A 43,209-nucleotide genomic window follows, 5' to 3' on the forward strand; every position below is an offset into this window, starting at 1 on the left:
AAAACAAGGAAGAAGCTCCCTCAAACTAGAAGAAAAAGGGATTTTCCTCCAACTATGACAGCATAACGCCCCTTGCATGCTCCAAAACGTGCTCAAAACGCAAAAAAGAAGGAGAAATCCGCGGGTTTCTCCCTCAAAAAATTACCTTGGTAGACATCTGGTAGACCGCCTCCCAAAAACAGCAAAAAGAAACCGCCGGAAACCCTTGGCGCGCAAGGCTTCCCGGCGGTAGACCTGGTAGACATTTGGTAGACCGGCTTGGTCTACCAGCGTTTAAGCGGAAGGAAACTTGGTGTATGGTTCCGTGCTGGAGAGTGTGATCCCGGTCCCGGCCAGAACCAGGTCGCCGCCGTCGGGTCCGCAGAACCACACGGCCACAGAATCCGGATCTCCCAAGTCAGGATCGACAGCCCAGCACTGAAGGGTCTTTTTGACGCTGTCCAGCACCAGCTGATCCCGCTGCGCGGTTTCCGACTGGTTCCCCTCCTCCGACACATCGGCGGTCAGCAGTGTGCACGTATCCGCAAAGGTAACCGTGATTCCGCCCTTGCCGGAGTAAATCTGATCGGCCAAATCCAGATTCCATCCGGTGATTTTTGCCATGGCAGAGAGCACTTCAGTCACTGGAACCTGACCTGTCTCCAGGCGCTCTCCTGTATACTCTACGGGGAATTCCGCATATTCCCCATCTGTCCCCACATAGATCGTAACAGAGGCTGCCTTCTCCTCGCTTCCCCCGTCTGAGCCCGACTCAGACTGCACCGGAGGCGAAGAGGACACGCCCCCGCCCGTCACAGAATCGGAGGTTCCCCCCGCTGGGATTCCGCATGCGGCCATGGCGACGACGCAGGCGCCGATACACAGGGAAAAAAGCCTTCGTCTCATATGGATGACCTCCTTTCTACTTCCCGTTCAATCAAATGGTTCTAGTGAGGCACTATTATAGGGTAGAAAACCAAATCCGTCAATGCGGCGGACCGTTTGTTTTCAAAAGGTTCTTTCTTTATTCACAAAACGGCGGCCCGGACCTTCACCGCCCAGACCGCCGTTTTTCCATTACTTTCGCTTTTTATGCTTGTCAAAAAAGCCCTTCAGTCCACTTTCCTCGGGAACGTCCTCGCCCATGGCCTCAGCGAAGGCCCGCAGGGCCTCCTTCTGCTCCCCGTTGAGGGAGGTGGGGACCTGGACCCGGACGGTGACGTACTGGTCGCCCCGGCCCCGGCCTCGCAGCTCCGGGATCCCCTTCCCCCGCAGGCGGAAGGTGGTCCCGGTCTGGGTCCCGGCAGGCAGATTGTATTTCACCTTGCCGTCGATGGTGGGGATCTCCAGCTCGGCCCCCATCACCGCCTGGTAGAAGGTCACCGGCTGCTCATAGAGCACCGTGGTGCCGTCCCGGTGGAACTGGGGATGGGGCTTGACATGGACCGCCACGATCAGGTCGCCGGCGGGGCCGCCGTTCTTCCCGGCATTGCCCTGGCCCCGCAGGGAGATGGCCTGGCCGTCGTCGATGCCGGCGGGGATGCTGACCGTGACCCGCTTGGTCTTTTTCACGCTGCCGCTGCCGCCGCAGGCCTTGCAGGGGGTGTGGATGATCTTGCCCGTCCCCCGACAGCGGGAGCAGGGGGCGGTGCTGGAGAAGGCAAAGCCGCCGGTGCGCTGCTGCACCCGGACCACGCCGGTGCCCCGGCAGTCGGGACAGGTCTCCGCCGTAGTGCCCGGCTCCGCGCCGGAGCCGTGGCAGGCCTCGCACTCCTCAGTGCGGTTCAGGTTGATCTCCTTCTCACAGCCGAAGGCCGCCTCTTCGAAGGAGATGGTCAGACTGGCCCGCAGGCTCTCTCCTTTCTGGGGGCCGTTCCGGCGGGAGGAGGCGCTCCCGCCAAACCCGCCGAAGCCGCCGCCGAAGAAGGACCCGAAGATGTCGCCCAGGTCGATGTCCCCCATGTCGAAGCCGCCGAAGCCGCCGCCCGGGCCGCCTGCCCCGTAATTGGGGTCCACACCCGCATGGCCGAACTGGTCATAGCGGGCCCGCTTCTCCGAGTCGGACAGGATGCTGTACGCCTCGTTCACCTCTTTGAACTTGGCCTCCGCCTCCTTGTCCCCGGGGTTCATGTCCGGATGGTACTTTTTGGCCAGCTTCCGGTAGGCCTTCTTGATCTCATCGTCCGAAGCGCCCTTGCTGACGCCCAGGACTTCATAGTAATCACGTTTCTGTTCTGGCATAGATCCAATTCACCTCCGGTGAATTGAATGCAAAATTCAGAATGCAGAATGCAGAATGGAGGGTACGTCTCCAATTTCTGCACGACATGGAAGGCGAGCGAACAGCGGCTGCCATTCGCTCAGCACTTCCTGCATCCTTCCGATGCGATTCATTCCTGCATTCTGCATTTCTGCATTCTGCATTATTTATTGTCGTCGTCCACCACGGTGTAGTCCGCGTCCACCACGTCGGGGCCGCCGTCGTTTCCGCCGGCCTGGCCGCCCATGTCGGGGCCGCCGGCCTGCTGGCCGTTCTGCTGGTAGAGCTTCTCGCTGACGGCGTAGAAGGCCTTGGTGAGCTCCTCGGTGGCGCTCTTGATGGCCTCGGTGTCATTGCCCTTCAGGGTCTCCTTCAGCTTGCCCAGAGCGGACTCTACATTGCTGCGGTCAGCGGCATCGATCTTGCCGCCCATCTCCTCCAGAGTCTTCTCAGTCTGGAAGACCATCTGGTCAGCCTGGTTGCGCACATCGGCGGCCTCGCGCTGCTTCTTGTCCTCGGCGGCGAACTGCTCGGCCTCCTTGACGGCCTTGTCGATGTCCTCCTTGGACATGTTGGTGGAGGAGGTGATGGTGATGTGCTGCTCCTTGCCGGTGCCCAGGTCCTTGGCGGACACGTTTACGATGCCGTTGGCGTCGATGTCGAAGGTGACCTCGATCTGAGGCACGCCGCGGCGGGCGGGGGCAATGCCGTCCAGGTTGAAGCGGCCCAGGGTCTTGTTGTACTGGGCCATCTCACGCTCGCCCTGGAGCACGTGGACCTCCACGGAGGTCTGGTTGTCGGCGGCGGTGGTGAAGATCTGGCTCTTCTTCACGGGGATGGTGGTGTTGCGCTCGATGAGCTTGGTCATCACGCCGCCCATGGTCTCGATGCCCAGGGACAGGGGGGTGACGTCCAGCAGCAGCAGGTCCTTCACGTCGCCGGTGAACACGCCGCCCTGGAGGGCCGCGCCGATAGCCACGCACTCGTCGGGGTTGATGCCCTTGAAGCCCTCCTTGCCGGTGAGCTTCTTCACCTCGTCCTGAACGGCGGGGATACGGCTGGAGCCGCCCACCATCAGGACCTTGGAGATATCGCTGCCGGTGAGGCCGGCATCGCTCATGGCCTGCTTCACGGGGCCGCTGGTGGCCTCCACCAGGTGGTGGGTCAGCTCATTGAACTTGGCCCGGGTGAGGGTCAGATCCAGGTGCTTGGGGCCGGTGGCGTCGGCGGTGATATAGGGCAGGTTGATGCTGGTGGAGGTGACGCCGGACAGCTCGATCTTGGCCTTCTCGGCGGCCTCCTTCAGGCGCTGCATGGCCACCTTGTCGCCGGTGAGGTCGATGCCCTCAGTCTTCTTGAACTCGGCGGCCATCCAGTCCATGACGCACTTGTCGAAGTCGTCGCCGCCCAGGCGGTTGTTGCCGGCGGTGGCCAGCACCTCGATGACGCCGTCGTCGATGTCCAGGATGGACACATCGAAGGTGCCGCCGCCCAGGTCATACACCATGACCTTCTGGGCGCTCTCCTTGTCCACGCCATAGGCCAGAGCGGCGGCGGTGGGCTCGTTGATGATCCGCTTCACGTCCAGGCCGGCGATCTTGCCCGCGTCCTTGGTGGCCTGGCGCTGGGAGTCGGTGAAGTAGGCGGGGACGGTGATGACCGCCTCGGTGACCTTCTCGCCCAGATAGGCCTCGGCGTCCGCCTTCAGCTTCTGCAGGATCATGGCGCTGATCTCCTGGGGGGTGTACTTCTTGCCGTCGATGGTCACCTTGTAGTCGGAGCCCATCTCACGCTTGATGGAGATGACGGTCCGGTCGGGGTTGGTGATGGCCTGGCGCTTGGCCACCTGGCCCACCAGACGCTCGCCGTCCTTGGAGAAGGCCACCACGGACGGGGTGGTGCGGTTGCCCTCCGCGTTGGGGATAACTACGGGATCGCCGCCCTCCATGACGGCCACACAGCTATTTGTTGTACCTAAGTCGATACCAATAATCTTAGACATAATCTTGTTCCTCCAATATGAATGAAATTTTATGTTACAAAGTTAAAGTGGAATCCATGAGAGAAAATAGAACACAAAGGAGAAGGCGAACAGCAGACCGGCGGAAAAGCACAGCCCCATGGTCAGGGGATTCAGGCGCCGCAGCACGCCGTGCTTTCGATTGTGACAGGGGTGCTTCATGTCAGCCTCCTTCGTGGAACGAATCACATCAGTTGGCGACCTTCACCATGGCGAACCGGATGACCTTCTCGCCCAGCATGAAGCCGGCCTGAAAGACCTCGGCCACAGTGTTCTCGCCAAAATTCTCGTCCTCCACATGCATGACCGCGTTGTGCAGGGCGGGGTCAAAGGGTTTTCCCAGGGCGTCGATCTCGGTGATGCCCAGCTTCTCCAGCACGGACTTGAGCTGGTTCATGGTCATCTCCACGCCCTTCTTATAGGCCTCGTCGGCGGTCTCCTGTTTCAGGGCCCGCTCCAGGTTGTCGTACACCGGGAGGAAGGCCACGGCTGCGTCGGCCTTTGCCTCGCTCCAGATGGACTCCTTCTCCTTGGCGGTGCGCCGGCGGTAGTTGTCGTACTCAGCGGCCAGGCGGAGGAATTTGTCCTCCTGCTGGGCCACCTGGTTTTTCAGGGACTCCAGCTCGGTCAGCAGGGGGTCGGGGGTCTCCGCCTGGCTCTGGCCGGCCTGGGTCTCCTGGGGCGCGGCCTCCTCCGGAACTTCCTCCGGCTGCTGGGGCTCGGTCGGGACCTGCTCCACGGTCTCCTCCGGCTTCTTGTCTTTCTTGCTCATAAATCAGCTTGCTCCTCCTATTCCTTATCCTGTCCGCCGCCGTCCCCGTCGCCGGGGGGAAGCTCGCCCTTGCCGAACATCCGGGTGAGGCTGTCGGCGAAGTAGGACAGGCGGGCCGTTACCTTGGCGTAATCCATTCGGGTGGGCCCGACCACACCGATGACGCCCCGCATATTATCTCCAATGTCATAGCTTGCCATGACCACGCTGGTGTCCTTCAGGGCCTCGCTCACATTCTCCGGCCCGATGAGGATATTCATGTTCTGCCCCTCCTGGAGGGTCACCGGCAGCTTGGAGGACTCGTGCTCCTCCGCCAGATAGTTCATCAGAGGCTTCGCCTTGTCCAGGCTTCTGTACTCCGGGTGCTCCAGCAGATGGGTGATGCCCAGGGTGTGGACGCTCTGGCTGGACTGCTCGCTCAGGACCTCCATGGCGAACTGGACCACCAGGGAGATCAGGGCAAAGGCCCCGGGGGCGGAGCGGGTCTCCATCTTGTCCAGGGTGTCCTCCATCTCCTCCTGAGTCAGCCCCACAAAGGCGTTGTTCAGCACGGTGGACAGCATCTGCAGCTGGGGGTCCGACACCTGGTCGGGCATGCGGATCAGCTTGTTCTTCACCACGCTGCTGTCCGTCATCACCACGGCGATGAAGGCGTTCTCCTCCACCATCAGCAGGTCGTACCGCTTCACCGTCACCCGCTTCTTGGGGGCGGCGGCGGTAAAGACGGGGTAGTCGCTGATCTGGGAGAGCACCTTGCCCGCCCGGTCAATGACCCGGTCCAGCTCCTCCATCTTCACGTTCAGCGCGTCGTTGATGCGCTGAGTCTCCTGCATGGTCAGCCGGTGCTCGCCCATGAGCTCGTTGACGTACAGCCGGTAGCCCAGAGGGGAGGGAATCCGGCCGGCCGAGGTGTGGGGCTGTTCCAGATAGCCCATCTCGGTCAAGTCGGCCATCTCATTTCGGATGGTGGCGGAGGAGATGTCCAGCCCGGCCTGCTCGGCCACGGCTTTGGACCCCACCGGCTCGGCAGTGGCGATATAGATCTCCACGATGGCCCGCAGGATTCTCTTTTTCCGGTTGGTCAGCTCCATGCCCTCACCTCCTGATTGATTTGAATGTTTTAGCACTCATTATCTCCGAGTGCTAAATATACTGTACCACCCGCCCTAAGGAATGTCAATAGGCACTTTATGAATTTATTTTAAACAAATAAATCGGACCTGCTGCGGCGTTCCTTTCGCACAGTTTTAGCTATATTGCTAATTTTTCTCAGACAGTTATCATCGGATTCTCACCTGTTTCGGAACCGGCGCCGGGCCGGCCCTGGAGCTTTTTCCCGCTTCTCTATAAAAATTATCCCGCTCCCCCTTGACAAGCCGGTGATCCTGTCTATAATATGAAGTGTACTTCACATGAAGCCAACTTCACATTCAATGGAACAAGAGAGGTGGGATGTGGCTTGAAGACCCGGGTGAAGGAGCTTCGGACGGCGGCCGGCATGACCCAGCAGCAGCTGGCCGATCTGGTCCACGTCTCCTCCCGCACCATCATTTCACTGGAAAAGGAGCAGTACAGCCCCTCCCTCATGCTGGCCTACCGCCTGGCGCTGGTGTTTGGGGTAGCGGTGGAGGACCTGTGCTGCCTGGAGGAAAACCTGAAACTGGAGGATCAGAAGTATGAAGATCTATCATAAGAAGAACTTTGCCGCGGGGCTGTTCTTCACCTTACTGGGCGCGGCTTTTATTGTGCTCTTTCTGGTGAGGGGGAACATTGAGCCCAAGTCGGTGGTGTTTTGTGTGCTCAGTCTGCTTCTCGGCCCCGGGCTGCTTCTGCGCAGCTTTGACAAGCGCCTCTCCTTCCAGGATAGAGTGGATGAGCTGGACGAGCGGAACATTCTGGTGAAGCTGCGCACCAAGAGCACCGCCTTCTCTATCGTCCAGTACACGCTGCTGGGGGTATGCGCTCTGTGCGCCGTGGGAGCTATCGCCTACCAGCGCAACCCGGAGGGACAGCTGGTGCTGGGCGGCATGCTGATCGTGTCCGGGGTGGTCTGGTTCATCTCCCTGCTGTCGGAGCTGTTTTGCGGACTGCACTATGAGAAAAAGCTGTAACCCCATCCATATCCAAAAAATATAAATTGAGTGAGGTGTCTCCTATGTCTCGAACAAGACGAACCGAACAGCGCACCCTTCAAGATCTGGGGCTCATCCGGGACGAGCGGGACCGGGAACTGGAACGGGCCGCCCGTGTCCGGTCCTGCTCTGTCCTGGTCACCGTCTCCCTGCTGATGGCGGCGGCCTGCCTGCTCCAGGGGGACTCCGCCTGGGCCCCTCTGCTGGCCCTCACCCCTCTGAGCTGGGCCGTCCAGCACTTCTCCCGGTTCGCGGCGGACGGCAAGCGCCTGTACCTGGTCCTGGCCCTGCCGTCCGGGGCGGCCGCCCTGGCCCTGCTGGGCTGGTATCTGATCCAGGGGCAGGAGGGCGGCCTGTTCTCCATCGGCCGGCTGATCGGCTTCGCCGTGCTGTCCTGCCTGCTCATCTCCCTGGCGGGGCTGGTATTTCTGGCGCTGTTCCTGGCATTCCTATTTGTAAAAGGAAGGTGGAGCCGCATGAACGAGGACAAGTGGGAGCGCTACTTCCAGTCCATCTCCACCCTGGGCCTGCTGGTGCGGCTGGGCGGGATGCTGTCCCTGGCCATGGTGCTGGTGTCCATCCTCAGCGTCCCCCTGTTTCAGCTTCTGGGCTTTCCCGCCCCGGAGCGTCTGGCCCTGGTGCTGCTGGCCGCGGGCCTGACCTATACCCTTGGTAAGCTCAACCGGGATCGGGAGAAGCTGCTGCGGAAACTTCTGAAGCTGAAACCGGCGGCGTGACCGCTTACCTCCTCTAAAATACATGCCGCCCATCCTCTGCTGAAACAGAGGATGGGCGGCTACGCGCTACAGCCCCGGCCTCAGCCGCTCCGCCGCAATTTGGATTTGTTCTCGGGTGGGCGTCCAGTAGAATTTGATTTCCACGATGCGCTTCTCCCAGCAGACCAGATAGTTGTCGTCCAGAACCCCGTCCCTCCAGGAAACCTGATAGACCTCCTCCGCCTCCCAGGGGGCGGGGTCCACCGGTATCAGGTACTTTTCCAGAACTTCGTCCTGGTTGTCGCGGATGAACCCATCCTTAACAAAATCGTAGAGGAACGGGACCTTCACGTCGGTGATCTCATAGCGGAGCTCATATCCCTGGATCTCCTCAGTAAACAGCAGGTCCTGCCGGTAGTCCCCATAGGCCAGAAGGGGGCTCTTCTGGAGCCGGGCCTCCTTGGACCAGCGGGCGTCCACCTGGACCAGTTCCTCCACCTCCAGGGGGAGGGGGTCGTCGTAGATGTCCATGGTCAGCCCGTCCCAGTCATACTGTCCCACCGGCTGGCTCTCCTCCCCCAGTGGGAGCCAGCCCCGGAGGCTGGCCGCCACGATCACGCCGGTCCCCGCGATGACCAGGACAAAAATGGCGGCGCAGGTCACCGCCAGGTTGACCCAGCGGGAGACGCCCCGGCGCTTCAGCGCCCCCAGCATCCAGCGGGCCAGGAGGGTGGGGACTGCCGTAACCACCGCCGCGGAGAGCAGGAACAGGAGGTGGCTGCTGCTGGCCGAGAAGGAGAGGATCAGAAATACAGTGGCCAAGCCCACTGCCGCCCAGGAGAGCCAGGGGTGGGCCCGGACCGGCAGAAAGACGCCGTGTTCCGCCGCCTCCTTGGCCCGCCGCTCCCAGCGGAAGTAGAAGATCAGCTCCCAGATCGTCATCAGCAGGAGCAGCAGCCAGAGGAGGATGGTAAAGAGCTGGCTGGCGTCGGAGAGGTAATCCACCGGGTCCCGCCACAGCTGGGACAGCTGCAGGTACAGGGACCAGAGGACCAGAAGGGCGACGGCCACCTGGCCCACCAGCACCTTTTTCTTCATGGTCCGGTGGATGTTGTCCACCTGGGGCACCGGGTCGGTGTCGATGGGGACGGCGTCCTCCCGGTCGGTGCAGAAGATCTGCATGGCGTCCCACCGCAGCACCAGCCGCCACCCGTCCTGGGCGCACAGCTCCTCCTTCTCCAGCTGCTTCTCGCTGGGTCTGGGGTCAAACTCCGAGGCCCCGGGGAAATAGGTCACGGCAAACCGGAGCTTCTGGGGCGGGATCTTCGTATAGGTCCAGAACAGATTGCCCGCCTTTTGGATCATCCAGCCCCGGGCGGCCATCTGTTCCAGCTTTTGCTGGATGGCTTCCGAATCGTAAAAGGAAACGTTGACCAAAGTCCGCTTCACAGTGCTCATAGAGGCTCCTCCTTTCCAAGCAGGTGCTCATAGTCGGCGGCCTGGGACCGGATGCGCCGGTACTCCCGGTCCAGCATCTGCCACCCCTTCTCCGTGATGATATAGCTGCGCCGGCGGCCCTCCGCCCTTCCCTCCTGGATCATCCCCTCGGCGGTGAACTGCTCCAGCAGGTCGTAGAGGGTCCCCGAGCCGATGCTCACCCGGCCCGCCGTCAGGGTGCGGACCATCTCCAGAATCTCCACCCCCCGGCGCTCCTGGTTCAGGCAGAGCAGGATATAAAACATCTGCTCGGTGAGGGTCTTGAACCGCTCTCTGGGCATCTCCACACCTCCATTTCTCGATCATCGAGTTTCTGTAATTTTATTTTAGCTCGAATATCGAGAAAGTCAAGAACATCTTTTCTTCTCTCCCCCCTTTTGTGCGCCCTGGGCCGCTCTTATAATTTGAGATTTCTCTTTCTTTTGATTGAAAGAAGTGTTATGATAAAGATGTAGAAAAGTCTGTTCCCCTGGAACAGAAGGAGGAACGCACATGTTCAATACCATCGGATTCATCGGCACCGGCACCATGGGGGCCGCCGTGGCCCGGGCCGTAGTCAAGGGGGCCCCAGGGGCCTCCATTCTGCTCTCCAACCGCACCCCCGCCAAGGCGGAGGCCCTGGCCAAGGACCTGGGGTGCCAGGCCTCCGACAACGAGACGGTGGCCCGCACCTGTTCGCTGATTTTCCTGGGGGTAAAGCCCCAGATGATGGCCGGGATGCTGGAGTCCATCGCCCCCATCCTGGCCGCCCGGAGCGACCGCTTCGTGCTGGCCTCCATGGCCGCCGGTCTGGACGCCCAGCGCATCCAGGCTATGGCCGGGGACGAGTACCCGGTGATTTGCTTCATGCCCAACACCCCGGTGGCGGTGGGGGCGGGCGTGGTCCAGTATTACGGCCTGGGCACCGCCCAGGAGGAGCTGGACGCCTTCCAGGCCCTGCTCTCCCCCGCGGGCCTGGTGGACCGGATCGAACCGGCCCAGCTCAACGCCGCCAGCGCCGTGTCCGGCTGCGGCCCCGCCTTCTGCTCCCTGTTCATTGAGGCTCTGGCCGACGGCGGGGTGGCCTGCGGCCTGCCCCGGGCCAAAGCTCTGGCCTATGCGGCCCAGATGGTGGAGGGCACCGCCAAACTGATGCTGGAGCAGCATGCCCACCCCGGAGTCCTGAAAGACGGGGTCTGCTCCCCCGGCGGCACCACCATCCAGGGGGTGCGCGCTCTGGAGGCAAAGGGTTTCCGCTCCGCCGCCATGGAGGCGGTCATTGCCGCCTACGATAAGACCATCTCCATGGGAAACTGACTTCCGTCCCTGCATAAACTGCCTGAAAGGGGTTTTTCTGATATGAGAATCGTGGTAAAAGTCGGCACCTCCACCCTGGCCCACTCCACCGGGCGCATGAACATCCGCCATGTGGAGGACCTGGTGAAGGTCCTCAGCGACCTGAAAAACGCGGGACATGAGATGATCCTGGTGTCCTCCGGCGCCATTGGCATGGGGGTGGGCAAGCTGAACCTGCCCGGCAAGCCCAGCGACATGCCCACCAAGCAGGCCGCCGCCGCCGTGGGCCAGTGTGAACTCATGTACACCTACGACCGGCTGTTTTTACAGTATAACCACACGGTGGCCCAGATCCTCCTCACCGGAGAGGACGTGGAGCACTCCGAGCGCCGGGAGAACTTCGAGAACACCATGGAGCGCCTGCTGGAGCTGGGCTCCCTGCCCATCATCAACGAGAACGACACCGTGGCCACCGCTGAGATCAAGGTGGGCGACAACGACACCCTGGGGGCCATTGTGGCCCGGTGCGTCAAGGCCGATCTGCTGGTCCTGCTCAGTGACATCGAGGGCCTGTACACCGCCGACCCCCGGAAGAACCCCAGCGCCAAGCTGATCCCCGTGGTGGAGGAGGTCACCCCGGAGATCGAGGCCCTGGCCGGCGGCGTGGGCTCCGGCCTGGCCACCGGAGGGATGGCCACCAAACTCCGGGCCGCCAAGATGGTGGCTGAAGTGGGCTGCGACATGATTATCACCAACGGGGAACACCCTGAGGTCCTCTACGACATCGCCGAGGGGAAGGCTGTGGGGACCCGGTTTATCGGGAAGAAGTAATTTATTTATGTGGGGGGGATTTCGCCGCCCCGGCGGCGGGCAGGGTTCCGCCCTGCGGGGCGGGTTTCTTTCCCAACGATGGGAAAGAAACCAATGGCCCAGGCCACCTTCTCTTGCCCCTTCGGGGCAATTCACCTTGAGGATCGCCGGGGACGCGGCCGATGGACTACGGCTCCGCTCCGCTTCGCCTAGGTCCATAGGACCGCTTTCCCCGGACCCCGTTTACGGGGGTTAACCCTTGGGCCGGGCAAGAAATTTCCGGCGCGCAAAATCTGAGTGGCTGGTCTAAATTCCCGCCGGGCCACTGGGCCCTGGGTTTGCAAAAATTGCCGCTGGTGCGATTCCATTTGTGCGCCTGGCTTTGCCGAGCCAACGCTGCTGGTGCAAATCTTGGCGGGAGGCCCAAGGGCCTCCCCTACACAGACCTGGAAGGCCTTCTTATACCCCCGTAGGGGAGGGGCTTGCCCCTCCCGCGGTTCTTTGGCACGGTCCGTTATTTCCTATAGGGGCGGCACACCCGGGCCGCCCGGAGTCTCTCCGCCCGGGTTTCAACCTGCCGTCTGAATGGAGGATTCTTATGACTGCTGATCGGGAAAGACGCTGTACCTGCGGGGGCGTGATGAAGTTTTCCGGCCGTCAGGCGCTGCACATGAACGGAAGTCCGTTCTTTCTGGAGTCCTCCACTGAGTTTACCCAGGTGGACGTATACGTCTGCCCCGACTGCCGGAAGGTGGAGTTTTACCTCCCCGAACTTCCGGCGGAGGAGTCGCTGGAGGAAAACGCCATGCGCCTGTACGCCACGGCGTCGGAGAAGGAGCTGCGGGCCATTCTCGCGGACCCGGACTATCCGCCGGATGTACACCGTGGGGTCCGGAGGCTTTTAGAGCAGCGGACCGGGCACAAGGCGTGAACCTGTGATTTTCCCACGGCTGCTCCTCTCTGTAGGGCCACGATTTGTCGTGGCCGCCGGGCGTCGACTGCCCCCTCATCCGCCTCACTCCGTTCGGCACCTTCCCCCCAGGGGGAAGGTCGAGGGAGACGTATATCCCGTAGGGGCCGGCGTCCTCGACGGCCCCCCGTTTACGAAACATTTTAAACGATCAATCAAAAGAAGGTGACCACCTATGACTACGCAAGAACTGCTCCAGAAAGCCAAGGGCGCCAAGACCGCCATGGCTCTGGCCAGCACTGAGACAAAGAACAAGGCTCTGTCCGCCATGGCGGACGCCCTGGAGCGGCACCAGGCGGAGATCCTGGCCGCCAACCAGCTGGACCTGGACGCCGCCCGTGGGACCATCTCCTCCGTCATGCTGGACCGGCTGGCCCTGAACCCGGACCGGATCGCCGGCATGGCCAAGGGCATCCGGGAGGTGGTGGAGCTCCCCGACCCGGCGGGCGCCGTCCTGAACCGGGTGGAGCGCCCCAGCGGCATCGTGGTGGAGAAGACCGCCGTCCCCATGGGGGTCATCGCCATCATCTATGAGAGCCGCCCCAACGTCACCAGCGACGCCGCCGCCCTGGCCCTGAAGGCGGGCTCTGCCTGCGTGCTCCGGGGCGGCAAGGAGGCCCACCGCTCTGCCGCCGCCATTGTGGCCGCCCTGAAGGAGGGCCTGTCTGCCGCCGGCCTGCCCGAGGACGCCCTTCAGCTGGTGGAGGACACCACCCGCGCCTCCTCCAATGAGCTGATGACCGCCACCGGATATGTGGACCTGCTCATCCCCCGCGGGGGCGCCGGTCTCATCCGGGCCTGCGTGGACAACGCCACCGTCCCTGTGATCGAGACGGGCACCGGCATCTGCCACATCTATGTGGACAGAGCTGCCGACCAGGAGATGGCCCTGAACATTGTGGAAAATGCCAAGTGCTCCCGGCCCTCAGTGTGCAACGCCGCCGAGGTGTGCCTGGTGGACCGGGCCGTCGCGGAAGAATTCCTCCCCAAGCTGCGGGAGCGCCTGGTGGACCGGCGGAGCGCCCAGGGGGCCATCCCCGTGGAGCTGCGCCTGGATCAGGCTGCCGCCCAGATCATCTCCGGCACCCACGCCGGTCCCGAGGACTTTGACACCGAGTTTTTGGACTATGTGCTGGCCGTCAAGGTGGTGGACGGAGTGGACGCGGCTGTCGCCCATATCGCCGCCCACTCCACCGGCCACTCGGACGCCATCGTCACCGCCGACGAGGAGGCCGCAAAGCGGTTCCTGGCCCAGGTGGACTCCGCCGCGGTCTATTGGAACGCCTCCACCCGCTTCACCGACGGGGGGGAGTTCGGACTGGGCTGCGAGATGGGCATCTCCACCCAGAAGCTCCACGCCCGGGGCCCCATGGGCCTGGCGGAGCTGTGCACCTACAAGTACGTGGTGCGGGGGACCGGACAGGTCCGCTGACTTTCCCGGCTCCTCTCGACGGTTTCCAAGGTTTTCCGGCTGACAGGCTGTGCGTTCCGGCGTACAATGGAGCCAGTCTCCCCATTTTTTGATACCAGTTCCCCGGGACCCGCGCCTCCGGAGCTGTGTATAGTCCCATTCACCCCTGCCGTTTTCAGAAAGGACTGATTCCATTGAACCACCATCTCAACGAGTTCTGCCGCACCACCCGGGAGCTTCTGGCCTCGGAGCAGGTACGAAGCATGGGCCGCTGGAACCATCATGGACACATTACCACTTTGGATCACTCCCTGTTTGTGGCCTACTGGTCCTACCGTGCCGCCCGGAAATTCGGGTGGGACGAGGCCGCCGCCGCCCGGGGCGGACTGCTCCATGATCTGTATTTATACGACTCCAAGGACAAGTCCGCCCACCCCGGCCTTCAGTGCTTCGACCACCCCCGCGCCGCGGCCCGCAACGCGGCGGAGCTCACCGCGCTCTCCGACAAGGAGCGCAACATCATCCTGTCTCACATGTGGCCGCTGGGCGGCCAGCTGCCCCGCTCCCGGGAGGCCTGGCTGGTGGACCTGGTGGACACCTTTTGCGCCGCCCTGGAGCTGGCGCGCATCTATCACCCCGGCCGTCTGCGGGAGCAGATGGGCGTGGAGCCCCTTCTGGAGAAGGGCGAACCCATGCCCGCCCCCTGCTGACGGACATTTGACCGCCGTCCCAGTACAACTGGGGCGGCGGTCTCCTGTGCTGTGAGCAATTTTGCACAAAAATGAAAAAATCGCTTAAATTTAAAAATTTTTTTCTTGTCCACTCAAAATTTCCCTGTTAATATGCTATAATGTCTTTACTAGCGCAGTTCCCGCGCCGCCCGGACCCGCTGGCCCGGCTGTTTTGATGATATCAGGAGGTAATCCGTTCATGGAGGATTTTTCTGCCAAGCGCCAGGCCCTGCTGGACTCCGGCGTAAAGATGATGGACCCGGATACGGTCTATGTGGAAGAGAGCGTCACCGTGGGACCTGGGACCCTGTTGCTCCCGGGGACTATCCTGCGGGGCAGAACGGTGGTGGGCGCCAACTGTGAGATCGGCCCCAACACCATGCTGGTGGACTGCACCGTGGGAGACGGAGTGACCATCAACTCCTCCCAGTGCAACGAGAGCACCATTGACTCCGGCGCCCACGTGGGGCCCTTCGCCTACATCCGCCCCAACTGCCATGTGGGCGCAGACGTGAAGGTGGGCGACTTTGTGGAGCTGAAAAACTCCACCATCGGTGAGGGGACCAAGATCTCCCACCTGACCTATGTGGGCGACGCCGACGTGGGACGGAAGGTCAACTTTGGCTGCGGCACGGTGCTGGTCAACTACGACGGCAACCGGAAGTACCGCTCCACCATTGGGGACCACTGCTTTATCGGCTGCAACACCAATCTGGTCTCCCCCGTCCACATTGGGGATGGCGCCTACACCGCCGCCGGCTCCACCATCACTCAGGACGTAGAGCCGGACGCCTTGGCCATTGCCCGGGCCCGGCAGGTGGCAAAGCCCGGCTGGGCCGCCGCCCATCGGGCCAAGAAGGACGCCAAGTAGCCCCCGCGCTTTTGTGGTTCCATATTCGGTCTGATAAATATCCCCCGCACTGCAGAGAAAGGAAAAAGAGGGCGCCCGGCCCCCGGGCGCGCTCGCAATTACGGAAGGAAGTTGAGTATGATCACACACGGGAAAAGCATCAAAATTTTTACCGGCAATTCCAACCCGGAGCTGGCCAAGGCCATCTGCCAGGAGTTGGGCGTCCCCCTGGGCAACGCGGAGGTGGGCTCCTTCGCCGATGGCGAGAACTACGCCTCCATCTATGAGACCGTCCGCGGCTCGGACGTGTTTGTGGTTCAGTCCACCTGCCCCTTTGAGAAGGACGGAGTGTCCCACACCGTCAACGACGCCCTCATGGAGCTGCTCATCATGATCGACGCCCTGAAGCGCGCCTCCGCCGGGCGGATCACCGCGGTGATCCCCTATTTCGGCTACGCCCGCCAGGACCGGAAGACCAAGCCCCGCGACCCCATTTCCGCCAAGCTGGTGGCCAACCTGATCACCCGCGCCGGCGCCGACCGGGTGCTGACCATGGACCTGCACGCCAACCAGATCCAGGGCTTCTTCGACATCCCGGTGGACAACCTGCTGGGCTCTCCCCTGTTCGTCAACGAGTTCTTCCGCAAGTATGCGGCCATCCAGGACGAGACCATGGTGGTCTCCCCCGACGTGGGCTCCGTGGCCCGGGCCCGCGCCTTCGCTCAGAAGCTGGCTATGCCGCTGGCCATCGTGGACAAGCGCCGTCAGAAGGCCAACTCCTCCGAGGTTATGAACATCATCGGCGATGTGCGGGACAAGCACGTCATCCTTCTGGACGACATGGTGGACACCGGCGGTTCCCTGTGCCACGCCGCCAAGGCCCTGGTGGACATCGGCAAGGCCAAGAGCGTCACTGCCTGCGCCACCCACGGCCTGCTCTCCGGTCCCGCCGTTCAGCGCATCTCTGACAGCGTGCTGGACGAGGTGGTCTTCCTGGACACCATTCCCCCCAAGCCCGGCGTAAAGTGCGACAAGATCCGCTACATCTCTGTGGCCCACCTGTTCGCTGAGGCCATCAGCCACATCTACGAGGAGACCTCCGTTTCCCGGCTGTTCTCTTAAATAAGCATTTATTTTGGGGGCGGGCGTTCGGCCCGCCCCTGATTTTTGTCTGAATAGGGAGGACGACGATGTTCTTTCAAAAAAACTCCGGCGGGGCCTCCTGGCTCATTGTGGGCCTGGGCAACCCCGGGGAGAAGTACGAAAATACCCGCCACAATGTGGGCTTCCAGGTGGTGGACGAGCTGGCCGAGCGGCAGAACGCCCCGGTTCAGAAGCTGAAGTTCAAGGCCCTCACCAACCTCCTCACCATCTCCGGGGAGAAGGTGCTGGTGATGAAGCCGGTCACTTATATGAACCTGTCCGGGGAGGCGGTGCGCCCGGCGGCGGATTTTTATAAAATTCCCCCGGAGCGCATTCTGGTGATCTCCGACGACACCGCCCTGGACCCGGGCAAGCTCCGCATCCGCACCAAAGGCTCCGCCGGGGGGCACAACGGCCTGAAAAACATCATCCAGCACCTGGGCACCGACCAGTTTCCCCGGGTCCGGGTGGGCGTGGGCCAGAAGCCTCACCCCGACTACGACCTGGCCGACTGGGTGCTGGGCAAGTTCCAGGGGGAGGACAAAAAGGTCATGGACGAGGCGGTGAAGCGGGCCGCCGACGCCGTGGAGTGCATCCTGAAAGAGGGCGCCGACCGGGCCATGAACCGCTTCAACTGACCTACTTTTCTTGAAAAGAAAAGTAGGCAAAAGAATTTTGTGCGAAACTTCGTTTCGCCTCTCCCCTCTCAGCCTTCCCCCTAGGGGGAAGGTGGCACGGCGCAGCCGTGACGGATGAGGGGACAAAATTCGGATTGAACTCATCGTGCACAGGGGAATTTCGCCGCCTGCGGGCGGCGACCTACTTTGCCCATGGCGGCTCGTCGTCGCAAAGTCCGCTTGTCTCCGTTTCCGCCTGGCGGCGAAAACTGCGCCCGCTCCCTTGCTCCTCCTCTTCCCGGCGAACCCACTTCGCTGGGCTTCGCCGGGAGGGACGGGAGATTAGCCAAAACGCCGCCGGGGACGGCTCCAGATGAGCACTCCGTGCTCATAGTCGCCTACCCTACCCCCTCTGGCCCTTCGGGCCATCTCCCCCTGACAGGGGGAGTCGGCCCCGAACCCCCATTACGAGGGACGCGCTCCTGTTCGTTGTTGCATCATTTCCGGCGCGCAAAATTTGAGTGACTTTCCGCAATTCAATCCGGGCCACTGGGCCCTGAGTTTGCAAAAATTGCCGCTGGCGCGGTTCCACAACAGCGCCTGGCTCTGCCAAACCAACGGTACTTGGTCCGTTAACGACGGGAGGCCCAAAGGGCCTCCCCTACCCAATCCCGGAAGAGTCTCTTGAAAACTGTAGGGGAGGGGCTTGCCCCTCCCGCGGGCCGGTCTCGGACCGCCCCTACGTGAAGAACGCACCCGCCTCTTTATTCGCCGTAGGGGCAGCACCATGTGGCCGCCCGCCGTTTCATGAAAACACCAGCACCGGACAAGAGCATTCCGCTCCTGTCCGGCGCTGTCTGTTTGAGGGGAAATGCCCTCAGCTCTCCGAAGGTTCCTCCTGGCTGTCCAGGTACTCCTCCATCACTTTTATGATCAAATTGGAGACACTGCGGCGCTCCTTCTCCGCCTGGCACTCTAACCGTGCCTTAAATTCATTGGTAATACGTACACTGATCTGTGTGTCAGTCTTTGCCATGCGAATGCCTCCCCTCTCCTCTGGGATACGGTCTAGAAATATCCGTAAGATCCAGCAGATAGTCCACACTAGTCTGGAAAATCTCGGCCAGCGCAATCAACACATGGGTGGGGACATCGTTTTCTCCCGTCTCATACTTGGAGTAACCCGTCTGGGACATCCCCAGGCGCTTGGCCATCTTTTCTTGAGACAACCCCAACTCTTTCCGCAGTTCTCGGATTCTGGAATACATTTCTATCACCCGTATTTGATTATGGCATAATCTAAAATAGGGTATTGAATTTTAACCTGTTTTAGGCTAAAATAATTTTGAGGTGATTCTTATGATTTTCGACGGTCCTAAAAAGCGGGCGGCCCGGTGTGCCGCCCCTACGGAGAGGTCTCCCTAAAACGGCGCGCCCTACGACAAATTTTGCACCAGTCCCGTTAGCTCAGTAAAGTCAGGCGCAGAAGTTGAATCGCACCGAATGCAATTTTGGGGACGCCAGGGCCCAGTGGCCCGGCGGGAGTTTAGAGTGCCACTCAGATTTTGCGCGCCGGAAATTTTGCTTCCTCTCACAGGTACGCGTCCCCCGTAATGGGGGTTCTAGGGGGAGGGCGAATATGAGCGCGGAGCGCTCATCCTGAGCCATCCCCCTAGCGGTTCTTTGGTGACTTTCTGGGCGTCCAGAAAGTCACTCGCCGCCCGCAGGCGGCGAAATTCCCCTGCGTACAACAAACCTATTCCTAAACCTGTCCCCTCATCCGTCTGGCCTAACGGCCAGCCACCTTCCCCCCAGGGGGAAGGCTTTGAAGAGGTCCAGCCCTTCTGGCTTCTCTCCCCCCAGGGGGAAGGCTTAAGGATAGGAAGGCGGCGAAATCCCCCTTGCAAAAACTCTACTTTCCTTCCCTCTGCCTCAAATACACCATCAGCACCGCCACGTCCGCCGGGGACACCCCGGACACCCGGCTGGCCTGGCCCAGGTTTTTGGGCCGGATGCGGCTCAGCTTCTGCCGGGCCTCCAGGCGCAGCCCCTCAATGGCGGTATAGTCGATGGTGTCAGGCAGGCGGCGGTCCTCCAGCTTTTTCATCTCCTCCACCTGGCGCAGCTGGCGGTCGATATAGCCCTGGTACTTGATCGCGATTTCCACCGCCTCCCGCACCGGCTTGGGCAGCTCGGGCCGGTCCGGGTCGAAGGGGGCCAGGGCCTCGTAGGAGATGGGGGGCCGCCGGAGCAGATCGGCCAGCCGCGCCCCGTTGGCCACCGATGTCTCCCCATAGCGGGCCAAAAAGGCGTCCAATTCCGGGCTGGGAGCCGCGCCGGTATGCTCCAGGCGCCTGCACTCCCGCTCCACAGCGGCGTACTTTTCCCGAACGGCCTCCAGCTGTTCCGGGGGCACCAGCCCCAGGCGGCAGCCGATCTCGGTGAGCCGCTGGTCGGCGTTGTCCTGCCGGTGGAGCAGGCGGTACTCGGTGCGGGAGGTCATCATCCGATAGGGCTCGTTGGTGCCCTTGGTGACCAGGTCGTCGATGAGCACCCCGATGTACCCCTGGTCCCGGCGGAGAATCAGGGGCTCCTTTCCCTGAATTTTCAGCGCGGCGTTCACGCCGGCAATAAAGCCCTGAACGGCGGCCTCCTCATAGCCGGAGGAGCCGTTGAACTGCCCCGCCCCGTACAGGCCGGGGATCTTTTTTGTCTCCAGAGTGGGCTCCAGCTCGGTGGGGTCTACGCAGTCGTACTCGATGGCGTAGGCGCACCGGGTCATCTCCGCCTGCTCCAAACCGGGGATGGTGTGGAGCATTTTGATTTGGACCTCCTCGGGCAGGGAGGAGGAGAAGCCCTGGATGTACAGCTCCTCGGTGTCCAGCCCCATGGGCTCAATGAACAGCAGGTGGCGCTCCTTGTCGGCGAAGCGGACCACCTTGTCCTCAATGGAGGGGCAGTACCGGGGCCCCACCCCCTCGATGACCCCGGAGAACAGGGGCGACCGGTCCAGGTTGGCCCGGATGACCGCGTGGGTCTCCGGCGTGGTGGAGGTGAGGTAGCACACCGCCCGATTTTCCGGCTGGGTCTGGGTGGAGAAAGAGAAAGGCTGGGCGTCCCCGTCCCCCTCCTGGAGCTGCATCTTGGAAAAATCCACCGACCGGCGGTTCACCCGGGGTGGCGTCCCCGTCTTGAACCGGCGGATGGACAGCCCCAGGTCCACCAGGCACTGGGTGAGGGGCAGGGCGGCGGCCAGGCCGTCCGGCCCGGAGTCCCGGACCACCTCCCCCACGATGGTGCGCCCCCCCAGGTAGGTGCCGGTGGCGATGACGGCGGCCTTCACCCGGTAGACGGCCCCGGTGTGGGTGACCACCCCGGACACCGCCCCGTCCTCGGTGAGGACCTCCACCACCTCCGCCTGCTTGACCCAGAGGTTCTCCTGGAGCTCCAGGGTGTGCTTCATGATCTTCTGGTACTCCCGGCGGTCCGCCTGGGCCCGGAGGGACCAGACGGCGGGGCCCTTCCCCCGGTTCAGAATCCGGTACTGGATGCAAGCTCTGTCCGCCGCCCTGCCCATCTCGCCCCCCAGGGCGTCCAGCTCCCGCACCAGGTGGCCCTTGCCCGTGCCGCCGATGGCCGGGTTGCAGGGCATGTTGCCCACCGCGTCCAGGTTGATGGTGAAGCACAGGGTGCGTAGGCCCATGCGGGCGGCGGCCAGGGCGGCCTCAATGCCCGCGTGGCCCGCGCCGATTACTGCGATATCATATTGTCCCGCGTCGTATCGAATCATTGGGATTCCTCTTTTTATTAAACAGTTATATTCTTGCAGGGTTTCGCCCTGCGGGGCGAGTTCCTTTTCCCCGTGGAAAAGGAACCAAAAGACGCTGGGGGACGCCGCAGAGGCGAACTTCGTTCGCCAATGACGGCTTTCCCCCAGACCCCCATTACGGGGGTTATCCCTTGGGGTAGGCAAGGTATTTCCGGCGCGCAAAATTTGAGTGGCGGCCTGCGTTTCCTCCCGGCCCACTGGGGCCTGGCTTCCCCAAAATTGCATTCGGTGCGATTCAAATTCTGCGCCTGGCTTTACCGAACCAACGGTACTGGTGCTGGATACGCCGTAGGGGCGACCCTTGCGGTCGCCCGAAAGCCTTCCCCTTGGGGGGAAGGTGCCGAGCGAATGCGAGGTGGATGAGGGGGCAGGTTGCCACCCTCTGCACAGGTCCCAGATCCGCCCGTCCCGAATGGTTCAAAGGGCGCCGTAGGGGCGGCTATCAGCCGCCCGCCCAGTCTTCCCCCTTCCAGGGGGAAGGTGCCCCAGTGCGCACACTGGGGCGGATGAGGGTGACCCTGTAGAAGGTGAATCGGACAAAGGCCGAGAGAAGCCACCCTGGGGTGTGCCCCCGCCCGGCTGTATCTGTAAACTCTGTTCCGACCCCCTGCGGCAAAACCGGGATAAATCCGTTTCCCAATCCCGCAGAAACGGGGCATTCGCCCAGGAACCAGGGTATTTTATCACGTTTTCCCTCCGGCAACAAGACCGTTCTCTCTCCATTGCCGGCCTTTTCTTTCCCTTACTGTCGTTTTGTGGTCCAACCGCCCGATCACTTTTTGTCTGCCTTTTCCGCCCCGTCTGGTCTTTTTGCGGTGAAAAGCGTCCCCTTTCCCTCCACACGCCTCCGCGCCAACAATATATTGTGTCTCCTTTTTTCTACACTTCAATATATTGACCAAATTAGGGGGACGTGCTATAGTAGGGGTACGCCGCCTACAGCCCGGCCCTGCCGCAGGCTGTTCAAAATGGGACGAAGAAAAGTGAGGGAGTTTGTATGTACCAGGTAACCAAGCGGGACGGCACCGCCGCCCAGTTTGAGATTGGAAAAATCAGCGCCGCCATCACCAAGGCCTTCCAGGCCCTGGACAAGCAGTTCCACCCCACCGTCATCGACCTGCTGGCCCTGCGGGTGACCGCAAACTTTGAGCCCAAGATCCGGGACGGCCGCATCGCCGTGGAGGACATCCAGGACAGCGTGGAGCAGGTCCTGTCCGAGGCGGGCTACGCCGACGTGGCCAAGGCCTACATCCTCTACCGCAAACAGCGGGAGAAGGTGCGCAACGTCAACTCCGCCCTGCTCAACTACAAGGAGCTGGTGGACAACTACCTGCAGATCAACGACTGGCGGGTGAAGGAGAACTCCACCGTCACCTACTCGGTGGGCGGCCTCATTCTCTCCAACTCCGGGGCCATCACCGCCAACTACTGGCTCACCGAGATCTACGACCAGGAGATCGCCAACGCCCACCGCAACGCGGAGATCCACCTCCACGACCTGAGCATGCTCACCGGCTACTGCGCCGGCTGGTCCCTGAAGCAGCTCATCCAGGAGGGGCTGGGGGGCATTCCGGGCAAGATCACCTCCGCCCCGGCCAAGCACCTGTCCACCCTGTGCAACCAGATGGTCAACTTCCTAGGCATCATGCAGAACGAGTGGGCGGGGGCCCAGGCCTTCTCCTCCTTCGACACCTATCTGGCCCCCTTTGTGAAGGTAGACAACCTGACCCAGAAGGAGGTCAAGCAGTGCATCCAGTGCTTTGTCTACGGGGTGAACACCCCCAGCCGCTGGGGCACCCAGGCCCCCTTCTCCAACATCACCCTGGACTGGACGGTGCCCAAGGACCTGGAGAACCTGCCCGCCATCGTGGGCGGCAAGGAGATGGACTTCACCTACGGCGACTGCAAGAAAGAGATGGACATGGTGAACAAGGCCTTCATCGAGATCATGATTGAGGGCGACGCCAACGGCCGGGGCTTCCAGTACCCCATCCCCACCTACTCCATCACCAAGGACTTCGACTGGTCCGAGACGGAGAACAACAAGCTTCTCTTTGAGATGACCGCCAAGTACGGCACCCCCTACTTCTCCAACTATATCAACTCCGACATGGAGCCCTCCGACGTGCGCAGCATGTGCTGCCGCCTGCGTCTGGACCTGCGGGAGCTGCGGAAAAAGTCCGGCGGCTTCTTCGGCTCCGGCGAGTCCACCGGGTCTGTGGGCGTGGTCACCATCAACCTGCCCCGCATCGCCTATCTGGCCAAGGACGAGGCCGACTTCTACCAGCGGCTGGACAAGCTCATGGACATCGCCGCCCGCAGCCTGAAGACCAAGCGCACCGTCATCACCAAGCTGCTGGACGCGGGTCTGTACCCCTATACAAAGCGTTATCTGGGAAGCTTTGATAACCACTTCTCCACCATCGGCCTCATCGGCATGAACGAGGTGGGCCTCAACGCCAAGTGGCTCCGGGCCGACCTGACCCACCCGGAGACCCAGCAGTTCGCCAAGGACGTACTCAACCACATGCGGGAGCGCCTGAGCGACTATCAGGAGCAGTACGGCGACCTCTATAACCTGGAGGCCACCCCCGCCGAGTCCACCACCTACCGCTTCGCCAAGCACGACAAGGAGGAGTTCCCCGACATCATCACCGCCAACGAGAACGGCACCCCCTACTACACCAACTCCTCCCACCTGCCCGTGGGCTACACCGAGGACATCTTCTCCGCCCTGGATATCCAGGACGAGCTCCAGACCCTGTACACCTCCGGCACCGTGTTCCACGCCTTTTTGGGCGAGAAGCTGCCCTCCTGGCAGGCGGCGGCCAACCTGGTGCGGAAGATCGCGGAGAACTACAAGCTTCCCTATTACACCATGTCCCCCACCTACTCCGTGTGTGCCGACCACGGCTACCTCACCGGGGAACAGTTCACCTGCCCCATCTGCGGCAAGCCCGCCGAGGTATACAGCCGCATCACCGGCTACTACCGTCCGGTGCAGAACTGGAACGACGGCAAGACCCAGGAGTTCAAAGACCGGAAGGTGTACGACCTGGCCCACTCCCACCTGCAGAAGGCAGGCCGGGCTGGCTCCCAGGTGACCGCGCCGGCGGAGTACACCCAGGCAGAGCCCGTGCAGGACCTGCTCCTGTTCACCACCCGCACCTGCCCCAACTGCCGCCAGGCGGAGGCCCTGCTCCAGAAGGCGGGCGTCTCCTACCGGAAAGTAGTGGCGGAGGAGTCCCCCGACCTGACCACCCGGTATGGGGTGCGGCAGGCCCCCACTTTGGCCTGGGAGGCCGACGGCCAGACCGAGAAGATCACCGGCGTGGGCCCCATCAAGAAATTCATTGAGGACCACCGGGCCCGGGAAGCGGGATAAACTTACCTCTGTTGTCTCTTGCCAAAAGACCGGCTGTACAGAGTGCACAGCCGGTCTCAGTTTGCCTGGAAAGTCCCTGGACTTTCCCGACAAACTGCAAAAATGCCGTTACTTTTGCACCGCACGGCGGCGCAAAAGTCCGCGCTCCGCGCGCCGGAAGCCTTGCACAGCAAGGCTCCCGGGGCATTCGATCCCATTCGAGGCGGGCGGCTGCCCCCTCGAGCTCCCCCGCCCATACTCAAACAGATTCTGTTCCCCATCAGTTTTTGATATGCTGAGACCGGCTGTGCAGAGTGCACAGCCGGTCTTTTGATTTCTTCGGAACCCCCTCTCCACAGGCCAAACAGCAAAACTCCCCCGCCGGTCCGGCGGGGGAGTTCTCCGTATCCTTTGTTCACTTCTGAGTGGTGCTGGGGGCCAGGTAGTCGCCCAGGACATACCCCTCCTCAAAGTTGCCGCCGCCGGTGGCATAGCGGATATGGTACCAGCCGTTCTCCGCCTCCTCCAGCACGGTGACGGTGGCCCCGTCCGAGGTGCTGGCCTGGACGGAGTAGTCCGTCCCCGGGCCGGAGCGGATATTCAGTCCGCCGCCGCCCACGCCGGTGATCACCGCGTCGGTGTTGGGGGCCAGGGTGTTGCCCGAGGTGGTGGTCCCACTTCCGGTGGTGTCGCCGCTGGTGTCAATGTTCTCTCCGGTGCCGTCGCCGGTGCACAGGATGGCGCAGGAGGCGGCCTGACCGCCGGCGGCAGCGGTGATGGTCACCGGCACCTGGTCACTGCCCTTGTACACGTTGGTGATGTTGCCGTACTCGTCCACAGTGGCGATGTTCTCATTGCTGCTGGTCCACTCCACCGTCACCTGGGCGTCCGCGGGCACTGTGGTCACCGTCAGCTGGAAGGACTCGCCCGCCTGGAGGGCCACCTGGTCCTCGTCCGTGCGGCTGAGGGTCAGGCTCTCCAGCGTCACATTGCCGGTGGAGGTGGAGACCGAGGCGCCGCCGCTGTTGGAGCCGCTGGGCGTGCCGCCGAACAGCAGGGGGGACAGGGTGGTGAACACAATCACTACCGCCGCGATGATCAGGACCAGGGAGATGACAAGCCCGGCCACCTGCAGGGGGTTTGGCTGGCCGCCCCGGCCGGACCGGGAGCCGCCGGACACCCGGCGGCCGCCCACGGGCGGATAGCTGCGGCCGCCCGGCCGCTCATCACAGAAGGGACAGCGCTTATATGTGGTGGAATATTCTTCCCCGCAGTTCTCACACCGGATCACATCGGTATTGCGGCGGGGGGGAGCTTTCTTTGTGGCCATAGGGACCTTCCTCCATCATCAGTTGGGATGGCAGACCGGGAGCAATCCTGCGGTCTCAGCTTTCATTTTACAGGGAATTAACGGTCCCGTCAACGGGAAAAGGGGAAATAACAAATTTTTAACAAAATTATGTCAACTTTTGCCGAAGGAGGCCCCTGGACTTCTTGACCGGGGGCCCACTTTCTTTTATAATGACTCTCAGCAGCGGGGCCTGTGGAAACAGGCTTCCGCCAGCCGTCGGAGAGGAGACGATCCCGGATGAAGCCAGGAACCATGACCGCCGCCCAAGTCCATAAGCAGTACAGCGAGGCCGTCACCGCCTTCCGGCGGTGGATTCCCGACCCCACATTGCGCCAGGCCTTTAATCGGGAGGCGGACTCCTTCTTCCAGCACTGCGCCCTGGGGGTGTGGCAGGCGGACAACGCCCAGGCCATCACGCCCAAGCATGTGGAGTTCTACAACGCCATCTACTCGGGAAAAAACCTCTCCCCCTCCGCCCTGTACTGGGAGGTGGCCTCCGGCGTGGCCAACTACGACCTGTTTCAGCCCCCCGCCTTCTTCCAGGCCCTGCGGGACTACGACCGTCGGAAGGGCACCACTCTGGCCCGGCGGTTCGCCGACCAGACGACCCTCATTCTCCTGCTGTTCGCGGCGGTGGACGACGTGGTCAGCGAGGCTGAGGCCGGCTTTGTCAACTCCTGCTCCGACATTCTGCTGGAGCTGTGCGGAAAGGACGGCCTGTCCGGAGACCGCCCCGCCCTGAAAGCGGACGAGTTTATTACCCGCCGCCCCGCTCCCCCACAGGAGGTCCCCAAGGAGGACCAGGGGGCGGAGGAAACTGCCCCTCCGGCGGAGCCCGAGCCCACCCTGGAGGAACTGCTCGCCGAGCTGGACAGCCTGTGCGGCCTGGCCAAGGTGAAGGAGGACGTGAAGAGCCTCATCAACCTGGTGAAGGTGCGCAGGCTGCGGGAGGAGGCCGGCCTGCCCGTCCCCCCCATGTCCCTGCACCTGGTGTTTCTGGGCAACCCGGGCACCGGCAAGACCACGGTGGCCCGCCTGCTGGCCAAGATCTACCACGCCATCGGGGTGCTCCCCAAGGGGCAGCTGGTGGAGGTGGACCGCTCCGGCCTGGTGGCCGGCTTTGTGGGACAGACCGCCCTGAAGACTGGAGAGGTGGTCCAGAAGGCCATCGGGGGCGTGCTGTTCATCGACGAGGCCTACGCCCTGGTGAACGCCGAGAGCGCCAACGACTTTGGCCACGAGGCCATCGAGGTGCTATTGAAAAATATGGAGGACCACCGGAAGGACCTCATTGTCATTGTGGCCGGGTACGCCCAGCCTATGGAGCGCTTCCTCCACTCCAACCCCGGCCTGGAGTCCCGGTTCAACAAATACTTCTACTTTGAGGACTACAACGGGGAGGAGCTCTTCTCCATCTTCCAGTCCATGTGCAAAAAGAACGGCTACACCCTCTCCCAGGAGGGGGAGGAACAGATGAAGCAGGACCTGCTGGAGCTGTACGAGAACCGGGACGAGAACTTCGGCAACGCCCGGGACGTACGCAACCGGTTTGAACAGGCGGTGGCCCGCCAGTCCAACCGGGTGGCCCAGCTGGAGTCCCCCACCCGGGAGCAGCTGATGGAGCTCCTCCCGGAGGATCTTACGGAGCCCGACGCCCCGAGAGAAGATTAGGATTTGTTATGAAGATTGCATTTTATACACTTGGTTGTAAGGTCAACCAGTACGAGACCCAGGCCCTGGAGCAGCTGGTCACCCAACGGGGCCACAGCCTGGTCCCCTTTGAGGAGGCGGCGGACGCCTATGTGATCAACACCTGCACCGTCACCGCCGTCAGCGACAAGAAGTCCCGGCAGGTGATCCGCCGGGCCCGGAAGTCCGCCCCCGACGCGGTCATCGCCGTGTGCGGCTGCTACCCCCAGACCCACCCGGACGATGTGGAGCAGCTGGGGGTGGACCTGATCTCCGGCACCGGGGACCGCACCGGCTTTGTGGACCTGCTGGAGCGGGAGTGGAGTGACCGCCAGCCCATCACCGCCCTGGACGACGCCTTCTCCCGCCGCACCTTCGAGCCCCTCCCCGCCGGCGGGCTGGAGGGCCGCACCCGGGCCATGCTGAAGATGGAGGACGGGTGCGTCAACTTCTGCTCCTACTGCATCATCCCCTACGCCCGGGGGCGGGTGCGCTCCCTCCCCCTGACCGACTGTGTCCGGCAGGCCCGGGAGGTGGAGGCGGCTGGCTACCGGGAGATCGTCCTCACCGGCATCGAGATCTCCTCCTGGGGGCAGGACCTGGAGGGGAAGCCGGAGCTCATCGAGGCCATTGAGGCCATCTGTCAAGGGCTCTCCCCTGACACCCGGGTGCGCCTGGGCTCTCTGGAGCCCAGAACCATCACCCCGGACTTCTGCCGCCGGGCGGCTGCCCTGCCCAACCTGTGCCCCCACTTCCACCTGTCCATGCAGTCGGGGTGCGACACGGTGCTGGCCCGGATGAACCGGAAATATGATTCCAATCGGTATTATGAGAGCGTAAAATTCCTGCATGAGGTCTACGACCGGCCCGCAGTCACCACCGATCTCATCGTGGGCTTCCCCGGCGAGACGGAGGAGGAGTTCCAGCAGACGCTGGACTTCATCCAGAAGTGCGCCTTCTCCGCCATGCACATCTTCCCCTACTCCAAGCGGCCGGGCACCCCGGCGGCCAAGCTGCCCGGGCAGGTGCTCAACGCCGTCAAGGAGGAGCGGGCCCACCGGGCCGCCCAGACTTCCCGGACCATGCAGGACGCTTACTTAGACAGCTGGGTGGGAGAGACCGTCCCCGTCCTCTTTGAGGAGGAGAGGGATGGGCTGTGGCGGGGCCACACCACCCGGTACTGCGAGGTGACGGTCCAGTCCGCCCAGCCGCTCCACAACCAGCTGCGGCAGGTGCGGCTCACCGGCCGCGACGGAGGGGCCCTCCAGGGGGTCCTGGTATGAGCCGGATCAAGCGGGTCCACTGCGGCGACGTGAACTGCCACCTGGTCCAGGGGGAGCAGGGGGCCATCCTGGTGGATACCGGCCGGGCGGGCTACGGGGAGAAGCTGCTCCCCCTGTGCCGGCAGTGGGATGTGCGCCTCATCGTCCTCACCCACGGCCATCTGGACCACGTGCAGAACGCCGCCTTCCTCTCCCAGCAGCTGGAGGTGCCCATCGCCATGCACCGGGCCGATTTGGAGCTGCTGGAGGACAACGACTGCCAGCCCATGCAGGCCCACCGCCGCCTGGGCCGGCTGATCCAGTCCCTGTCCCGGCGGGGGTTTCAGGACACCCTGCTCCCCCCCTTCCAGCCAGACTTATACCTGGAGGACGGGGACGACCTGTCCCACTTCGGGGTGAACGCCCAGGTGGTGGCCCTCCCCGGCCACACGGCGGGCTCCATCGGCCTGAAAACCCAGGACGGCGCCCTGCTGGTGGGGGACGCCATGTTCCGCCTGTTCTCCCCCGCCCCCGCCCTGGTCTATGCGGACCGGCGGCAGATGGAGGACAGCGTGGCTAAAATCTGGGCCCTCCACCCCACCGCCCTCTACTTCGGCCACGGGCGGCCCGCTCAGGGGTTGTAAAAACAGGAAAAACCGATTATACTACTAGACGAACTCCATCTGATGTGGGAGGAGGTGACCCCATGACCCGCGCGGAATTTGACGCCATTTTTGAGAAGTGCAAGAAGAAGTATCTGCCCACCAACCAGGCGGAGATTCAGAAGAAGCTGAGCACCTTTGCCGACAAGGACGGAAAGGTCTCGGCCCAGGCCCTGGCCATTTTCTCCTTTATCGAGACGGTGCAGTACACCAACGACATGCTCTACGCCGTTTTGTCTGAAGCTCTGGATGTGGAGGACTGAACGTCCGCGCCGCCCTTTGAAAGGGCGGCGCGGCTTTATTTTTTCTGAAAAAATCCCGGAAAAATTTGACGGAATGGGAAAATTGGGGTACACTGTCTCTGATTGTGTACCAAATGAAAAGGGGAAGGTTTACTATGGTATTCAGCAGTCTTGTCTTTCTGCTGGGCTTTCTGCCCGCCCTGCTGCTGGTGTATTTTCTCATTCCCGCCCGGTTTCGGGGGCTGCGGAACCTGGTCCTGCTGGGGGCCAGCTTATTCTTCTACTGGTGGGGGGCCAGCAAGCTGGTCCTCCTCATGGTGCTCTCCATTCTGGTCAACTACCTGGGCGGCCTGCTGGCCGGCCAGGCGGACCGGCGGCTGGCCCGGTTCGGGGTGATCTTCGCCTCAGTGGTGGGGCTGGGGCTGCTGGGGTGGTTCAAGTACGCCGGATTTCTGGCCCAGACCATCCACGACCTGGGCTTTGCCATCCCCATCCCCCAGGTGACATTGCCCATCGGCATCTCCTTCTTCACCTTCCAGGGGCTCAGCTACGTCATCGACGTGTACCGTGGGGACGCCCCCATTCAGAAGAACCCCCTGAACGTGGCCCTGTATGTGGCCCTGTTCCCCCAGCTGGTGGCCGGCCCCATCGTCCGGTACACCACCGTCATGGCGGAGATCGCCCACCGGGAGGAAAACCTCCCGGAGTTTGCCTCCGGCGTCACCCGCTTCTGCTTCGGCCTGGCCAAGAAGATGGTGCTGGCCAACTCCATGGGGCAGATCGCCGACGGGGTCTTCAATCAGACGGCGGCCAACCTGGACCCCGGCCTGGCCTGGGTGGGCGCCCTGGCCTACACCTTCCAGATCTACTTCGACTTCTCCGCCTACTCGGATATGGCCATCGGCCTGGGCCACATGTTCGGCTTCCGGTTCCTGGAGAACTTCAACTACCCCTATATCTCCCGCTCCGTCACCGAATTCTGGCGGCGGTGGCACATCTCCCTGTCCACCTGGTTCCGGGACTATGTGTATATCCCTCTGGGGGGCAACCGGTGCTCCAAGCTCAAGCACATGCGCAACATCTTTGTGGTGTGGCTGCTCACCGGACTGTGGCACGGGGCGGCCTGGACCTTTGTGCTGTGGGGGCTGTGGTTCTGCCTTCTGCTGCTGGGGGAGAAGTTTCTGTGGGGGAAACACCTGGAGAAGCTGCCCAGCCTGATCCGCTGGGCCTACACCATGTTCGCCGTCATCCTCAGCTGGGTGCTGTTCCGTTCGGTGGACCTGGGGCAGGCCTGGGCCTATCTGGGGGCCATGTTCGGCCAGACCACCGGCCTGGCCCAGGACGGGCAGACCCTCTACTACCTGCTCCAGTTCTGGCCGGAGTGGGTGCTGGCCCTCATCGCTTTCCTGCCGGTGAAACAGTGGCTCCAGTCCTGGCTGGAGGCCCGGGGGAGCGCCGGTCAGGCGGCCGCCCTGTGGGCTCCCCGGGTGCTGGCCCTGGGACTGCTGGCCCTCTCCTATCTGGAGCTGGTCACCGGCTCCTTCAACCCCTTCATCTACTTCCAATTCTAAGGAGGGTCTCCCATGAAAAAGAGCAAATGGGCCGACTGGCTTGTTGTGATCGGTTTTCTGGGGTTCCTGGCCCTGGCCCTTGTAGTCACCCTGGTCCGGCCCAAGTCGGGCTGGTCCTACTATGAGAACCGGAATCTGGCCCGCCCGGCGGAGCTGTCGGTGGAGACGGTGCTGGACGGCACCTTCCCCGCCAGCGTGGAGCCGGTGCTTCAGGACCACGCCGCCGGGCGGAACACCCTGATGAAGCTGTCCGCCTGGGCCGACCTGCACCTGTTCCACCGCCCGGTGGTCAACGAGGTGGTCCCCTCGGACGGCATGCTCCTGGGCTTCAACGCCTATGAGACCCCCGACCCGGCGGTTATTGACAACCAGGCCCAGGCCATGGCCGGGCAGCTGGCCCAGCTGCGGGACGTGGTGGAGGGGTACGGCGGACACTTCTACTACGTGGCCGTGCCGGGGCAGTACACCTATTTCTCCGATTCCTACCCGGACTTCCTCAACAGCCGGGAGGCGTACACCGCCTTGGAAATCCCCGCCTTCACCCAGGCTATGGAGGAGCAGGGGGTAAACCTTCTGGACATGGGGCCGGTGCTGGACCAGCTGGGAAATCCCCAGGGGTACTACTCCCTGGCCGACTACCACTACCAGTTCGAGGGGGCCTATGTGACCTACCGGGCCATTCTGGAGGAGATCAACCGGGACCTGGGGCTGGACCTGACCATTCTGGACGAGAGCTCCCTCACGGTGGAGACCCTGCCCAACCCCTATCTGGGCTCCCGGGGGAGAAAAATCTTCGGGCTGGAGAACTGCGGGGAGCACCTGACCGTCGGCCTGCCCAAGGCCCCCATCCCCTTCACCCGCTCCGACAACGGCACAGAGACGGCGGCCACCGTATACGCCATGCCCACCACCGACACGGAGGACGTGCTCTACTCCCTCTACATGGGGGGCGACGTGGGGGAGACCGTCATTGAAACAGGCCGCCCCGGCCTGCCCTCCATCCTCATCTATGGGGACAGCTTCACCAACCCGGTGGAGTGCCTGGCCTACTACAGCTTTGACGAGATGCGCAGCATCGACCTGCGCCACTACAAGGATATGACTCTGGCCGACTATATTCAGGCCTACCAGCCCGACATCGTGGTGGGCATCCGGGACTATGAGGCCCTGCTGTCCACCGACTTCAACGGAAGTCCCTTCCAGATTCAGCCCTGACAGGAGGCGAGCGCCATGAAATTCAAGCCGGAGGCGGGGGACTTTCCCCTGGACCAGGACAGCTGCAAAGCCGACTACACCCGGGCCCGGGAGCTGGGCCGGGTGCGCCTGGGGCAGCGCGCCCTCTACTTCTCCCACCTCACCTGGACCGGTGTTCTCCCCCTGGACCAGGTGGAGCGGGCCTATCTGCGCATTGAGGACGTCCCCGTGGGCATGGGCTGCCGCCGGGTGCCCATGGGACAGCACTACCTCATGGCGGTGCTCCGAAATGGGGAGACCCGGAAAGCCGCCGTCAACAGCCGCCAGGAGGGCGACTGGGTGCTGGAGCAGATTCACGCCCAGGCCCCGAACATCAAAATCGGCTACGAGGCCCCCGCTCCCGGGGAGACCGCCCCATGACCGTCACCGGGGAACAGGTCCGGGCCCTCCGCCTGAGCCGCCACCACCTGGACCGGCCCCTCCCCTCCGGAGGGCTGGTGGAGGCCGCCGCTGGCTGCGGCGTGCAGAACTCGCCCCCGGGTGCCTGGGAGACCGCCCTGTGGAACCGGGTGGAGGGTGTCACCCTCCCCCAGCTGGAGCAGGCGCTGTATGGGGAAAAGACCTTGCTCCAGGCCTGGAGCATCCGGGGCGTGCCCCTGGTCTTTCCTGTGAAAGACGCCGGGGTCTTTCTCGCCCCTCTGTGCGCCCAGCCCGGGGAGGAGCCCTGGATCTACACCCGGGGGATCACCGGGGCCCTGGACGCCCTGGGGCTGAACTTCTACGACCTGCTGCCCCTGGTGGAGGCGGCCTGCGCCTGCCTGGAGGGGGAAACTGTTCTGAGCAAGGAGGCCCTGGACCGGCGGCTGGCCGGTATGATAGAGCCCATGCTCGCCCCTGAGGTCCGCCCGGCCTGGAATTCCCCCTCCATGTACGGCCAGCCCGACCGGCAGACGGTGGGCGGGGCGGCGGTGTCCTTCCTTCTGCGGCCCTGCTCCTTCCGGGGAAAGGTGGTCTTTGGGGCCCGGGAGGGGATCTCCCCCACCTTCACGTCCCCCGCCCGGTGGCTGGGGCGTCCTCTGCCGGACCAGCCCGACGGCGCGCGGGAACTGGTGCGACGGTTCCTCCGCTGTTACGGCCCCGCCCAGGTCTCCGACTTCCAGAGCTGGCTGGGCTGCTCCCCCAAGCAGGCCAAGCGGCTGTGGGGCGGCATTGCGGAGGAGCTGGCGCCGGTGGAGCTGGATGGGAAGCGCCGGTGGGTCCTGGCGGAGGACCTGGACCTCCTCGCCCAAGGGGAGGAGGGGGAGCGCCTGCTCCTCCTGGGTCCCCACGACCCCTACCTGGACCTGCGGGACCGGGACCTGATTCTGCCCGACAAGGCCCGGCAGCGGCAGGTGTGGAAGACGGTGGGCAACCCCGGGGCCGTCCTGCTGGGCGGCCGGGTTATCGGCTTCTGGACCGTCCGCACCAGGGGGGACAAGCTGGATGCGGCCGTCACCCTCTTTGAAGCGCTGGAGCCCGCCCAGCGCTCCCGGCTGGAGGAGCTGGCTCAAGGCTATGCGGCTTTTCGGGGGACCGCCCTCCGAGCGTATACGGTTTTGTAGCGAACCGCCCCGGCGCTGAAACGCGCCGGGGCAGTTTTGTCCGCTCAGGAAATGCCGAGAATGCGCTCCACCCGCCGGGCCGTCTCCTCCTCCAGGGGCACATAGGCCACGCCGGAATACTCGTAGAACTGGTGTCCTCCGGCGGTATACTTCAGGTGGTCCATGGTCCGGCCGTCGGCCGTCTCAATGGTCAGGTACCGGGTGTTCCGCACCGCCTGAACCAAATTGTGGTCTGACTGGTGCCCCCAGCGGATCTCGTCCCACAGGTTCGGCCCCAGACATTCAGCGGACGCCATGGCCTCATAGAGGGCGGCGATGTCCTCCCGGTGGGTGATGACACAGGTACCGATCTCCTCCTGGGCGGCCTTCCCCTCGTCGGTGTTGTCCATGTTGCCAGGGGAGACCGTGATCTGTGCGATGTCTTCCGCAGAAAAAATATAGTAGATATCCTCCAGCACCGTGCGGTAGGAGTAAGTCTCTCCCTCCTCCGGAACAAAATAGGCAAACTCCCACAGGGCCAGCTCCCTGTCTCCGTCCGGGCCAATGAGGTACTGTAAATCTTCATGTCCCCGCAGGCGGGACCAGCCCGGGACCTCCTCTAGTGCCTCCCCCAGATAGTCCCGCAGGTCTACCTGACTGCGGACCTCCAGCTTATGGTACTCGGCGGTATTGTCTCCCAGGGAAATCTGGTTGATTGTCAACACCTGATAGCTGTATTCCCCCTCCCTGAGACCATACAGCAGGTCCTTTACGTCCACCGGCGCTTGGGCGGACATGCCGGGGATGGAGGAGACGTCCGTGCCCGGCCGCCCCTGAAGCTGGGGCTCCGGGTTCCAAAGCACAGTTGCTGCTCCTACTACGAAAACCAGGCAAGCGGCCAGAGCCCCCCAGCGTTTCCACCGGACACGGCGCTTTTGTGGAAAACTTGGCTCCAGGTGCCGCTCGTCCACCTGGCCGATCAGGTCCAATAAATCAAAGCTCGTCATACGTCGATCCCCTCCTGGATCAGATGGGCCCGCAGGCGCACCCGCAGCCGGTGCAGGGTGGTGGTCACCCGGCTCTTGGACCAGCCGGCGCGGCGGGCGATGTCCTCAATGGAATCCAGATACCAGTACCGCCGGAGGAATACCTCCCTCTGAAGGGGCGGCAGTCCGTCCAGGAAGCGGTCCAGGGCCTCCACCGCCGCCTGGCGGTCCAGTTCCCCCTCCGGGGAGCCCTCTGGGGAGACGCACTCCCCCAGTTCCTCCAGGGCCAGGGGCACCTGACCGCCGCCCCGGCGCTGGGCATTCCCGTCCCGCAGGCGGTTGATGGCCAGATTCCGGGTGATCTTGGCCAGAAAGGCCCCCAGGCTCCGGGGCCGCTGGGGCGGGATGGCGTTCCAGGCCCGGAGCCAGGTGTCCGACAGGCACTCCTCCTGGTCCCTGGGGTCGGTGAGGAGATTGCGGGCCACGGCGGCGCAGTAGGGTTCATACCGCGCCCGGGCGGCGGTCAGCCCCTCCTCGTCCCGGGCAAAGAAACGGGCGATGATCTCTTGGTCGTCCACTGGGCTTCCTCCCTTCGGTATTTTCTGGAAAAGGTCCTTTCACCTGGAAAGACCCGTTTTCCTCTCTGCGGTCACAAAGGCGGAAACAGAAAAAGACGCACGCGGTCCAGTTCGCGTGCGTCTTCGGTTATCGGGAACTTTACTCCGCCAAATCGCAGAACTTGCAGGGCTCGTCCACGGTGACGGTGTACTTCTCCAGCAGGGCCACCGGGTGGTAGGACAGCTTGCTGGTGCGCAGGCCCGGGTCTCCGGCGTCGTCCTCCCGGTTGATGAAGTGGACCCCCTCATGGGCGAACTGCTGGGCGAACTGGGCCACCACCATCTGGTAACAGCCCTGGTAGTCCCGGTCCGCCTTCTCGATGTGGGTAAACAGGGTGTCCCCCACGATCTCCCCCAGGGAGAAGCCCACGATGTTCCCGTCCACCAGCAGCATGCCCCCCACCATGTCGTAGAGCCGGTAGTTGTCCAGCACCTCGTGGGTCTTGCGCAGGTCCTCGTGGAAGGAGGCGGCCGCCTTGTCCCGTCCGGCGGCGTACCGGTCCAGGAAGGCCTTCACCGCCGGGACGTCCTCCTCTGTAATCACCCGGAAGGACCAGTTGCCGTAGGTCTTCAGAAATTTGTTCACGTGGTTGCGCTGGCCGCTGAGCTTCTTGCCTCGGAAGTACTTCAAATCCTCCGCCCGGTACAGGTAGTCAAAGGCGTCCCGGTTGGAGATGGCGGCGCTGTTGGGAAAGAACTCCTGGAGGCGGTCCAGCTCGTCCTTGGGCACTGGGTAGAAAGAGATGGGCATGCCCCGGCGGCAGCAGTAGTCGGCGATCTGCCGGTAATGCTCCCGGCGTCCGCCCCCCAGGGGCAGGGTGAAGGTGCTCCCCAGGCCGGGGTACTCCACCTTGAAGTAGAGGGAGCTGTCGTAGATGGCCCACTCCGTCTTGTACATATCCCGCCACATCATCACCGTGCCGGGGGTGGTGTCACAGATCCGGCTTCCGCTGTACCCGAAATAATCGCGGAGCTTGGGCAGGTCTTCTAGCTGCAGGGGGTTAAATTCAAGCATACATTCCAATCCTTATTTGTTTATTTGTGTTCTATTGTATCCGCGAGGCGGCCGAAATACCAACCTGTCACTCCATTTTTCTTCATCAGGCAGCCCCGGCTGGTGCGGGCCACCAGGGAGAGCCGGTCCCCCGGCTCCACAGACAGGCGGTAGTCGGTGGAGTCCTCGCACCACAGCCTCTCCCCGGTGCGGCGCAGGTAGGAGGTGAGGATGTACAGCTCCCGGCCGCTCTCCAGATGGCGGCACCGGGAGAGCTCCTCCCCCGGCTCCAGCAGCTCCAGGTCGGCCCGGCCCCAGCGGATGTTGATGGAGTCCTGGGACGGCTCCTGGCGGTCCAGGGCGGTGTACACCTCCAGCCCGTCATAGGCCTGCCAGGAAAAATCCTCCGACTCCTCTGAGGGGAGAATCAGGGCGTTGAGCTGCCCGTCCGCCTTGAGCACACAGCCCCCGTCGATGGAGATGATCTTCCGGTCATAGTCAAACAGGGGGGCGGCAGAGGGGACCTTGGGGTTATAGAGGGTCACTGGCCAGTGTCCCACGATGACGTACTTGGAGAAGGAGTGCCCCTGTCCCCGGAAGTCGTCGTTTTTCATGCACTTCCACCGGTCCAGGGTCTCCATATGCTCCAGGGAGGGCACCCCTCCGTGGACGAACACCAGGTGCTCCGTCTCCAAAATGGTGGGCAGTCCGGCCAGCCAGGCATGGATCTCCGGATAGCGCTCCCGCAGGGCGGCGCGCAGGCCGGGGAAGTCCATCCAGTCCTCAAAGCCCATCTCATCGGCCAGCTGACGGATGGTGCTCTCCGGGTGCTGGGGGAGGTAGCTGGCGTAAAACCGGCCGTCCAGCTCGTCCGTCTCAAAGAAGCGGAACACCAGCCCGTCGCAGTTGCCGCAGATGGGGTACACCGTGTGGGTGCGGGAGAGCTCCATCATATACCGAAGCAGGGCCAGGCTGTCCCGCCCCTTCTCCAGCATGTCCCCGTCCAGCACCAGGATATCCTCCGGCGTGAACCGGACTTTTTGGAGCAGCCCCCGGAAGAAGGGCAGATTTCCATGGATGTCGCTCACCGCCAGGATGCGGCGGCCGGCGGCAAATTCCGGGTGGATCACACGGGCGGTATTCTCCAAGAAAACTCTCTCCCTTCTCCAAAACATTGCCCTCCCCCCTCCGTCGGAGCGGGCGGAGGCGCGCCATTCAGCATGGAAATCATATCACAGACTTGCGGGAGCCGCAAGGGATAGGAGGCAGAATTTCCCGACAAACAAGGTGGGAAAATTCGTTTTTTGCACAAAAAGAGCCTCTCCGCACCCCAAAAGGTGCGGAGAGGCGGAATCAGTTCCGTTTCAGCGGTAGAAGTGGTGGCTGCCGATGGCGGCATAGTAGGTCCGGTTCTGGGTGATCCAGCTGCCGGCGGACACCGCGGGGGCAAAGAAGTAGAGGCTGTCCCCCGCCACCTCCGCCCCCTCCAGGCACAGCTTGGCCGCCAGAACGGAGGAGGCCACGGGCTCCTGATAGATGGTCCCGTTGGCCACGGGGGTGAACTGGACGGCGTACTGGCTGTCAAACACCACCTCTTTCACCGTATCCGGGAACTGGTCCGACTCGGTCCGGTTGAGGACCACATTGCCCACGGCAATCTGCCCCACCAGGGGCTCCCCCCGGCTCTCGGCGGAGATGATCCGGGAGAGCCAGTACAGGTCCTCCTGGTCATAGTCCGCCTGGGGCGGGACCGCGCCCCAGGTACTCAGGGCGGCGGTAGAGCCGTCCCAGGTGAGGGAGGAACCGCTGGCGTCGGCCAGTACCCGCAGGGGGAGGACTGCCCGCCCGTTCACCACCCGCATCGTCTCGGCCACATAGAGGCCCCGCTCATTGGACCACACGTAGATGGCCCCCGGAGTGGCCTCCAGGTCCAGTCCCCCTCCGTCCACCTGGGCGGAGGTGCCGTCCCAGCTGAGGCTGCGCCCGGTCTCCCGGCTGAAAGCCGCCAGGGTGACATAGCTGGTCCCGTTTTCGATCCAGGCCTCGCCGGCGCCCAGGGACGTTCCATCAATTTCTATGGCTGCGCCCACAGCGCCCGCAGATGTGGTCATCATCAGGGCGGCCAGCACGCCGGCTGCCCCTGTTCTCCATCTGTGTTTCATCGTGGGTATATACTCCTTTGGGTTTATTTTCCGCGGTTTTCCAAAAACCTCGAAATACACCCAAATTGTAACGGACCGGGTGTCAAACCGCAAGCTGTAAGTCCTGGAGCACCAGAAGGTGGAAAAGAGGCGGGGCTATCCCCGCCTCTATGCTGGCCGTGAAATTATTCCGCCTCCACCGGCAGAGTAATGTCCCCCACCGTAACGCTCTCCACGGTGGACAGATCCAGAATCTCCTCAAAGACCCGCCCCTTCTGACAGACGGTCTTCCCGTCCTCCGGACGGATTCCGCCGCCATTGCCGCTCAAATCCAGCGCCGTCCCGTCGGTAAAGTTCACGGTCACGGGCAGGGACTCAAAGAAGCGGTAAGACTGTTCCCGGTTATGTTCACCCATCTGGCCGTCCGCCTGATCCTGGTGGTCCCAGACCAGCTCCTCCCAAACCGTGTAGTCCACCTGGATGGACAGGGGAGAGAGGGTCACCCCGTCCAGAGTGGCCTCCATGCCGTTGAGCTGGAAGGTCTGTCCGGCGTCCAAGCTCACGCCGCTGTCCGGGAAATCAAACTGGAAGCGAATCTTCCACTTCCCCTCCGCCAGCAAGGTTCTGTCCTGAATGTCCTTCCCCCGCAGGTACAGATTCTGGAAAGTGGCGGTGGCCGTCCCCGGCTCAATGGGGGTATCCGCCGTCATCATCTCCACGTACTGAATGGCGTTGTCGGCGGGGTCGGCGTCGTAAAAGTAGGCGGTTCCGTGGCTGCCTCCGAGCATCCCAATAAATGTGTCGGACTGGTCAAAGGTCAGAGGCAGCGGTCCGTCCACTCCCCCCAGCGGGGTCAGATCCTCCGCCAGGGGCCGCCCGTCGTCTCGGGTGATGGAGTACACCACGGCATAGCTGTAGGTGTCCCCGATGATGGCGTCGGCGGTGATGGTCACGCCGTTGTCTGTGTCACTGGCCCCGATGGGCACCCCCATCCGGTCCATGATCTCCGTCTGGGCGGGGGAGTCTCCAAATATAGAGGCAAACACCTCCCCCGCCGGGGTGAGAGTGACGGCGGCCCCCACTCCCATGGTCATCAGCAGGGCGGCCGCCACGCCCACGGTCACGGTGCGGCGGATGGAGCGCACTTTCCCGCTCCCTCTGCCCTCTCCCGCCGTCAGGCGGTCCACCATGGCGTTCTTCTCCTCACGGGTAAAATGCAGCTCATCCAGAGACTGGCGATAGGTTTTCATGCAAATCCCTCCTGTTCCAGGTGTGTGCGCAGCTTCTCTCTGCCCCGGCTGAGCTGGGTGGCCACGGTGGCCGGCTTCTCCCCCAGCAGCTGGGCAATCTCATTGGCGGAGTACCCCTCGTAGTAGTACAGATAGATAACCGTCCGGTACTTGGGGGGCAGCAGGTTCACCGCCGCCAATAGGCTTCCCTCCTCCGCCTCCGGGGCGGGGACGGCCCGGGCCGCCTCCAGGTCCACCGTGGTCCTGCGCCAGTGGCTCTTGAGCTGGTCCTTGCAGAGGTTGACGGCGGCCCGGATGATCCAGGCCCGCTCGTGCTCCGGGCTCTCAAAGCTCCGGGGCTTCTCCAGCAGCCGGAGGAACACCGTCTGACAGATGTCCTTGGCGTCCTCGGTGCTTTTCAGATAGGTATAGCTCAGGCGCAGGATCAGATCGGAGTAGGTCTCCACCAGCCGCTCCGCCTCGGCCCGGTCGATGTGTGATCTCAAATACTTCACCCTCTTTGCAGGTGTGTTCTTCAAAAGCGCTTTCACCTAGAATACGAATGAGGCGTAGGAAATCTGACAGGGGTGGGAAAAATTTTTCCGCGTACGGTGTCTGTGGAGATAGCTCTGTGTGTCCCCTTGAAAGTTCATTATCTCCCCGGCCGCTCACATCAGTATCCCCACACTGCCGGACAAAACGGGGCGGCCCCTGGGGACCGCCTCTCAGAAATTCCCCGCAAAAACTCCCCAGAGCAAAAACTCTGGGGAGTTTCCCGGTCACATCTTCACGAATTTGTCTTTTGGGGCCCGGCAGATGGGGCACCGGTAGTCGTCGGGCAGGGTCTCCCGCTCGGCGATGTAGCCGCAGACGGTGCACCGCCAGGCCACCTCCTCCACGATCCGGACCACTGTGGCCGCCGCGGGGGTGGAGCCCCCCTCGCCCCGGTAGTCGTCCAGGGTCATGGCCGGTCCCTCGCCCAGCACCTCGGCCTCAGTGGCCTCACACACAAACAGCACATAGCTGCCCAGGTCCAGCTTGTCCACAATCTTACAGCTGATTCGGGCCAGGGCGTGGTCTTTCACATAGGGGTTGCCCGCCCCGTCGGTCTCCACCTGGAAGCCCTCGTACTTGTCCACTACACGACCGGACTTATAGCCGAACAGGTCCACCAGCTCTTTGGGGGTGTCGCGCTCCAGCACGGTGGCCGCGAAGCTGCCGGCGGCCTCCACCGCCTTATAGGTCTCGTTGCTCTTGTTCAGGGTCAGAGAGAACTTGGCCGGATTGGTGGAGGTGATCTGGTGCAGGGAGTTGACTACACACCCCTGGTACTTCCCGTCCAGCACGGAGCCCACTAAAAACAGGCCGTAGTTGATTCGGTTGAATGCCTTGCGGTTCATGAAAAGACCTCCTTACACGATCATAAATCTTCCCCGTTTTCTTAATGAGAATAATTATTATTATTCTAGTCTGACTATACTATATATTTCCCGCTTTGTCAAGATTTTTATGTCCGTTTCTCCAAAATAAAACCAGCGTCCGCATTTCCCTGCAGACGCTGGCGTCTCATTAAATATCCTGGCTGATTCCAGATCCTGTGTCTTCTCCCTCCGACGCTCCATCCTGGCTGGACGCCACATCCTGCGAGAGCGGAGTCCCCTCGTCATCCCCGCTGTCCTCCGGCGGAAGCTCCCCATCCCGGAAGAACCGCAGATTCAGGTCCACATTGCCGGAAATGCCGGGCACCTTCCCGTTGGAGGTATACTGCCACATGTCAAAGTCATAGTAAAACGAGGGGTAGTCGGTGTACTGGGCCAGCCAGAAGGGATAGTCCAGCAGCTGGCTCAAGTCCAGGTTGTTGTAGGCCAGATTCTGATAGAAATAGATCATCGCCTCGTAGCCCGCCGCCTCAATATCCGCACAGAAGGCGTTGGCCATGCTACACAGGAGGTCGGTGTCCGGAATGGTCTGAGTCCGGGAACCGGCGTAATTCTGCCGCTCCCAGTCGAAGACCACCGGATATGTAATGCGGTAAGGCGCGATCTGCTCGATCACATAGGCGGCCTCCTGCCGGGCCTCCTCCACGGTAATGGCCTGGGAGAAGTAGTAGATTCCCACATCCAGGCCGGCGTCCAGAGCACCCTGCACATTGTTGACAAACTGGGTGTCGCCCCGCATGTTGCCCTCCGTGCCATAGCCCCGGTATCCCACCCGGATCATGGCAAAGTCAAAGCCGGCGTCCGCCACCTGCTGCCAGTCAATGGTCCCCTGATGGACGGATACATCCACACCCTTGGTCACGTAGACTCCATCCTCCGTATAGGTGATGTACCCGTTCTCATCCTTGGAAAAGCCCTCCGGGTCATAGGTGTTGACCGGAACGTCCTCCAGAAAATCATAGTAGGCTCCCTGGAACAAAATCTGCTCCCCGTAGGTGTGGACCCGGTCCACCTGCCAAACAATCACGCTGATCTCCGCCCGGGTGATGGGCTGATCCGGCAAAAAGACGGTCTCACCGTCCTCCTCGCTTCCCGTAATGATTCCCAACTCATACAGGGCGGTCAGATATCCGTTATCAACATCCGAGAAGGGCGAGCGCTCCGAGGAGGGCTCCACCCCCAGGGCCCTGGCCGCCAGCTCCGCCACCAAAACACGGGCCATGGGCTGGTCCAGGTCGCCGATCTGCTCCCGGGTAAGATAGCCCTGAGACACCGCGTAGTCCGCATGACCGCTGGCCCAGTGATCTCCGGTTGCAGCAAGATCCCCGCTGCCCGCCGCTTTCAGCACCATAACCAGAGCTGCGCCAGAGGTCAGGGGATCATTGGCCCCGAACAGTCCGTTTCCATAGCCGTCAATCATCCCCCGGCTGTTCAACACCGCCACATAGTCATAGTACCAGTCGTCCTCCTGGACGTCGGAAAAAGAACTCACATATCCGCTTGGCACGCTCAAGCGGTAAGGCGTGGCCGCCGCCAGGGCCGGCTGCACACCAACTGTCATCATCAAAGCAAGCGCCGCAGCGCAGCTGCCAACTCGTTTCCACTGCATATTGCTCCGAATACCTCCATTCATTTCAGATCGCCTCAATCTCACGGGTTTACCGTAATGAAGCTATTATAGCAAACTCCTGAATTCGACACAAGAGGCATTTCTTGTCTCTCTCAAAAGACGAAGGTCCCAAGTCTACGCAACTTATGCAAAAAGAAAAAAGACGGACAGCAAACTGTCCGTCCTTTTGTGTTGGCACTACCTATCTTTCCGGCCCGTCTCCAGGCAAGTATTTTCGGCAGAAGCGAGCTTAACTTCCGTGTTCGG

41 protein-coding genes are annotated in these 43,209 nt (G+C 62.6%); 20 read left to right on the forward strand and 21 right to left on the reverse strand.

Translation table 11 applies throughout. The annotated features are described in order from the left end of the window. Positions 1-273: 273 nt before the first annotated feature. The 6 genes from H6B31_RS09650 to hrcA all read right to left on the reverse strand — a co-directional run bounded on the left by H6B31_RS09650 (position 274) and on the right by hrcA (position 6,122). Positions 274-885 carry a hypothetical protein gene (locus tag H6B31_RS09650; RefSeq protein ID WP_204898320.1) on the reverse strand — a complete coding sequence of 204 codons (612 nt, stop codon included), beginning with the start codon at positions 883-885 and terminating at the stop codon, positions 274-276. Positions 886-1,056: 171 nt separating this feature from the next. Beyond that, on the reverse strand, positions 1,057-2,220 hold the full coding sequence (gene dnaJ, locus H6B31_RS09655) for a molecular chaperone DnaJ (RefSeq protein ID WP_204898321.1): 1,164 nt from the start codon (positions 2,218-2,220) through the stop codon (positions 1,057-1,059). A gap of 182 nt (positions 2,221-2,402) precedes the next feature. Continuing rightward, complete coding sequence (dnaK, locus tag H6B31_RS09660; RefSeq protein ID WP_204898322.1) at positions 2,403-4,241, reverse strand: molecular chaperone DnaK; 1,839 nt, start codon at positions 4,239-4,241, stop codon at positions 2,403-2,405. A 42-nt stretch (positions 4,242-4,283) separates the two neighbouring features. Beyond that, positions 4,284-4,421: a hypothetical protein gene (locus H6B31_RS09665; RefSeq protein WP_204898323.1), complete on the reverse strand. Its 138-nt coding sequence runs from the start codon at positions 4,419-4,421 to the stop codon at positions 4,284-4,286. A 28-nt stretch (positions 4,422-4,449) separates the two neighbouring features. Beyond that, complete coding sequence (gene grpE, locus H6B31_RS09670) at positions 4,450-5,031, reverse strand: nucleotide exchange factor GrpE (RefSeq protein ID WP_204898324.1); 582 nt, start codon at positions 5,029-5,031, stop codon at positions 4,450-4,452. Positions 5,032-5,048: 17 nt separating this feature from the next. Continuing rightward, on the reverse strand, positions 5,049-6,122 hold the full coding sequence (gene hrcA, locus H6B31_RS09675; protein WP_204898325.1) for a heat-inducible transcriptional repressor HrcA: 1,074 nt from the start codon (positions 6,120-6,122) through the stop codon (positions 5,049-5,051). A 368-nt stretch (positions 6,123-6,490) separates the two neighbouring features. Here hrcA and H6B31_RS09680 point away from each other — a divergent pair, with 368 nt between their 5' ends. The 3 genes from H6B31_RS09680 to H6B31_RS09690 are packed head-to-tail and all read left to right on the forward strand — an operon-like array spanning position 6,491 to position 7,900. Further along, positions 6,491-6,724: a helix-turn-helix transcriptional regulator gene (locus H6B31_RS09680; RefSeq protein WP_204898326.1), complete on the forward strand. Its 234-nt coding sequence runs from the start codon at positions 6,491-6,493 to the stop codon at positions 6,722-6,724. Continuing rightward, positions 6,708-7,142 carry a hypothetical protein gene (locus H6B31_RS09685; protein WP_204898327.1) on the forward strand — a complete coding sequence of 145 codons (435 nt, stop codon included), beginning with the start codon at positions 6,708-6,710 and terminating at the stop codon, positions 7,140-7,142. The genes H6B31_RS09680 and H6B31_RS09685 overlap by 17 nt, the downstream gene beginning before the upstream one ends. A gap of 44 nt (positions 7,143-7,186) precedes the next feature. Then, positions 7,187-7,900: a DUF6442 family protein gene (locus tag H6B31_RS09690; protein ID WP_204898328.1), complete on the forward strand. Its 714-nt coding sequence runs from the start codon at positions 7,187-7,189 to the stop codon at positions 7,898-7,900. Between the two features lie 66 nt (positions 7,901-7,966). On the opposite strand, the gene H6B31_RS09695 is transcribed toward H6B31_RS09690, so the two are convergent. Both H6B31_RS09695 and H6B31_RS09700 read right to left on the reverse strand, forming a co-directional pair. Next, on the reverse strand, positions 7,967-9,337 hold the full coding sequence (locus H6B31_RS09695) for a DUF2812 domain-containing protein (protein WP_204898329.1): 1,371 nt from the start codon (positions 9,335-9,337) through the stop codon (positions 7,967-7,969). Beyond that, positions 9,334-9,657 (reverse strand): PadR family transcriptional regulator, encoded by a 324-nt coding sequence (locus tag H6B31_RS09700; RefSeq protein WP_204898330.1) that lies wholly within the window; start codon positions 9,655-9,657, stop codon positions 9,334-9,336. The genes H6B31_RS09695 and H6B31_RS09700 overlap by 4 nt, the downstream gene beginning before the upstream one ends. A gap of 211 nt (positions 9,658-9,868) precedes the next feature. On the opposite strand from H6B31_RS09700, the gene proC reads away from it, so the two are divergent. The 8 genes from proC to pth all read left to right on the forward strand — a co-directional run bounded on the left by proC (position 9,869) and on the right by pth (position 17,204). After that, positions 9,869-10,672 (forward strand): pyrroline-5-carboxylate reductase, encoded by an 804-nt coding sequence (proC, locus tag H6B31_RS09705; protein WP_204898331.1) that lies wholly within the window; start codon positions 9,869-9,871, stop codon positions 10,670-10,672. Between the two features lie 42 nt (positions 10,673-10,714). Continuing rightward, positions 10,715-11,482, forward strand: a complete 768-nt coding sequence (gene proB, locus H6B31_RS09710; protein WP_204898332.1) for a glutamate 5-kinase — start codon at positions 10,715-10,717, stop codon at positions 11,480-11,482. 577 nt (positions 11,483-12,059) lie between these two features. Then, the gene (locus H6B31_RS09715; protein ID WP_087291295.1) at positions 12,060-12,392 is read left to right on the forward strand and encodes a hypothetical protein; all 333 of its coding nucleotides are present in this window, start codon (positions 12,060-12,062) and stop codon (positions 12,390-12,392) included. Between the two features lie 214 nt (positions 12,393-12,606). Further along, a complete protein-coding gene (locus H6B31_RS09720; RefSeq protein ID WP_204898333.1) occupies positions 12,607-13,863 on the forward strand; it encodes a glutamate-5-semialdehyde dehydrogenase in 1,257 nt (418 codons plus the stop codon). Positions 13,864-14,036: 173 nt separating this feature from the next. Further along, positions 14,037-14,552 (forward strand): HD domain-containing protein, encoded by a 516-nt coding sequence (locus H6B31_RS09725; protein ID WP_204898334.1) that lies wholly within the window; start codon positions 14,037-14,039, stop codon positions 14,550-14,552. 220 nt (positions 14,553-14,772) lie between these two features. After that, on the forward strand, positions 14,773-15,444 hold the full coding sequence (locus H6B31_RS09730) for a DapH/DapD/GlmU-related protein (RefSeq protein WP_242972816.1): 672 nt from the start codon (positions 14,773-14,775) through the stop codon (positions 15,442-15,444). Between the two features lie 117 nt (positions 15,445-15,561). Then, positions 15,562-16,545, forward strand: coding sequence for a ribose-phosphate pyrophosphokinase (locus tag H6B31_RS09735; RefSeq protein ID WP_204898335.1), 984 nt, complete (start codon positions 15,562-15,564; stop codon positions 16,543-16,545). Positions 16,546-16,613: 68 nt separating this feature from the next. Then, positions 16,614-17,204 (forward strand): aminoacyl-tRNA hydrolase, encoded by a 591-nt coding sequence (gene pth / locus H6B31_RS09740; protein ID WP_204898336.1) that lies wholly within the window; start codon positions 16,614-16,616, stop codon positions 17,202-17,204. 856 nt (positions 17,205-18,060) lie between these two features. Here the strand turns inward: pth and H6B31_RS09745 are convergent. From H6B31_RS09745 to mnmG, 3 genes are all read right to left on the reverse strand, one after another. Then, positions 18,061-18,219 carry a ribbon-helix-helix domain-containing protein gene (locus H6B31_RS09745; protein WP_204898337.1) on the reverse strand — a complete coding sequence of 53 codons (159 nt, stop codon included), beginning with the start codon at positions 18,217-18,219 and terminating at the stop codon, positions 18,061-18,063. Continuing rightward, positions 18,206-18,451: a helix-turn-helix domain-containing protein gene (locus H6B31_RS09750; protein WP_204898338.1), complete on the reverse strand. Its 246-nt coding sequence runs from the start codon at positions 18,449-18,451 to the stop codon at positions 18,206-18,208. Before H6B31_RS09750 ends, H6B31_RS09745 begins: the two co-directional genes overlap by 14 nt. Positions 18,452-19,095: 644 nt before the next feature. Next, positions 19,096-20,973, reverse strand: coding sequence for a tRNA uridine-5-carboxymethylaminomethyl(34) synthesis enzyme MnmG (gene mnmG, locus H6B31_RS09755; RefSeq protein WP_207752298.1), 1,878 nt, complete (start codon positions 20,971-20,973; stop codon positions 19,096-19,098). 1,036 nt (positions 20,974-22,009) lie between these two features. Between mnmG and H6B31_RS09760 the strand changes: the two genes are divergently transcribed. Next, positions 22,010-24,397, forward strand: a complete 2,388-nt coding sequence (locus H6B31_RS09760; protein WP_204898339.1) for a ribonucleoside triphosphate reductase — start codon at positions 22,010-22,012, stop codon at positions 24,395-24,397. Between the two features lie 394 nt (positions 24,398-24,791). Here H6B31_RS09760 and H6B31_RS17530 read toward each other — a convergent pair whose 3' ends face one another. Next, positions 24,792-25,706 carry an SH3 domain-containing protein gene (locus H6B31_RS17530; protein WP_204898340.1) on the reverse strand — a complete coding sequence of 305 codons (915 nt, stop codon included), beginning with the start codon at positions 25,704-25,706 and terminating at the stop codon, positions 24,792-24,794. 258 nt (positions 25,707-25,964) lie between these two features. Between H6B31_RS17530 and H6B31_RS09770 the strand changes: the two genes are divergently transcribed. From H6B31_RS09770 to H6B31_RS09805, 8 genes are all read left to right on the forward strand, one after another. Next, the gene (locus H6B31_RS09770; protein ID WP_204898341.1) at positions 25,965-27,398 is read left to right on the forward strand and encodes an AAA family ATPase; all 1,434 of its coding nucleotides are present in this window, start codon (positions 25,965-25,967) and stop codon (positions 27,396-27,398) included. Positions 27,399-27,406: 8 nt separating this feature from the next. Continuing rightward, on the forward strand, positions 27,407-28,699 hold the full coding sequence (mtaB, locus tag H6B31_RS09775) for a tRNA (N(6)-L-threonylcarbamoyladenosine(37)-C(2))-methylthiotransferase MtaB (protein ID WP_204898342.1): 1,293 nt from the start codon (positions 27,407-27,409) through the stop codon (positions 28,697-28,699). Next, a complete protein-coding gene (locus tag H6B31_RS09780; protein WP_204898343.1) occupies positions 28,696-29,322 on the forward strand; it encodes an MBL fold metallo-hydrolase in 627 nt (208 codons plus the stop codon). The genes mtaB and H6B31_RS09780 overlap by 4 nt, the downstream gene beginning before the upstream one ends. Before the next feature lie 62 nt (positions 29,323-29,384). After that, positions 29,385-29,603 carry a hypothetical protein gene (locus H6B31_RS09785; protein WP_204898344.1) on the forward strand — a complete coding sequence of 73 codons (219 nt, stop codon included), beginning with the start codon at positions 29,385-29,387 and terminating at the stop codon, positions 29,601-29,603. A 134-nt stretch (positions 29,604-29,737) separates the two neighbouring features. Next, the gene (locus H6B31_RS09790; RefSeq protein ID WP_204898345.1) at positions 29,738-31,153 is read left to right on the forward strand and encodes an MBOAT family O-acyltransferase; all 1,416 of its coding nucleotides are present in this window, start codon (positions 29,738-29,740) and stop codon (positions 31,151-31,153) included. 12 nt (positions 31,154-31,165) lie between these two features. After that, positions 31,166-32,368 carry an alginate O-acetyltransferase AlgX-related protein gene (locus H6B31_RS09795; protein ID WP_204898346.1) on the forward strand — a complete coding sequence of 401 codons (1,203 nt, stop codon included), beginning with the start codon at positions 31,166-31,168 and terminating at the stop codon, positions 32,366-32,368. A gap of 15 nt (positions 32,369-32,383) precedes the next feature. Continuing rightward, positions 32,384-32,767, forward strand: a complete 384-nt coding sequence (locus tag H6B31_RS09800) for a hypothetical protein (RefSeq protein ID WP_204898347.1) — start codon at positions 32,384-32,386, stop codon at positions 32,765-32,767. Then, positions 32,764-33,948 (forward strand): winged helix DNA-binding domain-containing protein, encoded by a 1,185-nt coding sequence (locus H6B31_RS09805; protein WP_204898348.1) that lies wholly within the window; start codon positions 32,764-32,766, stop codon positions 33,946-33,948. Before H6B31_RS09800 ends, H6B31_RS09805 begins: the two co-directional genes overlap by 4 nt. Before the next feature lie 44 nt (positions 33,949-33,992). Here the strand turns inward: H6B31_RS09805 and H6B31_RS09810 are convergent, their stop codons facing one another. From H6B31_RS09810 to H6B31_RS09850, 9 genes are all read right to left on the reverse strand, one after another. Next, on the reverse strand, positions 33,993-34,934 hold the full coding sequence (locus tag H6B31_RS09810) for a hypothetical protein (protein WP_204898349.1): 942 nt from the start codon (positions 34,932-34,934) through the stop codon (positions 33,993-33,995). Continuing rightward, positions 34,931-35,491, reverse strand: coding sequence for a sigma-70 family RNA polymerase sigma factor (locus H6B31_RS09815; protein WP_204898350.1), 561 nt, complete (start codon positions 35,489-35,491; stop codon positions 34,931-34,933). The genes H6B31_RS09810 and H6B31_RS09815 overlap by 4 nt, the downstream gene beginning before the upstream one ends. A gap of 139 nt (positions 35,492-35,630) precedes the next feature. Continuing rightward, on the reverse strand, positions 35,631-36,545 hold the full coding sequence (locus tag H6B31_RS09820; protein WP_204898351.1) for a DUF2156 domain-containing protein: 915 nt from the start codon (positions 36,543-36,545) through the stop codon (positions 35,631-35,633). 20 nt (positions 36,546-36,565) lie between these two features. Next, positions 36,566-37,672, reverse strand: a complete 1,107-nt coding sequence (locus H6B31_RS09825; protein WP_243418971.1) for a metallophosphoesterase — start codon at positions 37,670-37,672, stop codon at positions 36,566-36,568. Between the two features lie 216 nt (positions 37,673-37,888). Beyond that, complete coding sequence (locus H6B31_RS09830) at positions 37,889-38,686, reverse strand: cell wall hydrolase (protein WP_204898353.1); 798 nt, start codon at positions 38,684-38,686, stop codon at positions 37,889-37,891. A gap of 164 nt (positions 38,687-38,850) precedes the next feature. Then, a complete protein-coding gene (locus H6B31_RS09835) occupies positions 38,851-39,915 on the reverse strand; it encodes a DUF4179 domain-containing protein (RefSeq protein ID WP_204898354.1) in 1,065 nt (354 codons plus the stop codon). Further along, on the reverse strand, positions 39,912-40,400 hold the full coding sequence (locus tag H6B31_RS09840; RefSeq protein WP_204898355.1) for an RNA polymerase sigma factor: 489 nt from the start codon (positions 40,398-40,400) through the stop codon (positions 39,912-39,914). Before H6B31_RS09840 ends, H6B31_RS09835 begins: the two co-directional genes overlap by 4 nt. Positions 40,401-40,673: 273 nt before the next feature. After that, on the reverse strand, positions 40,674-41,294 hold the full coding sequence (locus H6B31_RS09845) for a flavin reductase (RefSeq protein WP_204898356.1): 621 nt from the start codon (positions 41,292-41,294) through the stop codon (positions 40,674-40,676). A gap of 169 nt (positions 41,295-41,463) precedes the next feature. Beyond that, on the reverse strand, positions 41,464-42,942 hold the full coding sequence (locus tag H6B31_RS09850; protein WP_204898357.1) for a GH25 family lysozyme: 1,479 nt from the start codon (positions 42,940-42,942) through the stop codon (positions 41,464-41,466). Positions 42,943-43,209: the final 267 nt, after the last annotated feature.

The sequence above is a fragment of the Pseudoflavonifractor capillosus genome, assembly GCF_016899775.1.
In the GTDB taxonomy this organism is placed as follows: domain Bacteria; phylum Bacillota; class Clostridia; order Oscillospirales; family Oscillospiraceae; genus Lawsonibacter.

Coding starts and splice junctions, on each gene's coding strand:
- H6B31_RS09650 (WP_204898320.1), bottom strand. CDS start 885: ATGAGACGAAGGCTTTTTTCCCTGTGTATCGGCGCCTGCGTCGTCGCC.
- dnaJ (WP_204898321.1), bottom strand. CDS start 2,220: ATGCCAGAACAGAAACGTGATTACTATGAAGTCCTGGGCGTCAGCAAG.
- dnaK (WP_204898322.1), bottom strand. CDS start 4,241: ATGTCTAAGATTATTGGTATCGACTTAGGTACAACAAATAGCTGTGTG.
- H6B31_RS09665 (WP_204898323.1), bottom strand. CDS start 4,421: ATGAAGCACCCCTGTCACAATCGAAAGCACGGCGTGCTGCGGCGCCTG.
- grpE (WP_204898324.1), bottom strand. CDS start 5,031: ATGAGCAAGAAAGACAAGAAGCCGGAGGAGACCGTGGAGCAGGTCCCG.
- hrcA (WP_204898325.1), bottom strand. CDS start 6,122: ATGGAGCTGACCAACCGGAAAAAGAGAATCCTGCGGGCCATCGTGGAG.
- H6B31_RS09685 (WP_204898327.1), top strand. CDS start 6,708: ATGAAGATCTATCATAAGAAGAACTTTGCCGCGGGGCTGTTCTTCACC.
- H6B31_RS09690 (WP_204898328.1), top strand. CDS start 7,187: ATGTCTCGAACAAGACGAACCGAACAGCGCACCCTTCAAGATCTGGGG.
- H6B31_RS09695 (WP_204898329.1), bottom strand. CDS start 9,337: ATGAGCACTGTGAAGCGGACTTTGGTCAACGTTTCCTTTTACGATTCG.
- H6B31_RS09700 (WP_204898330.1), bottom strand. CDS start 9,657: ATGCCCAGAGAGCGGTTCAAGACCCTCACCGAGCAGATGTTTTATATC.
- proC (WP_204898331.1), top strand. CDS start 9,869: ATGTTCAATACCATCGGATTCATCGGCACCGGCACCATGGGGGCCGCC.
- proB (WP_204898332.1), top strand. CDS start 10,715: ATGAGAATCGTGGTAAAAGTCGGCACCTCCACCCTGGCCCACTCCACC.
- H6B31_RS09715 (WP_087291295.1), top strand. CDS start 12,060: ATGACTGCTGATCGGGAAAGACGCTGTACCTGCGGGGGCGTGATGAAG.
- H6B31_RS09720 (WP_204898333.1), top strand. CDS start 12,607: ATGACTACGCAAGAACTGCTCCAGAAAGCCAAGGGCGCCAAGACCGCC.
- H6B31_RS09730 (WP_242972816.1), top strand. CDS start 14,773: ATGGAGGATTTTTCTGCCAAGCGCCAGGCCCTGCTGGACTCCGGCGTA.
- H6B31_RS09735 (WP_204898335.1), top strand. CDS start 15,562: ATGATCACACACGGGAAAAGCATCAAAATTTTTACCGGCAATTCCAAC.
- pth (WP_204898336.1), top strand. CDS start 16,614: ATGTTCTTTCAAAAAAACTCCGGCGGGGCCTCCTGGCTCATTGTGGGC.
- H6B31_RS09745 (WP_204898337.1), bottom strand. CDS start 18,219: ATGGCAAAGACTGACACACAGATCAGTGTACGTATTACCAATGAATTT.
- H6B31_RS09750 (WP_204898338.1), bottom strand. CDS start 18,451: ATGTATTCCAGAATCCGAGAACTGCGGAAAGAGTTGGGGTTGTCTCAA.
- mnmG (WP_207752298.1), bottom strand. CDS start 20,973: ATGATTCGATACGACGCGGGACAATATGATATCGCAGTAATCGGCGCG.
- H6B31_RS09760 (WP_204898339.1), top strand. CDS start 22,010: ATGTACCAGGTAACCAAGCGGGACGGCACCGCCGCCCAGTTTGAGATT.
- H6B31_RS17530 (WP_204898340.1), bottom strand. CDS start 25,706: ATGGCCACAAAGAAAGCTCCCCCCCGCCGCAATACCGATGTGATCCGG.
- H6B31_RS09770 (WP_204898341.1), top strand. CDS start 25,965: ATGAAGCCAGGAACCATGACCGCCGCCCAAGTCCATAAGCAGTACAGC.
- mtaB (WP_204898342.1), top strand. CDS start 27,407: ATGAAGATTGCATTTTATACACTTGGTTGTAAGGTCAACCAGTACGAG.
- H6B31_RS09780 (WP_204898343.1), top strand. CDS start 28,696: ATGAGCCGGATCAAGCGGGTCCACTGCGGCGACGTGAACTGCCACCTG.
- H6B31_RS09785 (WP_204898344.1), top strand. CDS start 29,385: ATGACCCGCGCGGAATTTGACGCCATTTTTGAGAAGTGCAAGAAGAAG.
- H6B31_RS09790 (WP_204898345.1), top strand. CDS start 29,738: ATGGTATTCAGCAGTCTTGTCTTTCTGCTGGGCTTTCTGCCCGCCCTG.
- H6B31_RS09795 (WP_204898346.1), top strand. CDS start 31,166: ATGAAAAAGAGCAAATGGGCCGACTGGCTTGTTGTGATCGGTTTTCTG.
- H6B31_RS09800 (WP_204898347.1), top strand. CDS start 32,384: ATGAAATTCAAGCCGGAGGCGGGGGACTTTCCCCTGGACCAGGACAGC.
- H6B31_RS09805 (WP_204898348.1), top strand. CDS start 32,764: ATGACCGTCACCGGGGAACAGGTCCGGGCCCTCCGCCTGAGCCGCCAC.
- H6B31_RS09810 (WP_204898349.1), bottom strand. CDS start 34,934: ATGACGAGCTTTGATTTATTGGACCTGATCGGCCAGGTGGACGAGCGG.
- H6B31_RS09820 (WP_204898351.1), bottom strand. CDS start 36,545: ATGCTTGAATTTAACCCCCTGCAGCTAGAAGACCTGCCCAAGCTCCGC.
- H6B31_RS09830 (WP_204898353.1), bottom strand. CDS start 38,686: ATGAAACACAGATGGAGAACAGGGGCAGCCGGCGTGCTGGCCGCCCTG.
- H6B31_RS09835 (WP_204898354.1), bottom strand. CDS start 39,915: ATGAAAACCTATCGCCAGTCTCTGGATGAGCTGCATTTTACCCGTGAG.
- H6B31_RS09845 (WP_204898356.1), bottom strand. CDS start 41,294: ATGAACCGCAAGGCATTCAACCGAATCAACTACGGCCTGTTTTTAGTG.
- H6B31_RS09850 (WP_204898357.1), bottom strand. CDS start 42,942: ATGCAGTGGAAACGAGTTGGCAGCTGCGCTGCGGCGCTTGCTTTGATG.